This window comes from Streptomyces sp. NPDC050703 (assembly GCF_040654435.1).
Taxonomy (GTDB): Bacteria; Actinomycetota; Actinomycetes; order Streptomycetales; family Streptomycetaceae; genus Streptomyces.
Window position 1 is genome coordinate 1 of the sequence record NZ_JBFAHX010000034.1, and the last position, 55,756, is coordinate 55,756.

53 protein-coding genes and 2 pseudogenes (1 of these 55 cut by a window edge) are annotated in these 55,756 nt (G+C 70.4%); 22 read left to right on the forward strand and 33 right to left on the reverse strand.

What is annotated here, in order from left to right; all coding sequences use genetic code 11:
* The 4 genes and pseudogenes from AB0I16_RS26670 to AB0I16_RS26685 form a co-directional block, all read right to left on the reverse strand.
* A pseudogene (locus AB0I16_RS26670) lies at positions 1–98 on the reverse strand (biotin/lipoyl-containing protein); the annotation flags it as partial.
* Positions 99–115: 17 nt separating this feature from the next.
* The gene (gene aceE / locus AB0I16_RS26675; RefSeq protein ID WP_363252114.1) at positions 116–2,797 is read right to left on the reverse strand and encodes a pyruvate dehydrogenase (acetyl-transferring), homodimeric type; all 2,682 of its coding nucleotides are present in this window, start codon (positions 2,795–2,797) and stop codon (positions 116–118) included.
* A 334-nt stretch (positions 2,798–3,131) separates the two neighbouring features.
* Entirely contained in the window at positions 3,132–3,830 is a 699-nt protein-coding gene (locus AB0I16_RS26680; protein ID WP_363252115.1) for a DsbA family protein, read from the reverse strand.
* A complete protein-coding gene (locus tag AB0I16_RS26685) occupies positions 3,827–4,498 on the reverse strand; it encodes a GntR family transcriptional regulator (RefSeq protein WP_363252116.1) in 672 nt (223 codons plus the stop codon). Before AB0I16_RS26685 ends, AB0I16_RS26680 begins: the two co-directional genes overlap by 4 nt.
* A gap of 290 nt (positions 4,499–4,788) precedes the next feature.
* Between AB0I16_RS26685 and AB0I16_RS26690 the strand changes: the two genes are divergently transcribed.
* Genes AB0I16_RS26690 through AB0I16_RS26710 form a run of 5 tightly spaced genes read left to right on the forward strand, consistent with a single transcriptional unit; the run spans position 4,789 to position 8,418 of the window.
* Positions 4,789–5,943, forward strand: coding sequence for an aminotransferase class I/II-fold pyridoxal phosphate-dependent enzyme (locus tag AB0I16_RS26690; RefSeq protein ID WP_363252117.1), 1,155 nt, complete (start codon positions 4,789–4,791; stop codon positions 5,941–5,943).
* The gene (locus AB0I16_RS26695) at positions 5,933–6,445 is read left to right on the forward strand and encodes a DUF6190 family protein (RefSeq protein ID WP_363252118.1); all 513 of its coding nucleotides are present in this window, start codon (positions 5,933–5,935) and stop codon (positions 6,443–6,445) included. Before AB0I16_RS26690 ends, AB0I16_RS26695 begins: the two co-directional genes overlap by 11 nt.
* Positions 6,432–7,268: a dihydrodipicolinate synthase family protein gene (locus AB0I16_RS26700; RefSeq protein WP_363252119.1), complete on the forward strand. Its 837-nt coding sequence runs from the start codon at positions 6,432–6,434 to the stop codon at positions 7,266–7,268. Before AB0I16_RS26695 ends, AB0I16_RS26700 begins: the two co-directional genes overlap by 14 nt.
* 58 nt (positions 7,269–7,326) lie before the next feature.
* Positions 7,327–8,166 carry an iron-containing redox enzyme family protein gene (locus AB0I16_RS26705; RefSeq protein ID WP_363252120.1) on the forward strand — a complete coding sequence of 280 codons (840 nt, stop codon included), beginning with the start codon at positions 7,327–7,329 and terminating at the stop codon, positions 8,164–8,166.
* A complete protein-coding gene (locus AB0I16_RS26710; protein ID WP_363252121.1) occupies positions 8,167–8,418 on the forward strand; it encodes a Rieske 2Fe-2S domain-containing protein in 252 nt (83 codons plus the stop codon).
* A 65-nt stretch (positions 8,419–8,483) separates the two neighbouring features.
* Here the strand turns inward: AB0I16_RS26710 and AB0I16_RS26715 are convergent, their stop codons facing one another.
* From AB0I16_RS26715 to AB0I16_RS26730, 4 genes are all read right to left on the reverse strand, one after another.
* Positions 8,484–9,437, reverse strand: a complete 954-nt coding sequence (locus AB0I16_RS26715) for a YihY/virulence factor BrkB family protein (protein ID WP_363252122.1) — start codon at positions 9,435–9,437, stop codon at positions 8,484–8,486.
* A 188-nt stretch (positions 9,438–9,625) separates the two neighbouring features.
* The gene (locus tag AB0I16_RS26720; protein WP_363252123.1) at positions 9,626–10,399 is read right to left on the reverse strand and encodes a calcium-binding protein; all 774 of its coding nucleotides are present in this window, start codon (positions 10,397–10,399) and stop codon (positions 9,626–9,628) included.
* Between the two features lie 164 nt (positions 10,400–10,563).
* Positions 10,564–11,106 (reverse strand): DoxX family protein, encoded by a 543-nt coding sequence (locus tag AB0I16_RS26725; RefSeq protein ID WP_363252124.1) that lies wholly within the window; start codon positions 11,104–11,106, stop codon positions 10,564–10,566.
* Between the two features lie 171 nt (positions 11,107–11,277).
* Positions 11,278–11,793 (reverse strand): lytic polysaccharide monooxygenase auxiliary activity family 9 protein, encoded by a 516-nt coding sequence (locus AB0I16_RS26730; protein WP_363252125.1) that lies wholly within the window; start codon positions 11,791–11,793, stop codon positions 11,278–11,280.
* A 331-nt stretch (positions 11,794–12,124) separates the two neighbouring features.
* Between AB0I16_RS26730 and AB0I16_RS26735 the strand changes: the two genes are divergently transcribed.
* A complete protein-coding gene (locus AB0I16_RS26735) occupies positions 12,125–12,346 on the forward strand; it encodes a hypothetical protein (protein WP_363252126.1) in 222 nt (73 codons plus the stop codon).
* 96 nt (positions 12,347–12,442) lie between these two features.
* Here AB0I16_RS26735 and AB0I16_RS26740 read toward each other — a convergent pair whose 3' ends face one another.
* From AB0I16_RS26740 to AB0I16_RS26770, 7 genes are all read right to left on the reverse strand, one after another.
* Positions 12,443–13,462 (reverse strand): hypothetical protein, encoded by a 1,020-nt coding sequence (locus AB0I16_RS26740; protein ID WP_363252127.1) that lies wholly within the window; start codon positions 13,460–13,462, stop codon positions 12,443–12,445.
* Positions 13,459–14,748, reverse strand: a complete 1,290-nt coding sequence (locus tag AB0I16_RS26745) for an MFS transporter (RefSeq protein WP_363252128.1) — start codon at positions 14,746–14,748, stop codon at positions 13,459–13,461. The genes AB0I16_RS26740 and AB0I16_RS26745 overlap by 4 nt, the downstream gene beginning before the upstream one ends.
* 20 nt (positions 14,749–14,768) lie before the next feature.
* A complete protein-coding gene (locus AB0I16_RS26750; RefSeq protein WP_363252129.1) occupies positions 14,769–15,743 on the reverse strand; it encodes a metallophosphoesterase in 975 nt (324 codons plus the stop codon).
* Between the two features lie 96 nt (positions 15,744–15,839).
* Positions 15,840–17,171 (reverse strand): HAMP domain-containing sensor histidine kinase, encoded by a 1,332-nt coding sequence (locus AB0I16_RS26755; RefSeq protein ID WP_363252130.1) that lies wholly within the window; start codon positions 17,169–17,171, stop codon positions 15,840–15,842.
* 63 nt (positions 17,172–17,234) lie between these two features.
* On the reverse strand, positions 17,235–17,921 hold the full coding sequence (gene cseB / locus AB0I16_RS26760) for a two-component system response regulator CseB (protein ID WP_363252131.1): 687 nt from the start codon (positions 17,919–17,921) through the stop codon (positions 17,235–17,237).
* Between the two features lie 37 nt (positions 17,922–17,958).
* Positions 17,959–19,050: an endonuclease/exonuclease/phosphatase family protein gene (locus AB0I16_RS26765; protein ID WP_363252132.1), complete on the reverse strand. Its 1,092-nt coding sequence runs from the start codon at positions 19,048–19,050 to the stop codon at positions 17,959–17,961.
* Positions 19,047–20,003 (reverse strand): serine hydrolase, encoded by a 957-nt coding sequence (locus tag AB0I16_RS26770; protein WP_363252133.1) that lies wholly within the window; start codon positions 20,001–20,003, stop codon positions 19,047–19,049. The genes AB0I16_RS26765 and AB0I16_RS26770 overlap by 4 nt, the downstream gene beginning before the upstream one ends.
* Positions 20,004–20,383: 380 nt before the next feature.
* Here AB0I16_RS26770 and AB0I16_RS26775 point away from each other — a divergent pair, with 380 nt between their 5' ends.
* Positions 20,384–20,839 carry a DUF4383 domain-containing protein gene (locus AB0I16_RS26775; protein WP_363252134.1) on the forward strand — a complete coding sequence of 152 codons (456 nt, stop codon included), beginning with the start codon at positions 20,384–20,386 and terminating at the stop codon, positions 20,837–20,839.
* A gap of 289 nt (positions 20,840–21,128) precedes the next feature.
* Here AB0I16_RS26775 and AB0I16_RS26780 read toward each other — a convergent pair whose 3' ends face one another.
* On the reverse strand, positions 21,129–21,569 hold the full coding sequence (locus AB0I16_RS26780) for a peptidoglycan-binding domain-containing protein (RefSeq protein ID WP_363252135.1): 441 nt from the start codon (positions 21,567–21,569) through the stop codon (positions 21,129–21,131).
* A 510-nt stretch (positions 21,570–22,079) separates the two neighbouring features.
* Between AB0I16_RS26780 and AB0I16_RS26785 the strand changes: the two are divergent.
* From AB0I16_RS26785 to AB0I16_RS26800, 4 genes and pseudogenes are all read left to right on the forward strand, one after another.
* A pseudogene (locus AB0I16_RS26785) lies at positions 22,080–22,853 on the forward strand (glycosyl hydrolase family 5); the annotation flags it as partial.
* 65 nt (positions 22,854–22,918) lie between these two features.
* Positions 22,919–24,391 carry a glycoside hydrolase family 6 protein gene (locus tag AB0I16_RS26790; protein WP_363252136.1) on the forward strand — a complete coding sequence of 491 codons (1,473 nt, stop codon included), beginning with the start codon at positions 22,919–22,921 and terminating at the stop codon, positions 24,389–24,391.
* Positions 24,388–25,506, forward strand: coding sequence for a lytic polysaccharide monooxygenase (locus AB0I16_RS26795; RefSeq protein ID WP_363252138.1), 1,119 nt, complete (start codon positions 24,388–24,390; stop codon positions 25,504–25,506). Before AB0I16_RS26790 ends, AB0I16_RS26795 begins: the two co-directional genes overlap by 4 nt.
* Before the next feature lie 33 nt (positions 25,507–25,539).
* A complete protein-coding gene (locus AB0I16_RS26800; RefSeq protein ID WP_363252139.1) occupies positions 25,540–26,220 on the forward strand; it encodes a lytic polysaccharide monooxygenase in 681 nt (226 codons plus the stop codon).
* 76 nt (positions 26,221–26,296) lie between these two features.
* Here the strand turns inward: AB0I16_RS26800 and AB0I16_RS26805 are convergent, their stop codons facing one another.
* Positions 26,297–27,259 (reverse strand): YafY family protein, encoded by a 963-nt coding sequence (locus AB0I16_RS26805; protein ID WP_363252140.1) that lies wholly within the window; start codon positions 27,257–27,259, stop codon positions 26,297–26,299.
* Positions 27,260–27,322: 63 nt separating this feature from the next.
* On the opposite strand from AB0I16_RS26805, the gene AB0I16_RS26810 reads away from it, so the two are divergent.
* The 3 genes from AB0I16_RS26810 to AB0I16_RS26820 all read left to right on the forward strand — a co-directional run bounded on the left by AB0I16_RS26810 (position 27,323) and on the right by AB0I16_RS26820 (position 29,068).
* The gene (locus AB0I16_RS26810) at positions 27,323–27,709 is read left to right on the forward strand and encodes a VOC family protein (protein WP_363252141.1); all 387 of its coding nucleotides are present in this window, start codon (positions 27,323–27,325) and stop codon (positions 27,707–27,709) included.
* 145 nt (positions 27,710–27,854) lie between these two features.
* Positions 27,855–28,121 carry a hypothetical protein gene (locus AB0I16_RS26815; protein WP_363252142.1) on the forward strand — a complete coding sequence of 89 codons (267 nt, stop codon included), beginning with the start codon at positions 27,855–27,857 and terminating at the stop codon, positions 28,119–28,121.
* A gap of 140 nt (positions 28,122–28,261) precedes the next feature.
* Positions 28,262–29,068, forward strand: coding sequence for an SDR family NAD(P)-dependent oxidoreductase (locus tag AB0I16_RS26820; RefSeq protein ID WP_363252143.1), 807 nt, complete (start codon positions 28,262–28,264; stop codon positions 29,066–29,068).
* A gap of 35 nt (positions 29,069–29,103) precedes the next feature.
* Here the strand turns inward: AB0I16_RS26820 and AB0I16_RS26825 are convergent, their stop codons facing one another.
* Positions 29,104–29,685, reverse strand: coding sequence for a hypothetical protein (locus AB0I16_RS26825; protein WP_363252144.1), 582 nt, complete (start codon positions 29,683–29,685; stop codon positions 29,104–29,106).
* A complete protein-coding gene (locus tag AB0I16_RS26830) occupies positions 29,675–30,841 on the reverse strand; it encodes an MFS transporter (RefSeq protein ID WP_363252145.1) in 1,167 nt (388 codons plus the stop codon). The genes AB0I16_RS26825 and AB0I16_RS26830 overlap by 11 nt, the downstream gene beginning before the upstream one ends.
* Positions 30,842–30,970: 129 nt before the next feature.
* On the opposite strand from AB0I16_RS26830, the gene AB0I16_RS26835 reads away from it, so the two are divergent.
* Positions 30,971–31,801, forward strand: coding sequence for a LysR family transcriptional regulator (locus AB0I16_RS26835; protein WP_363252146.1), 831 nt, complete (start codon positions 30,971–30,973; stop codon positions 31,799–31,801).
* Positions 31,802–31,816: 15 nt separating this feature from the next.
* Here the strand turns inward: AB0I16_RS26835 and AB0I16_RS26840 are convergent, their stop codons facing one another.
* From AB0I16_RS26840 to pcaD, 4 genes are all read right to left on the reverse strand, one after another.
* The gene (locus AB0I16_RS26840; RefSeq protein ID WP_363252147.1) at positions 31,817–32,353 is read right to left on the reverse strand and encodes a hypothetical protein; all 537 of its coding nucleotides are present in this window, start codon (positions 32,351–32,353) and stop codon (positions 31,817–31,819) included.
* Between the two features lie 21 nt (positions 32,354–32,374).
* Entirely contained in the window at positions 32,375–33,517 is a 1,143-nt protein-coding gene (locus AB0I16_RS26845; RefSeq protein WP_363252148.1) for a ferritin-like protein, read from the reverse strand.
* Positions 33,518–33,599: 82 nt separating this feature from the next.
* Positions 33,600–35,513 carry a GMC family oxidoreductase gene (locus tag AB0I16_RS26850; protein WP_363252149.1) on the reverse strand — a complete coding sequence of 638 codons (1,914 nt, stop codon included), beginning with the start codon at positions 35,511–35,513 and terminating at the stop codon, positions 33,600–33,602.
* Between the two features lie 309 nt (positions 35,514–35,822).
* Complete coding sequence (gene pcaD, locus AB0I16_RS26855) at positions 35,823–36,629, reverse strand: 3-oxoadipate enol-lactonase (protein WP_363252150.1); 807 nt, start codon at positions 36,627–36,629, stop codon at positions 35,823–35,825.
* A gap of 99 nt (positions 36,630–36,728) precedes the next feature.
* Here pcaD and AB0I16_RS26860 point away from each other — a divergent pair, with 99 nt between their 5' ends.
* The gene (locus tag AB0I16_RS26860) at positions 36,729–37,664 is read left to right on the forward strand and encodes a LysR family transcriptional regulator (RefSeq protein WP_363252151.1); all 936 of its coding nucleotides are present in this window, start codon (positions 36,729–36,731) and stop codon (positions 37,662–37,664) included.
* A gap of 47 nt (positions 37,665–37,711) precedes the next feature.
* On the opposite strand, the gene AB0I16_RS26865 is transcribed toward AB0I16_RS26860, so the two are convergent.
* Positions 37,712–38,560 carry a helix-turn-helix transcriptional regulator gene (locus AB0I16_RS26865; protein ID WP_363252152.1) on the reverse strand — a complete coding sequence of 283 codons (849 nt, stop codon included), beginning with the start codon at positions 38,558–38,560 and terminating at the stop codon, positions 37,712–37,714.
* Positions 38,561–38,714: 154 nt separating this feature from the next.
* Between AB0I16_RS26865 and AB0I16_RS26870 the strand changes: the two genes are divergently transcribed.
* On the forward strand, positions 38,715–39,494 hold the full coding sequence (locus AB0I16_RS26870; RefSeq protein ID WP_363252153.1) for an NAD(P)H-dependent oxidoreductase: 780 nt from the start codon (positions 38,715–38,717) through the stop codon (positions 39,492–39,494).
* 123 nt (positions 39,495–39,617) lie between these two features.
* The gene (locus tag AB0I16_RS26875) at positions 39,618–40,559 is read left to right on the forward strand and encodes a hypothetical protein (protein WP_363252154.1); all 942 of its coding nucleotides are present in this window, start codon (positions 39,618–39,620) and stop codon (positions 40,557–40,559) included.
* 58 nt (positions 40,560–40,617) lie between these two features.
* Here the strand turns inward: AB0I16_RS26875 and AB0I16_RS26880 are convergent, their stop codons facing one another.
* The 4 genes from AB0I16_RS26880 to AB0I16_RS26895 are packed head-to-tail and all read right to left on the reverse strand — an operon-like array spanning position 40,618 to position 44,719.
* The gene (locus tag AB0I16_RS26880; RefSeq protein WP_363252155.1) at positions 40,618–42,177 is read right to left on the reverse strand and encodes a HAMP domain-containing sensor histidine kinase; all 1,560 of its coding nucleotides are present in this window, start codon (positions 42,175–42,177) and stop codon (positions 40,618–40,620) included.
* The gene (locus tag AB0I16_RS26885) at positions 42,174–42,875 is read right to left on the reverse strand and encodes a response regulator transcription factor (protein WP_363252156.1); all 702 of its coding nucleotides are present in this window, start codon (positions 42,873–42,875) and stop codon (positions 42,174–42,176) included. The genes AB0I16_RS26880 and AB0I16_RS26885 overlap by 4 nt, the downstream gene beginning before the upstream one ends.
* Positions 42,876–42,926: 51 nt before the next feature.
* Positions 42,927–43,808, reverse strand: coding sequence for an ABC transporter permease (locus tag AB0I16_RS26890; protein ID WP_363252157.1), 882 nt, complete (start codon positions 43,806–43,808; stop codon positions 42,927–42,929).
* Positions 43,808–44,719 carry an ATP-binding cassette domain-containing protein gene (locus AB0I16_RS26895; protein WP_363252158.1) on the reverse strand — a complete coding sequence of 304 codons (912 nt, stop codon included), beginning with the start codon at positions 44,717–44,719 and terminating at the stop codon, positions 43,808–43,810. The genes AB0I16_RS26890 and AB0I16_RS26895 overlap by 1 nt, the downstream gene beginning before the upstream one ends.
* Positions 44,720–44,891: 172 nt before the next feature.
* On the opposite strand from AB0I16_RS26895, the gene AB0I16_RS26900 reads away from it, so the two are divergent.
* A complete protein-coding gene (locus tag AB0I16_RS26900) occupies positions 44,892–45,077 on the forward strand; it encodes a hypothetical protein (RefSeq protein WP_363252159.1) in 186 nt (61 codons plus the stop codon).
* A gap of 79 nt (positions 45,078–45,156) precedes the next feature.
* On the opposite strand, the gene AB0I16_RS26905 is transcribed toward AB0I16_RS26900, so the two are convergent.
* Positions 45,157–45,921 carry a hypothetical protein gene (locus AB0I16_RS26905; protein WP_363252160.1) on the reverse strand — a complete coding sequence of 255 codons (765 nt, stop codon included), beginning with the start codon at positions 45,919–45,921 and terminating at the stop codon, positions 45,157–45,159.
* Between the two features lie 619 nt (positions 45,922–46,540).
* Here AB0I16_RS26905 and AB0I16_RS26910 point away from each other — a divergent pair.
* The gene (locus AB0I16_RS26910) at positions 46,541–47,233 is read left to right on the forward strand and encodes a hypothetical protein (RefSeq protein WP_363252161.1); all 693 of its coding nucleotides are present in this window, start codon (positions 46,541–46,543) and stop codon (positions 47,231–47,233) included.
* Positions 47,234–47,548: 315 nt separating this feature from the next.
* Here the strand turns inward: AB0I16_RS26910 and AB0I16_RS26915 are convergent, their stop codons facing one another.
* Positions 47,549–48,478, reverse strand: a complete 930-nt coding sequence (locus AB0I16_RS26915) for a bacteriocin fulvocin C-related protein (RefSeq protein WP_363252162.1) — start codon at positions 48,476–48,478, stop codon at positions 47,549–47,551.
* Between the two features lie 144 nt (positions 48,479–48,622).
* Positions 48,623–48,883, reverse strand: coding sequence for a hypothetical protein (locus AB0I16_RS26920; protein ID WP_363252163.1), 261 nt, complete (start codon positions 48,881–48,883; stop codon positions 48,623–48,625).
* 641 nt (positions 48,884–49,524) lie between these two features.
* Between AB0I16_RS26920 and AB0I16_RS26925 the strand changes: the two genes are divergently transcribed.
* The gene (locus AB0I16_RS26925) at positions 49,525–50,511 is read left to right on the forward strand and encodes a pentapeptide repeat-containing protein (protein ID WP_363252194.1); all 987 of its coding nucleotides are present in this window, start codon (positions 49,525–49,527) and stop codon (positions 50,509–50,511) included.
* Between the two features lie 285 nt (positions 50,512–50,796).
* Positions 50,797–53,964 carry a hypothetical protein gene (locus tag AB0I16_RS26930; protein ID WP_363252164.1) on the forward strand — a complete coding sequence of 1,056 codons (3,168 nt, stop codon included), beginning with the start codon at positions 50,797–50,799 and terminating at the stop codon, positions 53,962–53,964.
* A gap of 251 nt (positions 53,965–54,215) precedes the next feature.
* On the opposite strand, the gene AB0I16_RS26935 is transcribed toward AB0I16_RS26930, so the two are convergent.
* Both AB0I16_RS26935 and AB0I16_RS26940 read right to left on the reverse strand, forming a co-directional pair.
* Positions 54,216–54,734: a hypothetical protein gene (locus tag AB0I16_RS26935; protein WP_363252165.1), complete on the reverse strand. Its 519-nt coding sequence runs from the start codon at positions 54,732–54,734 to the stop codon at positions 54,216–54,218.
* Positions 54,731–55,756 carry the 3' portion of a HAMP domain-containing sensor histidine kinase gene (locus AB0I16_RS26940; protein WP_363252166.1) on the reverse strand. The gene runs 354 nt beyond the window's last position, so the window shows 1,026 of its 1,380 coding nt (coding positions 355–1,380); the start codon falls outside the window, past its right edge; the stop codon is at positions 54,731–54,733. Before AB0I16_RS26940 ends, AB0I16_RS26935 begins: the two co-directional genes overlap by 4 nt.

Consider the following 55,756-nt stretch of genomic DNA (forward strand, 5'->3'; position numbering starts at 1 on the left):
AGGAGGGGCTCGTCGGCCGCGACCTCCTCGCCGACCTCCTTCAGCCAGCGGGTGACGGTGCCCTCGGTGACGGACTCACCGAGCGCCGGCAGGGTGATGACTGCGTCGGCCATGCTCACGCCTCCACCCCGTAGCGTGCGGCGGCCTGCCGCACCGTCTCCTGCTTGACCTCGCCGCGCCGGGCGAGCGTGGCGAGCACGGCGACCACGAGGGACGGGGCGTCCACGCCGAAGTGACGGCGCACGTTGTCCCGGCTGTCGGAGAGCCCGTAACCGTCGGTTCCGATGGACAGCCATTCCTGTTCCACCCAGGGACTGATCTGATCGGGCACCGCGCGCATCCAGTCGCTCACGGCGATCACCGGCCCCGGAGCACCGGCGAGCGCACGCGTGATGTACGGGACCCGGTCCCCCCTGCCCTCGCCCGTGGTGGCCGCGCGCAGGTTCTCCGCCTCCACGTCGAGAGCCTCGCGCCGCAGCTCGGTCCAGGACGGGGCGGACCACACATCGGCCGCCACGCCCCAGTCCTCGCGCAGGAGGCGTTGGGCCTCAAGGACCCAGTGGATCGCGGTACCGGAGGCGAGGAGCTGTAGGCGCGGCGCGTCGGAGGCCGCGTCCGCGGCCTCCTGGTAGCGGTAGAGGCCGCGCAGGATGCCCTCCTCGACACCTTCGCCGGACGGCATGGGCGGCTGGAGCTTCGTCTCGTTGTAGACGGTGAGGTAGTAGAAGACGTCCTCGGCGTCGGGGCCGTACATGCGGCGCAGCCCTTCGCGGACGATGACGGCGACCTCGTACGCGAAGGCGGGGTCATAGCTGACCGCGGCCGGATTGGTGGAGGCGATCAGATGCGAGTGGCCGTCGGCGTGCTGGAGTCCCTCGCCCGTCATGGTGGTGCGGCCCGCGGTCGCTCCGATGACGAAGCCCCTGCCCAACTGGTCGCCCAGGGCCCAGAACTGATCGGCCGTCCGCTGCCAGCCGAACATCGAGTAGAAGATGTAGAAGGGGATCATCGGCTCGGCGTGGGTCGCGTACGAGGTCGCCGCCGCCGTCAGGGAGGCCAGCGATCCGGCCTCCGTGATCCCCTCGTTGAGGATCTGCCCGTCCTTGGACTCCTTGTAGTAGAGCAGCTGGTCGCGGTCGACGGGGTCGTAGGTCTGTCCCACGGGGGAGTAGATGCCGGCCGAGGGGAACAGCGACTCCATGCCGAAGGTGCGGGCCTCGTCGGGGACGATCGGCACCCACCGGCTGCCGGTCTCCTTGTCCCGCATCAGGTCCTTGACCAGGCGGACGAACGCCATCGTCGTGGCGATCTCCTGACTGCCCGAGCCCTTCTTCAGCGCGTCGAAGGGCTTCGCGGAGGGCAGCGGCAGCGGCTTGGGGACGATCCTGCGGGCCGGTGCCGGGCCGCCGAGCGCGGCGCGGCGCTCCTGGAGGTACCTGACCTCGGGGGAGTCGGCTCCGGGGTGCCAGTAGGGCACGAGCGTGTCGTCCAGGGCCTTGTCGGGGATGGGGAGTTCGAGCAGGTCCCGCATGGCGCGGAACTCCTTGCCCGAGAGCTTCTTCATCTGGTGGTTGGCGTTGCGCGACTCGAAGCCGGGGCCGAGGGTCCAGCCCTTGACCGTCTGGACCAGGACGACCGTCGGGGCGCCCTGGTGTTCCAGGGCGGCCCGGTAGGCGGCGTAGACCTTGCGCGGCTCGTGGCCGGCCCGCGAGGTGCCGACGATCTCTTCGAGGCGGGCGTCGCTCAGCCGGCCGGAGAGCGCGGCGAGAGCGGGGTCGGCGCCGAGGAACCGCTCGCGGATGTAGGCGCCGTCGCGTGCCGCGAAGGTCTGGAACTGGCCGTCGGGAACGCTCCCGAGCCGGCGGACCAGCGCGCCGTCGGTGTCCTCGGCGAGCAGGTCGTCCCAGTCCGCCCCCCACAGGGACTTGACCACGTTCCAGCCGGCCGCGCGGAACTGCCGCTCCAGCTCCTGCACGATCTTGAAGTTGCCGCGTACGGGGCCGTCGAGGCGCTGGAGATTGCAGTTGACGACGAAGGTGAGGTTGTCCAGACCCTCACGTGCGGCCAGTGCGAGGGCCGCCGTCGACTCCGGCTCGTCCATCTCGCCGTCACCGAGGAACGCCCACACGTGCGAGTGCGAGGTGTCCTTGATGCCGCGGTTGGTGAGGTAGCGGTTGAAGCGCGCCTGGTAGATGGCGGAGAGGGGGCCGAGGCCCATCGACACCGTCGGGAACTCCCACAGCCACGGGAGGCGGCGGGGGTGGGGATAGGAGGGGAGACCGTCGCCTCCCGCCTCCTGGCGGAAGCGGTCCAACTGGCCCTCGCTGAGGCGGCCGTCGAGGAAGGCGCGGGCGTAGACACCGGGGGAGGCGTGGCCCTGGACGTACAGCTGGTCACCGGAGCCGTCCGCCTGCTTGCCGCGGAAGAAGTGCTGGAAGCCCACCTCGTAGAGCCAGGCGGCGGAGGCGAAGGTGGCCATGTGCCCGCCGAGGCCGCCGCGCTGGTTGCCGCGCGTCACCATCGCGGCGGCGTTCCAGCGGTTCCACGCGGTGATCTTCCGCTCCATCTCCTCGTCGCCGGGGTACGCCGGTTCGGCGGCGGTGGGGATGGTGTTGACGTAGGGCGTCTCCAGGAACGGCGGAAGGTCGATTCCGGTGCTCCGCGCGTGTTCGTTGACGCGCTGCAGCAGTTGGACGGCCCGCTGCGGGCCGCCGAAGGCGACGGCCGCGTCGAGGGACTGGCACCACTCCGCGACCTCGGACGGGTCCTTGTCGGGCAGTTGGTCGAGCTGGGACACGGGTGATCCCCTTTCGCGTTCCTGGGTAAGGAGTCGGGGCCGCCGGGTTCGGTGCGGCGGCCCGGTGAGCGGGGCCGGACGTACGGGTGGTCCGGCGGGTGGATGGGGGTGGCGACGCGCACCCCGCTGACGCAGCTTCCACGCCCATGAGATTTCGGAAAGCGGAAGCATGTTTCCGGGATGCAAAACGTAGGAGCCGCCGATAGATGCAGTCAACACTTACTGGCGAGTAATGCGCGATGATCGATCATTTCTCAGGATGCGAGACCCCGACGGTTCCATGGCGACCCCCGGGGGGGGCGGCTGAAGGGTCGGCCGGGCGAGCGGTCGAGGATCAACCGGCTGCCCTGCGGAGCAACTCCGCATAGACCGTGGGATCGTTCCCGGTCACCTCCGGGAACCCGGTCCCGTACTTGCCGTGCCAACGAGCCGTCACGCCGGGGTTGGCGCAGTCGGAGCCGTCGGGCAGATACAGGTGCGGACTGCACTGGACCCGGTGCTCCCGGGCGCACGCGAAGTCCCGCGTGACCGCGTGGCGCGCCCGCCCGTCGTCCAGGCCCTCGGCGATCGGGGCCGCGTCGACCCCCGACGTCTCCTCGGCCACGTCCAGGACCACGGAGCGCGCGCCGATGGAACGGCTCTGGGCCCAGAACGCCCGGCGCAGCGCCAGGTCGAGCCGTTCGGAGGCATCCAGGCCCTGCTCCTTGGCGAGTTGCACGGCTTCCAGCGCCGGCAGCGAGGAGGAGGGGAACTTCCAGTCCGGTGCCCGCCACAACTGCCAGCCGGCGTCGGGCTCGATGTGCGCCACCCCGCCGACCTCGGAGTCCGTGCCGGGACGGGGGCTCGGCCCGTTGTTGAACAGCTCCAGCGGGAAGGCCCGGTGGTCGAAGCGGACACGCTCCTGCAGCCCGAGTCGGGCCCGCGTCGTGTGCAGCCGGTGCAGCGCCACATGGGCGAACGAGCACCAGATGTCGGAGAACACGGTGACGGTGCCCGGCGCGACCTGGTCGCGCGGGTGCGGGGTGGTGGTCATGGCATTCCTATCGGCTTGTGTGCGTACTCAAGGACATGCAGTTCGAGCATGCGTCCCACGTACGGGTCCTGGCGTCGGAAGGCGTCCACGATGGCGACGTGGTCCTCGGCGTTCTCGTGCAGTTCCGTGCGCAGCCACTGCAGGGAGAGGCGGGTCCACAGCTCGATGGCCAGGGACTCCCAGTTGCGCAGCAGCACCTCGTTGCCCGCGGACCGGACGATCTCCCGGTGGAACTCGACCGCGCAGTGGATCTGCAGGTCGGTGTCACCGTCGCGCGCCGCCTGGTGCAGCAGGTCAAGATGCGGCTCCAGCTCCGACACGTCTCCTCCCAGCCGGCCCACCGCCAACTGGCCGGCGAGGCGCTCCAGGGCGGCGCGCACCGGGTAGACCGCGGCGAGATAGTCCGGGGTCAGCTCCCGCACCCGGGCGCCCTTGTTGGGAATGACGTCCACGAGCTGCATGGCCTGGAGGTCGCGCAGCGCTTCCCGTACGGGACCGTGGCTGACGTCGAGCTCCTGGGCGATGTGCCGCTCGATGATGCGGTCGCCCGGGCGCCAGCGGCCGTTGAGCAGGCCGTCGAGGAGGGTACGCCGTACCTGTTCGCTCAGGGGGACACGCTTCAACGAGACGGCGGACACAGGGGCGGCGGGAACACTCTCACCTGGCATGGGGGACTCCGGTCGGAACTGGCGTGGGTCTGCGGTGGGTTGAGCGATGATCGATCATCGTCTAACGTACGCCATGGTGGTTACGCCGCACCAGGTTCACGACCCTTCGAGGCACTCCCTGTTGCGGCCCAGCCGGGTGCGGGCCCGGCTGCTCCCCGCGGATGACGCGCGTTTCCGAGCAGATCTCGACCACCCTTCCCGATACCGACGCCTTCGAACGGCCCCGGCCGCCGTGCCGTGCGGGCACGCTCCGGAACCGTCCGCGTCGCCCTCTTCCCTCAAGGAACCCTGTGACCGAGCAGCCTCTCGACCTCACCCAGCACGAGATCCAGGCACTGAAGACCCGGTTCAACCTCGCCGACGCCCACACGCACCAGCAGCAGTCCCCGGGACAGCGCGACATCGTCCAGGCCCTGCCCGCCCTCTGGTACGAAGCCGAGGAAAGCCGCCAGGCGGACCTGGAGGAACGCTTCAAGGAGGTCTTCTTCCGGCTGCACGGCCAGCACAGCGTGCGTGCGGAGAGCACGATGCTCTCCTACGCGGCCTCCATCTCCACCCTGGTCGCGGGCATGTACCTGCGGCGCAACGACATCAGCGTCAGCCTCGTCGAGCCCTGCTTCGACAATCTGCCCGACGTCCTGCGCAACGTCGGCGTCCAGCCGGTGCCGATCCCGGAGGACGTCCTGCACGACGCCGACCGCATCTACGACCGCCTCGCCGAGGCCGTCACCACCGACGCGCTCTTCCTCGTGGACCCCAACAACCCCACCGGCTTCTCACTGCTGAGCCACGGCCGCAAGGGCTTCGAGGAGGTCGTCCGCTACTGCGTGGACCACGACAAGCTCTTCGTCGTCGACCTCTGCTTCGCGGCCTTCGCCCTCGCCGACCCGCGTTTCGGCCGCTTCGACCTCTACGAACTCCTCGACACCTCCGGCGTGCGCTACATGGCGCTGGAGGACACCGGCAAGACGTGGCCCCTGCAGGACGCCAAGTGCGCCCTGCTCACCTGCAGCACGGACCTGCACGAGGACGTCTACAACATCCACACCAGCGTCCTGCTCGACGTCTCGCCGTTCATCCTGAACTTCCTCGCCCGCTACGTCGAGGACTCCATCGAGGACGGCATGACCTCGGTGCGCGACGTCATCACCCGGAACCGGGAGACCGCCCTGAAGACCCTGGAGGGCAGCCTTCTCGAACACCTGGAGCCCACGGTCAACGTCAGCGTGGCGTGGTTCCGCATCACGGACGACACGATCAGGGCGACCGAACTCCAGGCCCACCTGACCGCGTACGAGGTCTACGTGCTGCCCGGCACCTACTTCTACTGGAACGAGCCGGAGCGCGGCGAGCGCTACGTCCGCATCGCGCTCGCCCGTGACCCGCAGGAGTTCGCGCAGTCCCTCACCCGCCTGCGCGAGGCGGTGGACAGCTATGGCGCGTGACGTCTACGTCGACGCGGCGCTGTTCATGGGGATGCACAGCACCGATCCGGCGGTGCGCGCCTCCTGCGCCGCCTTCTTCGCCGAACACCTGCACCGGCCGGTCGTGATGACCTACGAGGAGGTCGGCCGCTGCGACGACCTGGTGTGGAGCTACCCGCGCCAGGAGCAGGACGTCTACTACCCCTTCATGGACGTGCTGCACTCCCTCATGCCGATCCGGCGGCGCGCCTACACCCCCGCCGACTGGCAGGCGCTGGCCCACCTGCCGGCCCGCGCCGATGGCCTGGAGCTGCGTGAACGGATGCTGCTGGCGTCCGTACTGGCCGCCGAGGGCGAGCTGGTCACCGTCAATCCCCGCCTCACCGCCCTCGCCGCCGAGGGGATGCCGGTGCGCACCCCCGGCCGGGCGAGCGGCGCGGTGCGCTTCGAGGACGGCGACGACGTACTCGACGCCCTGTACCGCACGTCCCTGACCCTGGAGGTCGACCATGCCGCCGTCTGAAAACCCCGGGGACCGGTTCGACGCCGTGGAGCGGCTGAAGCGGCTGAGCGGCGTCGTGGTCCCACTCGTCACGCCCGTCGACGAGCAGCGCAAGGTGTGCGGGCCGAGCGTGGCCCGGCTGATGGCGGGCCTGCGCGGCAGGGTCGCGGGGTACATGCCGGCGCTCAGTACCGGTGAGGGCTGGAAGCTCTCCCTCAAGCAGTGGATCGACATCGTGCACCTCACCGTCGAACACGCCGACGGCGCCCCGGTGCTCGCCGGGGTCGAGATCGGACGGCCCGCCGGCATCCTGGCGCGGGCCGCGCTCGCCGAGGCCCTCGGCGCCGACGCGATCGTGGTGCCGCCGCCCTTCCCGGCCGCCGACACCCCGCGCCCCACCCTGGTCGAGCACTTCCGCGAGATCATCGCCAAGAGCCCGCTGCCCGTCTTCGTCTACCACGAGAACGCGGTCTCCAAGATGGACCTCGACGTGGCCGCGCTGCGCGAGGTGTGCGCGCTGCCGGGTGTCATCGGCGTCAAGGAGTCCAGCGGCCACGCGCAGTTCACCGAGGAGCTGCTCGCGGGCGGGGTGCCGGTGCCGGTGTTCCAGGGCTGGGAGCACCAGATCGCCGACGTGCCGGGCGTCCAGGGCTTCGTCGGCCCGTTGGCCAACCTCGAACCCGACGTCTGCGCGGAGGCGGTGACGTCCTTCTCCCGCGTCTGCCAGGAACGGATCGACGAGCTGTCCGAGCGGTACGACCTGCTGGCCGACGACTGGTACCTGCACGTCAAGACCGAACTGGTCCGGCGCGGCGTCATCGGCACCGCACTGGCCGTCGGCTGAGAGCGCGGAACCGCTCATTCCGCCCACCCGCCACCTCCCCTTGCGAAGGAGCGCCCCAGTGACAGTGAACGTCACCGCCGAACGCACCGCAGGCAGCCGTCTGTTCGTGCTCAACCGCACCATCCCCAGCCCCGACGAGCTGCGTGAACTCCACGCACTCGAAGAGCGGCTGATCGTCTCCCGCGTCCGCGAGATCGAGGCCGCCGCACCGGACCTGCCGGACCGCGCGGCGCTCGGCCGGCAGATGAAGGAACTGCTCAAGGCCGAAGAAGCCGACCCGCCGGAGTACGAGCGCGTCATGGCCGAGGACCTCGGCCATGAACAGTTCAAGGAGGTCGTCGCGCAGTTCGCGGTGGACGGCCTCACCGAGTCCGAGTCCTTCCTGCCGATCGTCTGGCGGCTCCCCAAGAAGGCCAAGATGGCCGTCTTCCGGGTGCTCATCGACGAGTTCGGCTGCGGGAACCTCGACCAGGCGCACTTCAACATCTACCGCGACCTGATGACCGAACTGGGCATGTCCCTGGAGGTCGGCGACTATCTCGACCGTACGAACGAGGAGACGTACGCCTACGTCAACACGTTCTTCTGGGCGGCCGCCCGGGCACCACGCCCCGAGTACTTCCTCGGCGCGCTGTGCTACCTGGAGTCCAGCATCCTCTACGCCTTCAAGTGCTTCGCCGCGGCGGCGCAAAGGCTCGGCCTCCGGGGCGCCCGCTACTACACCGAGCACCTGCACATCGACCACTTCCACGCCAGGGAACTCCAGGTGGCGATCCGTGAGTTCGAGGCCGAGGCCGATCTGATGCCGGTCAAGGTCTGGGCCGGGTTCAAGATGGCCGGCGAAGTCATCGGCGGCGCCACCGAGGCGGCGGTCGCCTCCGCGCTCAAGGCGGCCTGAGTGGACGACGCCACCATCGAACAGGTGGGTGAGGACAAGCTCCGGGTACGGGTCGGCGGCCGGGAGTTCGAGGTGGAAGCGGCATGTCCGCACCGCAAGGGCTTCCTCGCCCACGGCTATGTGAACACCGCGCGGCTGCGGATCACCTGCCCCCTGCACCACTCCAGCTTCTCCCTGGAGACGGGCGAGGCGGTCACCGGACCCACGGACCGCCGTCTGTGCACGCGGGAGGTGACCCCGCCCACCGGCTGACGTCCACGGCCGCCGCGGGGCCGCGTGCCCGGACGACCCCGGGCACGCGGGCGGCCGAGCCGGTCTCACACCCCCGGGTCGGCCTTGACGGGGCCGGGCCGCAGGGCGCGGGCCGCTTCCAGCTGCGCCGCGAAGGCCAGCCCCAGGAACAGCGCGAGCGAGGTGAGGTAGGCCCACAGCAACAAGGACATGAAGGCGCTCAGCGGACCGTAGACCGTGTCGAAGGAGCCGCTGACCGAGAGGTAGAGGCTGAAGAGGCCGGTCAGACCCGTCCACAGCAGGAGGTACACGGCCGCGCCGAACGCCAGCCAGGTATAGCCGGGCTGACGCCGCCGTGGCGAGCGCCGGAAGACGACGCTCGCCGAGACGAGTGCCAGGACGAAGCCCAACGGCCAGCGCAGCACGTCGAACACGGTGCTCACCTGCTGCCCGACACCGAAGACCGTCACCGCCGCGGCGGCCAGATCGGCGCCTGCCACCATCACCACGAAGCCGAGGCCCAGGGGCAGGCCCGCGACGACGGCCATGGCCAGGCCGCGCAGGTACTTCCGGTGGAAGGGCCGGTCCCGCTCGTTCCCGTAGATCCGGTTGGCTCCGCGCTCGATCTGGCACATCGCCGTCGTGACGTTGGCCAGGGAGAACACGAGCCCGAACCAGAGAGCGACCTGCGTGCCACCGTCCGCGGTGCGGCGGCTACGGGCCAGCGCCTCGTCGACGACGTCGGCGCTCGGCCCTCGTGCCATCCGGTGGATGACCACCTCGGCGAACCTGCCGATGTCCTGGGTGTGCAGCACGCTCGACAGGCCGACGAACACGATCGCCAGAGGCACGACCGCGAGGACCGTCTGCAGCGCCAAGGCCCGGGAGTGGCTGAAGCCGTCGGCGTAGCGGAACCGGACGAACGCGTCGCGCAGCAGCCGCCAGCCGCCGTAGTGGCGCAGCGCCACGAAGGCCTCGTCGCCCGAGAGCTCCTCGCCCTCCATGTCCCGCGTCTCGGGAACCGCCGTCGCCGTGCCCATGCCTCGCCCCGATTCGTCGCGTCGCGCACCTGGTCGTACACCGGCCGAAACCACGGGTGTACGTGTGCCCGGTGCCCCGGCACCGCCGACGCAATCGCAGTCCGCCTGCACGTGTCGCAGGACGCTGCCCGGACGCCGCCCCCTGCCGTCGGCGTGCACGTCCGACACGCTGATGCGGAGAGCGGCGGCTACCGGAGGACGATGTCGCGGCCCGGACCGCCGTCGAGGGTGTCCTTTCCGGGTCCGCCGTCGACCAGGTCGTCACCGCCCTCACCCTTCAGGGTGTCGTCACCGGTGCCGCCGAGGAGGACGTCACGGCCGTCACCACCCATGACGTGGTCGTCGCCCGGACCGGCGGACACGAGGTCCGCGCCGCCGTACGCCTCGATCATGTCCTCGCCACGGCCGCCCCACAGCCGCTGGTCGCCGTCGTCACCCATCAGGTGGTCCCTTCCGTCACCACCGTCCAGGACCGAGAGCCCCATGACCATGTCGTCGCCCGCGTCGCCCCGGACCGTGCGCGCGGTGTGGGCGTGCAGTTCGTCGTCACCGGAGCCGCCCCGCACCGTGTTGACTCCGGGGTCGCTGGTGACGATCGTGTCGTCGCGGTCGCCGAGGAAGACATCGATCCGGTCGGTGGCGGTGCGGCCGACGGGCAGCTCGCAGACGACGAAGGTGTCGTCCCCGGGTTCGAGGTACGCGCAGTGGTCGCCGGGGGTGAGCGGGACCGCGTCCCGGAAGCCGATCCGCCGGACGTCCGAGCCGGTCTCCATGGGGATCACATGGAGGTCGTTGGCCTGGCCTGCCGCGGCGGTGAAGACGATGGACTGGGTCGCCCAGTCGGCGCCGACGCGGGCCTTCGCGCCGGTGGCGGCCGGGGCGGCGGACACCGGGACGACGGCGAGGCCGGTGGCGAGCAGGGTCACGGCGGCCGCGCGGGTGGCGGCTGCGTGTCGATTCATGGGACCTCATCTCGATAGGGCGACCGGTGGGCCGGCCGGAGGCGGGGGAGCCGCCGCGTGCTACGGGTCTCTCGTGCGGCCGTGACGGCCGTGTCGGTGTGACCGCTCCGTCCTCATGCCTGCCGGACGGCGGAAGTCGGGGCGGCACCGCGGTGTTCGGCGCGTTACGGTGCCGTGGCGTCCTCAGGGCGGCGGTCCGGGCCCCATTCGTCGGCGGCCACGACGAGGCAGGCCGCGACCAGGATGACGTTCTTGATGACGTACTGGCCCGCCAGGGTGGGGACCGGCATGCCTCCCTGCCACATCTCCCCGGGGAGCAGCACGAGCGCGGAGAAGACGCCCGCCATGTGGGCGAAGAACCCCACCAGGGCCAGGCGGAGCAGCACCCCCGTGACAAGGCCGAGGCCGATGGCCGTCTCACCCGCCGCCAGCATGGGCAGGGTCATGTCCGGCGGCAGCAGACCGAGGGTGAGCTTCGTCGTGGCCCGGACGGCGACCCCCTCGGCGGGGCTGGCCGCGGGGAAGAACTTCAGGACGCCGAAGCACAGGAACACCATGCCCACGCAGACCCTGAGGAGCGCCGGGCCGCGCCGCTGGACGCGGCGGGTCAGGGAGCGGGCGGCCCGGCCGGCCTGCCCTTCATGCTCCGCTCCTGTGCGGGCCGGCCCCCGAGGGGGGTGAACGCTTCGCTCGCCGACTCTCTCCATCGCCGTACCCACCCTTTCGCACACGGCCGTCCGCAGGCTCCCGGCCGCCGGACGGCTCGGAGGAGGTACTCGGTGTCCGGAGCGGAGGGCGTGCCCTCCGCTCCGGACACCGGGACACCGGCCGGCCGCGTGGGCCGGCGCGTCCCGGCAGGGCCGGGTGGTGGTGTTCCGTCAGCTCACGTTCACGTCGACGCAGGCGTAGAAGGCGTTGCTGGTGTCGGCGATGTTCCACACGGCCAGCACCTTCTGCTTGCCGGTCAGGCTGCCGAAGTTGACCTGGTGGGTGACGGTCTCACCCGGCCGGGCACCTCCGTCGTTGAACTCCGCGATCTTGCGGCCGCCCACGTAGTACTGCCAGGTGGAGGTGGCGTGCCGGGCCGTCAGGCGCCAGTTGAAGCTGGTGGTCCGGCTGACCGGGGTCACCTTCCAGCCCTTGCTGTCGTTGTCCAGCTCGGCGAAGGCGGCGTTGCCTCCGCTGCAGCTCTTCAGGCCCTTCGGGCCCTCGACGCTCTGCGGCTCGTACTTGATGGAACCGCAGGAGACCACCCCTGCGGCACACTGCGCCTGTCGGCTGGGCGGCGAGGAAATGTAGCCGTGTGCGCTCGCGCTGCCGGCCGGGAGGCTCACGGCCAGCAGCGGGGCGATGCCCGCGCCGACGACCGCGGCCAGCATCTTCTTGCTCTTCATGACAACTCCTCTGTGGGGGTTCGTGTCCGCCCGTCCGAAGCGAGACGAACATGAGCATGTCAAGCGAACGCGCCATGACTGTGGGGTCGGCCATGACGACGAGGTGAACTGTACCCCTCTTGGTCTAGACCAAACTAGTACCCGATTCCGGCCGTTGGGCGCCTCGGCCCGTACGGGCAGTGGCGGGATCGTCCGCTCCGGCGTTTTTTTCGGCGAATTGGTCTCGACCATTGCTCTTCGGTCCGGCTGTAGGGAAAGCTGCACAGCGAAGACCCGATCTCCCCTCACCGGAATGCTCGCCACCGGAAAACAGGAAGGCAGCAACACACCCATGCGCAAAGCGATGTCGACCCTGGGCCTGACCGGAGTGCTGGCCGCGGCCGCCCTGCTGCTCGCCCCGTCCGCCCAGGCCGCCGGGTACGTCTACGTCGGCATGTACCCGAGCGCCGCCGCCTGCGACGCGGCCGGCAGGGCCTACGTGGCAGGCGGTCAGGCGATCAGCTACTTCTGTGACGCCACGCCCACCACCGCCCGCCTGTCCCTCTGGACCTGACAGGGCCTCACCACCGGGCGCCGACGCGCGGCCCGCTCGCGTCGGCGGCGGGACCATCCGGTGAGGCGCTCCAAGGCTGGACGGCTCGTGGGCGGTTCACCGCACCGCTGCCGGCGAGCTTCCGCCGCGTACGCGCAGGGCGGGGCTGCCCGAGCCGTCCGCCCGGGTCGTCCAGATGTCCTGTTTGCGGCCGTCCGCGCCCGGCAGGGCGTACCCGAGGGTGTCGTCGTCCAGCCAGGCCGCCTGGTCGTCGACGCTGCGCCGCTCGGCGAGCGGGTGTTCGCGCATCGTGCGCAGGTCGAGGACGTACAGCCGCCACGGGTCCCGCGTCCCCTTCCGCACCCGCTTCTTGAAGGCGATGCGCGTGTTGTCGGGGGAGAGCGACGGGCACTCGACGTTCGCACGCAGGGCGGTCGCCGACCACTTCGCCATGTCGCCGCGTACCAGGTACGTCTTGCCCTTCGTGGACACCGTCGCGTAGAAGCGGTTGTCGTCCTTCGCGAAGGTCACGCCCCAGTAGTTGACGTCGGGGGAGTGGTAGCGGCGGCCGTCGAGGGTCAGGGGGATCTCCTCCATGTTCTTGATGAGGTAACCCGTCCGGGTGTCCAGGATGGAGGTGCGGGTGGAGAACGACGAGCCCGCGTACGAGTCGCCCGTGGCGAACATCGTCCAGGACAGCATCCGCCCCGACGCCGAGACGCGCGCCCGGTTGGGGATGCCGGTCAGGGCGATCCGGCGCTTCTCGCGGAGCCGGTCGTCCAGGACGACCGCGTACGACTTGGGTGGGATGCCCGACCTGCGCTGCAGGCAGAGCCCCGTGCCCGCGGCGGCGTAGAAGCGCTCACACGTGGGGCCGCCGGTGGTGCGCGCCCCGCCGCCCCCGCCGGAGGCCGGGACGCGTGCGATCCGGCCCGCCGACTCCGTCGTGCTGCGGAAGTAGAGCTTGTCCCGGTCGAGCCCGAACTTCGAGGTCGCGTCGGCCGACTCGGCGCGCTCCGCCGCCTGCAGCGTGTAGGTGACGGCGACGCCCGCGAGGACCGCAGTCGCCGCGGCCACCGCGACGACGCGGGAGCGGAGGGAGGCGAGGGGGGACGGCGCTGAGGACTGTTGCTTCACGAGGGGCCTCCGGAAGATGTGTCCGATTGCGGGAGCAGCGCCGCCGCCCCGGCGACCGCCACCGTCAGCGCGACGACGGCGCAGGTCAGCGCGGTCTCGACGCCCCACAGGGTCCACACCGCACCGAACCCGGCCGCGGCGACGAGCCGCGCGAGCGCCTGTCCGGTCTGCAGGACGGCCATGCCGCTCGCCCGCCGCTCCCGCGCCACCACGGGGGCGACCAGCGCCATCAGCACGCCGTCGGTGGCCGCGTAGAAGACACCGAGCAGCAGCAGTACGCCGATGAGGAGCGGCCAGCCGTCGGTGGGTGCGAGCAGGAGGACGTAACCGCCGAGCAGCGCGATGTGTCCGGTGAGGAACGGCAGGCGGCGCCCGACGCGGTCGGCGAGCCGCCCGGCCGGGACGGCGAGCAGCAGGTAGACCGCGGCGGCGCCCAGTGGCAGCAGCGGGAACCACGAGATGGCGAAGTCCAGCCGCCGCTGGAGCAGGAGGTAGAGGAACGCGTCGCCGATGGTGGCGGCGCCGAGCAGCGCCGCGGCGAGGAGGACGCGCCGGAAGGCGGGGACGCGGAGCAGGCCGAGGACGCGAGGACGTGGGGCGGCGGGCGCGCGTCGTTCGGCGGTGGGGCGCGATGGCCCCGATGCCGCCGCGGACGAGTGCCCGGGCACGAACGCGACCAGCATCAGCACCCCGAGCAGCCCGAAGCAGAAGCTGACGACGAACACGGCGTCGTACGCGTCCGCCGTCGCCCACAGCAGCGCGAACGCGGCGAGCGGCCCGAGCAGCGCGCCCGTCGTGTCCATCGCCCGGTGCACACCGAAGGCGCGGCCCAGTGTGTCGGGCGGGCTGCTCAGCGAGATGAGGGCGTCGCGCGGCGCGGTGCGCACGCCCTTGCCGACGCGGTCGGCGGCGAGCGCCGCGCCGATCCCGGCGGTGGCGCCGCCCGCGAGGAGCAGCCCGAGGCGGGAGAGCGCGGAGAGGGCGTAGCCGCCGCCCGCGACGAGTTTGTGCCGGCCGCCGCGGTCGGCGGCGTACCCGCCGGCCAGCCGCACCAGGGCCGTGACTCCGTTGTAGAGCCCGTCGAGGAAGCCGAACTGGAGGGGGGAGAGACCGAGTTGGAGGACGAAGTAGAGCGGCAGGACGGCGGTGACCATCTCGGAGGAGATGTCCGTGACCAGGCTGACCGCGCCGAGCGCGAGGACGGGTCCCGCGACGCGGCCGCGCCGGGCCTCGGACTGTTCCTGCTCCGAGGCCTTGGCGACCGCGTCGGTGGTGGCCAGATACATGGCGTTCGTGTTCGTCCGGCTCAGCGGCAGCTGTAGGACGGGCTGGTGTCCTTCGTGGAGCCGTCCGTGCCGACGAGGTTCCAGGAGAAGCCGGTGTCGGTGAAGTTCAGCTTCACGACACCGAAGGTGTCGGTGAGCCGCTTCTGGCTGTTGGGCTGGACTTCCTCGATGTCGTACGGGTTGGCGCCGCCCATGCCGCCGACCACCTCGACGATGCCGTTGGCGTCGGCCCTGCCGTCCGCGTTCTGCGGGGCGAACCGCTCGTAGTGGTGGTCGTGTCCGTTGAGGACCAGCTCGGCCTTGTTGGCCTGGAGAAGCTTCCAGACCGGGCGGCCGACCGGGTTGTTGCCGTGCTCGCCGGAGGAGAAGAGCGGGTGGTGCCAGTACGCGGCCACGCACTTCTTCGAGTTGGCGGCGAGGTCGTCCTTGAGCCAGTCGATCTGCTCGTCGTCGTCGAACTTGTTGGAGTCGAGGGCGATGAAGTGCCAGTTGCCCTGGTCGTAGCTGTAGTAGCTCTCACCGTCGGGGTAGGCGACGGACCCGAAGTAGGACTTGTAGCCCTTGAACGCGCCCGCCGGGTCGTAGCTCTCGTGGTTGCCGGGAATGGGCCTGGTCTTGCTCTTGAAGGCGCCCCAGGTCTTGTCGTAGTACTTCTGGAAGTCCTTCAGGCGCGCGTCGTCGTACTGGTTGTCGCCCATGGTCAGCACGAACGACGGGTTGATCTGCTTGACCAGGGCGGCGGTCTTGGGGTGCTTGCAGCTGCTGCTGCTCGCCGTGCACTGCTCGGCGATGTCACCCGCGGCGACCGCGGTGAACCCGGCGCGGGACGCGGCGGGGGCCGTGGCCGGGGAGGCGTCGGCCTCCCCGGCGGGGGACCACAGCAGGACGCCGCCGACGAGGGCGAGCGAGGCGCCGGCGGCGACGGGGACGCCGACGCGGGCCTTGCGGCTGCGGGAGTTCTTGCCGGAATTCGTGGCGCGAGGGATGAGCGGCATGTCCGTCTCCTCTGGAGGCGTGGGGGGTGCCGAACCGTCAATCCGGAATCCTGGCGACGCCGCATGTCCGCGTCAATAACTTGGGATGAATCATTGTTAGGAAAGTTTCCTGTCAGCGTTCATGCGGGGCGTGTGAGACGTGTCGGACGCGTGGGACGCATGGGACGCAGGCAGTTCGAGAACGGCCCGTGCGCCGCGGGGGTCGCTGTTCATGAGCGTCAGGCGGGCGCCGAGGACCTCGGCCTGGGCCTGGGCGATGGTCAGCCCGAGACCGTGGCCGCGGCCCCGCTCCGGTGTCGCGGTGCGGAAGCGCTGCGGTCCATGGGCGAGCAGGTCCGGCGGGAAACCGGGGCCGTGATCGCGTACGGCGAGGGTGGTGCCGCGGACCTCGACCTCGACGGGGGGCTCGCCGTGCCGCTGTGCGTTGAGGAGCAGATTGGTCAGGATGCGGTCCAGGCGGCGGGGGTCGGTCCGCACCACGGGTCGGCCGGCCACCGTGAGCCGTACGTCGCCGCCGGTGCGGGCCACGCAGTCCCGCACGAGGTCGGCCAGCGGCAGCGGCTGGATGTCCGCGCGCTCCGTGCCGGCGTCGAGGCGGGAGACCTCCAACAGGTCGTCCACCAGGCCGTGCAGGACACGGACACGGTCCCGTACGAGATCGGTGGCCTCGCTCTCGGGCAGCAGGGAGGCGGCCGTGACGAGACCCGCGACGGGGGTGCGCAGTTCGTGGGCGACGTCGGCGGTGAAACGCTGCTCGCTGTGCAGGCGTTCCTGGAGGACGTCGGCCATGTGGTCCACGGCGGAGGAGATCTGGCCGATCTCGTCGCGGCGGCGGGTACGGGTGCGCGCGTCGAGGTCCCCCTCGCGGATGCGGTGGGCGGTGCCGGCGACCCGGCGCAGCCGCCGGAGCACCAGCTCGGCCGCGAGGGCGGAGAGCGGGACGACGACGGCGAGCGTGGCCAGTGCCGCGTAGCGCATGTGCCGGTCAAGGGCCCGGCGGTTCAACAGGTCGATGATCATGTCGTGGCGGACGGCGACCACGGTGCCGTCGATCCTGGTGCCCGCCCACATGGCGGCCTGATCGGCGATGCCCCTGACCTCGTACCAGGTCACCGGCCCCTCGGTGGAGCCGAGCCGTCGGCGGATCTCGGCGGGCACCTCGTCGCCCACCATGAGGCTCGACCCGCTGTCGTCACCCTCCGGCCCCGCCCCGCGCTCCGCCCACGCGGCCTCCTCCTCGTCGAGCTGATGGAGGGCATCGGCGCGGGCGAGCGCGAGGGAGCGGTTCTCGGTGGTGCGGTGGACCAGGACACCGATGCCCAGGGCCATCAGGAAGGTCGCGACGGTGACACCGGCGGCGACCTGCCAGCGCAGGGAGCGCGGATCGGTCAGGCGCCGCAGACGAGTGGGGAAATGAGGCACGGTCATGGGTGGCGGTGTCCGTCTCGGGCCGGCGGGTGAGGTGAACGTGAACGCGGGGGCGAGAGCGGTTCAGCGCCGGAAGCGGTAGCCGAAGCCCCGCACGGTGTCGATGTGCTCGGCCCCGATCTTCCTGCGCAGCCGCTGCACGGCCAGATCCACGACCCGGGTGTCACCCTCCCAGCCGTAGTCCCACACGGTGCGCAGCAGGCTCTGGCGCTGCAACACGACGCCGGGCGCCGCGACGAACTCCAGCAGCAGGCGCAGCTCCGTGGGGGTGAGCGCGACGGGTTCGCCGCCCTTGCGGACCTCCAGCCCGCGAAGGTCGACACTCAGGTCGCGGAAGACGAGCCTGCCCTGCTCGTCGGGGGCCTTGCTGGCCGCGGTGGCCGGGTAGCTGGCGCGGCGCAGCAGCGTACGGATGCGGGCCAGCAGCTCGACGGTGTCGACGGGTTTGACGACGTAGTCGTCGGCCCCCGCCTCAAGACCCGCGACCACGTCGGTCGCCTCCCCGCGGGCGGAGAGGATCAGAAGGGGGACCTGGCTGCTCTCGCGGACCCTGCGGCACAGTCCGATGCCGTCGAGGTGCGGCAGCATCACATCCACCATCAGCAGGTCGTGCGTGCCGGCCCGGAACATCTCCAGACCGGTCAGCCCGTCGCCCGCGGCCGAGGCCCGGTACCCGTACCGCTCCAGGACCAGGGTGAGGGACCGGCGGATCGTCGCGTCGTCCTCGACGAGGAGGATGTGCACGCTCAAGGTTCTCCTGTTCGCTCTTCCGCGCCCACGGCACTCCTCACAGGCGCAAGGAGGCCGCGGCGGGCAGGTGGTCGCTCATGGTACGAGGCAGTGTCCACGACGAGACCGGGGTGACACCCCTGACCAGTATCTGATCGATGCGCACCAGCGGGAACTCCGCCGGCCAGGTCAGGCCGAGGCCCGCGCCCGCCTCCTCCTGCGCCGAGTGCAGCTGCTCCGTCAGCGGACGCAGCGCGGTGTCCTGGGCGGAGCCGTTCAGATCACCGGCCACCACCACCCGGGAGGCCCGCTCGGAGCGCACGGCCGCGGCGAGCCGGTCGATGGCCTCGTTGCGGCGCGCGGTGGCGAACCCGCCGGGAGCGACGCGCACGGAGGCGAGGTGGGCGACATAGACGGCCACCGGGCCCTTGGAGGTGTCGACCGTGGCGCGCAGGGCACGCGGCCACGGCATGACCGGCAGGGTCCGGCCGCCGTGCAGGGGCAGGGTGCTCCACAGTCCGACGCCGCCGCGCACCACGTGGTGGGGGTGGGTCTTCGCCAGGGCCCGCTGGTAGCGGGGGATCGCCTCGGGGGACATCTCCTGAAGGGCGATCAGCTCGGCGCCGGAGGAGACCAGCTGTCGGGCGGTCCGCTGGGGGGACCGGTTGGATTCGCTGACGTTGTGGCTGAGCACGCTGAGGTCGCCGCCGGTTCCGCGCTTGTCGGTCATCGACGCGCCGAACAGCGAGGCCCACGCCACGGCGGGGACGAGCACCGCCGCCGCGGCGAGCCGGGAGCGCCGCACGGCGGCCATCAGCAGCAGGAGGGGCACGGCCAGCCCGAGCCACGGCAGGAAGGTCTGCAGGAGGCTGCCCGCGTTCCGGGGGCCGGTGGGCAACTGCGGAACGACGAGGAGCGAGCAGCCGGTGAGGACCGCGGCTCCCGCGATCAGCACACCGCGGCGCCGTGCCGGGGAGCGGGTCGGCGCCGGGGCGGACGCGGTGTCTTGAGCGGATGTGATGTCTTCCGCGGGCGCGGTGTCGTGAGCGGCCACGGTGTCTGCGGTGGAGGTGGCGCCGTGAGCGGCCACGGTGTCTTCGGTGCGGGTGGCGTCGTGGGTGACCGTGTGGGTGACATGAGGCAGCGTCATGACCGGACCCGCCCCCCACCGGCCAGAGCTGCGGGCAGCCGCTCCCGCAAGGCGCTGAGCAGGGCCTCGCTGCGGGAGAACGCCGCGTCGAGCCCCTGGGCGGGCGACGTGCCGGCGCGCTGGCCGAGGACGACGCCGATGGCGAGGGGCGAGGTCTTGTCGGGGCCGACGTGAGCGGCCCACATCAGATTGCCGCCCGCCGGCGTGCTCGACCCGGTCTTGAGCCCCACCACACCGGGCCGCTCCAGCAGTCGGTTGGTGTTGCGCACCGTGCCCGGTACGCCGGGCACCCGGGTGTGCCGGGTGGCGACCACCGCCCGCAGCACCGGGTGGCGCATCGCATGCCTGGCCAGCCTCATCTGGTCGTCGGCGGTGCTGATCGTGGTGGCTTCGAAACCGCTGGCCCCGGTGTAGGTGGTGTGCGTCATGCCGAGCGTCTTCGCCACGCGGTTCATCTTGCGTACGAACGCCTCCTGGCTTCCGGCGTCCCAGCGAGCCAGCAGGCGCGCCACGTTGTTCGCCGACGGCAGCAGCATCAGTTCCAGCATCCGCCGCAGGGGCAGCCGCCGGCCCTCCCGCACCGGCGCGGTGGATTCGTCCGACGAGCCGGCCTCGATCTCCGCCCGCCGGTCCACCGTGACGCCCGGCCCGGCCTCCCCGGCCCTGATCGGGTGGCTCCGCAGGAGGACGGTGGCGGTCATCACCTTGGTCAGGCTGGCGATCGGGACGGGCCGCTGCCCGCCCGTGCTGCCCACGTGGCCCGCGCCCTCCACGACGAGACTGCTCTGCCCCTCGGACGGCCAGGGCAGTCGCTGACCGGGTCGCTGCGACCCCGGCCCCAGGTCCGCGAGTGCGGTGGCGCCGGCCGGGCGGTCGTCGCCCGACGGTGCTTCGAGGCACCCCCTGGTGGTGAGCAGCAGTGGCAGCAGCAGTGCGGCAGCGGCAACCGTCACCCTGTGGACGCGTCGCGCACGGGGTTGTTCTCCACCGCGGCGGCAGGGGTCGGGTCCGGTTGTGGACGGGTCTCGCACCAGCACGACAACGCCTCTCCCATCGGGGCACGTGCGGGGTTCGCCGTGCGCTGGGAAGAAGAGTCGGCCGCCGGGACGTCAGCGCTGTTGTGATCACCCGGCCAGGAGCGCTCAGAAATGTATCGTCCGTGTATCGGAGTGCCGGCGCGGCTGCTGCCCGGCCAGCGCCGCCCACCTCTCGGCACACGCACTCGCCGTCACCGCACAAACGTCTGAATGTCGGAGGTAGCAAGAAGGAGGTGCGGGTACCCGGCGGCTCGACGGCGTGTACAGGACACGCCCCGAGAAAGAAGGCCACCACCATGAGCACACGTACGAGTGCCACCCGCAGGGCCCGTACCCCGGTGCAGCAGGCGGCGCTGGCGGTCGCGCTGGTATTCCTGCTGGTGGGTGTACTGGGCTTCGTCCCCGGCGCCACCACCGACTACGACACCATGAAGTTCGCCTCCCACGACTCGGGCGCCGAACTGCTCGGGATCTTCCAGATCTCGGTCCTGCACAACCTGGTCCACCTGGCCTTCGGCGTCGTGGGCCTGGCCATGGCCCGCAGCGCCGCCACCGCTCGGACGTTCCTGCTGGCGGGCGGCGCCGTCTACCTGGTGCTGTGGCTGTACGGGCTGCTCGTCGGACACCACAGCAGCGCCAACTTCGTCCCGCTGAACGCCGCCGACGACTGGCTCCACTTCGCCCTGGGCATCGGCATGATCGCCCTGGGCACCCTCCTCACCCGCCGCGCCACCGCCGGCTCGGGCAGGTAACGGCGATGACCTCGGCGAAGCCGCTGTGGACGACCGCCGCCGGACTCGCCGCCGGAGCCACCGTCGCCGCATGACGGCTGAAGGCACGCCCGCAGGAACCGGCCTCCGAGAACCGCCGGCCGGCGCCGCCCACCATCCCGCGCCGGCCGGCACACCGCCGCGTCGTCCCGCCGGAGTCACGGGGTGGCTTCTCGCAGGTGTCTCACTCAGCAGATGCGGCCGGGCAGCCCCTCCGGGCTGACCGGCCGCATCTGCGGTGTCCGGACGTGTCCGTGTGTCCGGACGCGACTCAGGCGTTGAACTTCCAGAAGGCTTCCTTGGTCTTGGGACCGAATTTGCCGTCCACCGCGAGCCGGTAGTCGCCCCAGTAGTTCAGGTGCTTCTGCAGCCCCTTGATGGTCTTGGGCCCGACGATCCCGTCGACGTCGGAGCCCCGGAGCCCGAACTCCCTCTGCGCGGCCTTCCAACTGGCCGTGCCCAGCTTCCCGTCGATCGTCCCGGGGTTCTGACCCAGGTCCTTCAGCCAGCGCTGCCAGTTCTTGGCCCGCGCCGTGCTCAGCCCGAGGTTGTCGTACTGGGCCGAGACGTCCTGGGTGAACGCGGCGGACATGACGTCCGACGTGGGCGCCGCGGGCGCCGCGGCACTGACGCTCGCTCCCGCGAGTCCCCCGGCGGCGAGCCCGACGACGGCGGTCGCGCTGACGAGTGCTCGTGTGAAAGCAGGTCGCATGGTTCTCTCTCTTCTGTCGAGTGTGCCGGCATCGTGCGGCCGGAGCGCTGTCGGGCCGCCGACGGGTTCGCCCCGGTGTGATGAGGAACTTAGGGCGCTCCTTGCTCAGTAGCGTCAACCCGGCGATGGAGTGTGGTGCCAACCCTCGCGGTACATCCGAAAGCCGCTGCATCCCTCGCGGTACCGCACCAGTTGCACGTCAGCGCCCCACGGCCCGGCCGCACGTCGTATCCGCACTGACGCGGGTCCTGCCGGGTCCCGGGCAGGCCGCCACGAGCACCGCCCCTGCGAGACGCTCGGCCGGGGAGGACCCGGCCGCCGAGCGTCGACGGCTCGCCCCCGACCTGCCCTTCGTGAAATTCCCTCGCCGAATTGCCGCGCCAGCCCTTGTCAGGAACATGTAAAGCTCTTAGAGTCCCCGACCGAACCACCAGTGGGAGCGCTCCCATCATGGGGGAGACGGGGCGCACCCACAAGGTCGCCCCCCGCACCCCAACGAGAGGCCCCCGCATGCGACCCTCAACGCAGCACGCCCGCGCCCCGCGCGGCCTGTTGGGAACGCTCCTCACCGCTCTCGCCGTCGTGGCCGCGCTCGTCATGGCGACGCCACCGGCGCAGGCCGACACCACGATCTGCGATCAGTTCGGCTCGACCACGGTCCAGGGGCGCTACGTCGCCCAGAACAACCGCTGGGGCACCAGCGAAACGCAGTGCGTCTCCGTCTCGGACACGGGCTTCAGGATCACCCGGGCCGACGGTTCCGTACCGACCAGCGGCGCCCCCAAGTCGTACCCGTCGATCTTCAACGGCTGCCACTACACCAACTGCTCGCCCGGGACCAGCCTCCCGGCACGGCTCAGCTCCATCTCCAGCGCGCCCACCAGCATCTCCTACGGCTATGTCGGCGACGCGGTCTACAACGCCTCGTACGACATCTGGCTCGATCCGACGCCCCGGAAGGACGGTGTGAACCGGACCGAGATCATGGTGTGGTTCCACCGGGCGGGCGCGGTTCAGCCCGTGGGTTCCCCGGTGGGCACGGCCACGGTGGCCGGGCGCACCTGGCAGGTCTGGTCGGGCAACAACGGCGGCAACGACGTGCTGAGCTTCGTCGCCCCCTCGACGATCACGAGCTGGAACTTCGACGTCATGGACTTCGTCCGCCAGGCGGTCGACCGGGGCATGGCCCGGAAAGACTGGTACCTGACGAGCGTTCAGGCCGGTTTCGAGCCCTGGCGGAACGGCACCGGACTGTCGGTGAACTCCTTCTCGTCGAACGTCCACCTCGGCGCCGCCCGCCCTGGCGCGCGCTCCGGCTCCGACGCCCTCCGAGGCCCTGAGGAGACACGATGACCGACCAGAAGAGACAAGCCGCCTCGCCCAAGGGGCGTGCGCGCCGGGGCCGTCCGGTGGCCCTGGTCACCGCACTGGCCGTCCTGACGCTCGGCGCGGCGGGCCGAGTCGCGGCAGAGCCCGCGGTCGCCGCGGCAGCACACGTCGACAACCCGTTCGCCGGTGCGACCTTCTACGTCAACCCCGACTACGCGGCCCACGTCAAGGGTTCCATCGCCAGGACCTCCGACACCGCGCTCAAGGCGAAGATGGAGAAGGTCAAGAGGTACCCCACCGCCGTCTGGCTGGACCGGATCGCGGCGATCCACGGGGGTGACGCCAACGCCGGCCGCAAGAGCCTGACCGACCACCTCGACCTGGCGCTGGCCCAGAAGAAGCCCGGGAAGCCGATCACGGCCACGTTCGTCGTGTACGACCTGCCGGGGCGGGACTGCGCGTCCCTCGCCTCCAACGGCGAACTGCCGCTGACCGAAGCGGGCCTCGACCGCTACAAGAACGACTACATCGACGTCATCGCGAGTGTCTTCAAGAAACCCGAGTACCGGAAGATCCGCATCACCACGGTCGTCGAACCGGACGGCCTGCCGAACCTGGTCACCAACACCGCCGACCCGGAGTGCGCCCGGGCCAAGAGCAGCGGCATCTACACGAAGGCCGTCCAGTACGCGCTCGACAAGCTGCACGCCGTCCCCAACGTGTACACGTACCTGGACGCCGCCCACTCCGGCTGGCTCGGCTGGGACACCAACCGCGCGCAGGCCGTGCAGTTGTACACCGAGGTGGCCAAGGGCACGGCGGCCGGGCTGAGCAGTGTCGACGGTCTGGTCACCAACGTCTCCAACTACACGCCGACCGAGGAGCCGTTCCTGACCGATCCCGACAGGACGGTCGGCGGCGGCATGGTCAAGTCCAGCGGGTTCTACGAGTGGAACCCCGGCTTCGACGAGGCGGACTTCACCAGGGACCTGCACCGGGGCCTGGTCGCGGCGGGCTGGCCCGCCTCCACCGGCATGGTCGTCGACACCTCGCGCAATGGCTGGGGCGGCCCCGCCCGGCCGACCGCCGAGAGCACGAGCACCGAACTCGAAACCTACGTCACCGAGTCCAAGGCGGACCGGCGCGCGCACCGCGGCCTGTGGTGCAACGTCGACGGCGCGGGGCTCGGGCAGCCGCCGCGGAGTGCGCCCTCCGGGTTCCCGGACTCGCACCTGGACGCCTTCCTGTGGGTGAAACCGCCGGGTGAGTCCGACGGGACCGGCGAGGACATCCCGAACGACGAGGGCAAGCGCAAGGACCCGATGTGCGACCCCGACCACACCGCGCCCGGCGCGGGCGGCAACAAGACCGGTGCCCTGCCCGGCGCGCCCCTGGCCGGTCACTGGTTCCACGACCAGTTCTCGATGCTGGTGAGGAACGCCCACCCGGCCGTGCCCGCCGGCCCGAAGGCCACGGCGAAGGAGACCTCATGACCCCGAGCACCCTGCGGCCTCGCAGCACCCGAAGCAGGAAGCGGCCGCTGTCCCTGCTGGTGGCGGTGCTCGCCACCCTGCTCAGCGGCCTCGGCCTGACCCTGATCGGCCAGACCAGCGCCCAGGCGCACGGGGTGACGATGACCCCCGGATCACGGACCTACCTCTGCTACCTGGACGCCAGAACCAGCACCGGCGCGCTCGACCCGACGAACCCGGCGTGCAAGGCGGCGCTCGCGGAGAGCGGTGCGAACGCGCTGTACAACTGGTTCGCCGTGCTCGACTCCCAGGCCGGCGGACGCGGTCCTGGCTACGTCCCGGACGGCAAGCTGTGCAGTGCCGGTGACCGTTCCCCGTACAACTTCACCGGCTACAACGCCGCCCGCGCCGACTGGCCCCGTACGCACCTCACCTCCGGGTCGACCATCAAGATCAAGCACAGCAACTGGGCGGCGCACCCCGGTGACTTCCGGGTGTACGTCTCCAAGCCCGGCTACTCACCCGCGCGGCCGCTGGGCTGGGACGACCTGGAACTCGTCCAGACCGTCACCGACCCGCCGCAGTCAGGCTCGGTGGGCAGCGAGTCCGGTCACTACTACTGGGACCTCAAGCTGCCATCGGGCCGCTCGGGTGACGCGATGATGTTCATCCAGTGGGTGCGGTCGGACAGCCAGGAGAACTTCTTCTCCTGCTCCGACATCGTCTTCGACGGCGGCAACGGCGAGGTGACGGGAGTCCGGGACCCGGGAAACACCCCCACCCCGACACCCACCCCCACACCCACGCCGACCCCGGACGACCCGCACACCGGGTGCATGGCCCTCTACAAGGTGACCAACCAGTGGGACGGCGGCTTCCAGGGCTCCGTGGAGGTGATGAACCACAACACCACCGCACGTGACGGATGGGCCGTCCGCTGGCAGCCGGGCTCGGGCACGAAGATCAACCAGGTCTGGAACGGCACCCTCAGCACCGGCTCCGACGGGGCGGTCACGGTCAAGAACGCGGGCCACAACCGCACCATCCCACCGGACGGCACCGTGACGTTCGGCTTCACCGCCACCTCGACCGGGAGCAACCTGCCGGTCGGCTCGATCACCTGCGTCAAGCCCTGAGAAACCATCCGAAGAAGCTGAAAGAAGGAGATCATGGACTGTCATTCACGAGCCGGCCGCGGCGGCAGCGGACAGCGCCGGCTGACGCTCGTCCTGAGCACCTTCGTCGCCGTGCTGCTCGGCCTGGTCCCCTGGAGCGGCACCGCCGTGGCCCACGGGTCGGTCGTCGATCCGGCGTCGCGCAACTACGGCTGCTGGCAGCGCTGGGGCAGCGACTTCCAGAATCCGGCCATGGCCACCCAGGACCCCATGTGCTGGCAGGCGTGGCGGGCCGACCCCAACGCCATGTGGAACTGGAACGGTCTGTACCGCAACGGTTCGGGCGGGAACTTCCCGGCCGCCGTCCCCGACGGCCAGTTGTGCAGCGGAGGCCGCACCGAGGGCGGCCGGTACAACGCGCTGGACACGGCGGGCCCGTGGAAGACCACGGACATCGGCGCCGACTTCGACGTCAAGCTGTACGACCAGGCCAGCCACGGCGCGGACTACTTCCTGGTCTACGTCACCCGGCAGGGCTTCGACCCCACCACCCGGCCACTGCGCTGGAGCGACCTGGAGCTGGTGGCCCGTACCGGTAAGTACGCGCCCAGCCAGAACTACACGATCCCCGTCCGCACGTCCGGCTACAGCGGTCGTCATGTCGTCTACACGGTCTGGCAGGCCTCGCACATGGATCAGACCTACTTCCTGTGCAGCGACGTGAACTTCCGCTGACCGCACCGGCACCCTGACACACCGCGCACCGCTCCATGGCCGGGCCGCCGCCCTCTCCCGGCGGCCCGGCCCCGCACTACCGCTGACTGTCCTTGTTGTCCTCGAACAGTTCTCGCGTACGGCGCAGAAGTGCCTCCCTCACGGGGTCCGGCGACAGGACCCGTAGCCTGGTGCCCAGGCCGAGGAGGTACGTGACGAGTTGATCGGCGTCGTTGCCGCCGATCTCGACGACGGTGGTACCGGGGCCGTCGGGGCGGTGGGTGCCGATCGTGGGTGGGACCAGCCGTAGTGCCTGCTCCATGGGGTGGGCCAGCTGGACCCTGACATAGACCGGGTACACGACGCCCGCGATGGATCGGGAGACGAGCAGCGCCGGGTCGGGCGGGTCGACGAGTTCGACCGTGTGTCCGGTCGGCGCTACCTGGAGCACCCGATCGGCCCGGAACGTACGCCACTGGTCCCGCGCGATGTCCCGGGCGACGAAGTACCAGCGGCGGCCTGTGTACACCAGGCGATAGGGGGCGACGTCCCGGACGGTGTCATTCCCCGCGTGGTCCCGGTACGACATACGGGTGCGCTCGCCACGACGGCACACGGCGGCCAGTTCCAGCAGCATGCCGGGGGAGACGTGACGACCCTCGGGCCTGGGAGTGTGCACGAAGGTCGCGTCCATCTCCCCCAGCCGGTCCGCGATCCGGGGCGGCAGGACCTGACGCAGTTTCAACAGTGCCGACAGCGCGGCCTGGTCGCTGCCGAGGACGCCGCTGAGCGCGGCCTCCCGCAGCGCGACGGCCACGGCGAACGCTTCCTCGTCGTCGAGGACGAGCGGCGGCACCCGGGTACCGCCGCCGAGGCGGTAGCCGCCCCAGGGCCCGGGGTCGGATTCGATGCCGTAGCCGAGTTCCCGCAGGCGGGCGATGTCGCGCCGGACCGTGCGGTCAGTGACCGCCATGCGCTCGGCCAGTTCGTGGCAGGTCCACACCGGTCGGGTGGACAGCAGCGAGACGAGTCGTAGGAGGCGGGTGGAGGTGCTGATCACCTCCCGAAGTGTTCCCCATGACCAGGACCGGAACTGTCCGGGTCCCGTCATAGCGTCCTCCCCATGAGTACCGAAATCGCATCCGTGCCCGTGATCCGCTTGCTGTCCATCGACTTCGACTGCCCGGACCCCATGGAGCTGGCCCGCTTCTACGCCGACGCGCTCGGTCTGCCCGTCGTCTTCTCCAGCGACGACTTCGTCCTGCTCGGCCGGGAGGGTTCACCCGGACTGGGTTTCATCCGGGTGGCCGACTACCGGCGTCCGACCTGGCCGAACCCGTCGCAGGGCAAGCAGGCCCACATGGAGCTGGGGGTCGACGACCTGGACGCCGCCCACGCGCGGATGCTGGCACTGGGCGCCGTGGAACCCTCTGTCCAACCGCACCCCGAGCAGCGGAGGGTCCTGCTGGACCCCGCGGGCCATCCCTTCTGCATCTCCACGCAGGATTGAGTGCGCCGTCGCGGCGGGCGTACCGGTCCCACGGCGTCGTCAGGGCCATTCGGGCGTCTGAGACCGGGAGTTGGGGGCATTCGGGCGGTAGGAGGCCGGCCACGTGAGACCGGATCCTGGTGAGACCGATCCGAAGGAGCGAGAGATGACCACGCAGTACGGCAACCAGCCGGTCGGGCAGCCCCACGTCCCGGCCAAGAGCGGTGCCAGCGAGAACGTTCTCAGCATCATCGCGATCGTGCTGGGCGCGATCGGCTTGCTCTTCCTGCCGATCGTGTTCGGCCTCGGCGGACTGATCCTGGCCCTCGTCGCCAAGTTCGCCCGGCACGAACGGCTCTCCACCATCGCCCTGATCGTCGGTGCTGTCGGACTGATCGGCGGCATGGTCCTCGGCGCCCTCGTCGCCGGCTAGCAGGGTCCGGACCGGACCCTTCCCCGAGACGAAACGAGAAGATCCGTCTTGATCGGCTCGGCGGGATGCCCTATGTTCGATACGAACCGAGACGGTTCGTATCGTTCTGTAGAGGGTGATGTGCTGTGACGGATACAAGAGTGTGGCTCATCACCGGCGCGTCCCGAGGTCTGGGGAGAGCGTTCACCGAGGCCGCGCTGGCAAGCGGTGACCGCGTGGTGGCTGCCGCCCGCAACGTCGGGCCCCTGGAGGAACTGGCCGACAGGTACCCGGACCACTTGTTCCCGCTCCCGTTGGACGTCGCCGAACGACAGGGCGTGTTCGACGGGGTGAAGCGGGCGGCAGCCGCGTTCGGAAGGCTGGACGTCGTCGTCAACAACGCCGGCGGGATGCTCTACGGCATGGTGGAGGAAGCCACGGAGGAGCAGATCCGGGCCCATATGGATGTGAACTTCTTCGGCGCGGTGTGGGTGGCTCAGGCGGTCGTTCCCCACCTGCGAGCGCAGGGCGGCGGACGAATCCTCCAGGTCACCTCCATGGGCAGTGGCGGCGGCATGGCAACCGTCGGCTACTACGGTGCGGGCAAGGCCGCGCTGGACTCGGTGAGCGAGGCGCTTGCCATGGAGGTCGAGGGGTTCGGCATCAAGGTCACCATCGTGCAGATGGGTGGCTACAACACGGAGCTGTTCACCGCCGGCACCACGAACACCGAACCCTTGGCGCAGTACCAGCCCCTGCGCGCCGAGATGGAGGCGATGTGGGGTGATGCCGTCGCCCCGGAACCGGACACCGCCGCCCCGGTCATCATGGAGCTGGCGGCGCTGCCGAACCCGCCTCGACGTCTGATCGTCGGCAGCCAGTCCTTCGACCACGTCTTGGAGATGGACCGGGCCCAAGCGGATCTGTACCGCTCCTGGGAGCACCTCAGCCGTATCGCACCAGGCTGATCGGAGCCGCGTCTCGGTTCGCGGGACAGGGGCGGTCAGTTCGGCTCGGGTGGTTCGGTGAGGTTCGCGAGCAGTCGGTCGGCCGCCCCGCGTACACGACGCGTTCGCCCCTGCTCGGCCAGCAGGCGCAATGCCCGAGGTGGCAGTGGGCTGTGCTCGGCCGTGGCCTTGCGCTGCCACCAGTCGGATGCGTCAAGGAGATCAGCCGCTGCCCAGGGCTCGTCGAGGACGACGTCTCTGAGCAGGCTCCACTCACGCATGCGACGCGTGAGGAACGCGGACCGGGCCACGGCCCGGCCGAAGGCATCGGCCCAGGACGGGTAGAGCGGGTCCCTCAGCAGGGCTGCCGCCCGGCGGTCCAGGTGGCGGCATACGGCGCTGTCCGCCATCGCCGCGTCCGGATCACCGAGAATGTGAGCCACCAGGTCGTTCTCCTCGGCCTCGGTGACGCTGTCCAGCAGACGCAGGTACCGGGTGAAGCGCAGATGCTCGGCGGGCTCTGGCCCGGCGCCGTGGGCCGTCACCGGGCGGACCCGCGCGGGGGAGGGGCGTACGGAGAAGAGTCGTTCATCACCGGAAGAGCATATGAGCGCCCTGCCGTACTGGTCACGGCGCATGGTCCGTCACCGCGGTCGTGTCAGCCCGCGCGGAGAGCCGACGTGGCCGACGGCGGCGGGACAGCAGGCAGCCGGCCAGCGCGGCGCAGAGACCGGCCAGACCGGCCGCCGCGAAGCCGCTCGGCGGCGCGGAGCCATCGATCACTGCTCCGACGAGGGGCGCTCCCAGGGCGAAGCCCGCACTCTGCGCCGAGGACTGGAGGCCGGTGACCTCTCCCCGCCGGTCGCCCGGCGCCAGTCGGCTCACCTCATGGGACACGGCGGTCAGAGTCGGAGCAGTGAGCACCCCCGCACCGGTCACGGCGACGCACAGCCACAGCCAGCCCTCGGCGAACCCCGCGGCCGTCGTCGCGAGTCCGAGCAGGCCGAGCATCAGCCACGTGGGCGACTCCCGGGGCAGGAGACCGTACAGGAGCCCGCCGACGGCGGAGGTCAGACCGAACACGGCTATGACCACAGCCCCTCGGGACACCTGCCCCACTTCTTCGAGCGTGGCGACGATGGCGAGGTCGACACCGCTGAGCAGCACCGTGGTACCCAAGGCCATGGTCAGCACGGCAATCACCTCGCGGTGCAGCCGCTCGCGACGCGGAGTGCCTCGGCCCGCGTCGGCAGGGGCTTCGTCGGTGTCGCGCAGCGGTGGGTCCAGCAGGGCGATCCCCGCCCCACCGGCGACGACGACGGCACCCGTCCCCCACACGGCCACGTTCGGGTGCACCGTCGCAGCACACAGCATCACGACCGCGGGCCCGATCATGTACGACAGTTCGCCCTGCACCGACTCCAGCGCGAAGGCCGCGCGGCGCTGGGCGGGTGTGGTCATGGCAGTGATCGCCTGCCTGGTCACCGCCTGGGCGGGCACCATCGTCACGCCCGCCGCGAGAGCGGCTCCCACCAGCACGGGATAGGGCAGCCACGGGACGCTCGCCCAGAAGAGGGCTTGCGCGACAACCGTCACGTGCAGCACCGCGCGCGGACCGCGACGATCCATCCGGCGGCCGAGCAAGGGCCCACCCAGTGCCAGTCCGGTGGTCAGAGCAGCGGCGACACCACCGGCGGCCACATAACTCAGGTTCGCCCCCAGCACGACGTACATCGTCAGCGCCATCACCGCAGCCGTGACGGCGGTACGGGCCAGGAAGGAGACGGCCAGCAACGGCGCCATCCCCGGGCGCGCGAGAACTTGTCGGTATCCAGTCACCTCAGCGACGCTAGATCCATCAAAGACCCCTAGGTAGACGGACGTTCGCTGGGGCGGCCATAATAAACGGTTATGCCCAGGGACTTGGAGATCCACCTGCTGCGATCCTTTGTCACCGTGGTGCGGGCGGGCAGCATCAGCCGAGCCGCGAGCACGATGGGTCTCACCCAGCCCGCGCTGAGCCAGCAGGTGCGCAAGCTCGAACGAGCCGTCGGCCGACCGCTCCTGCACCGGTCCGCGTCCGGCATCTCGCCGACCAGGGCAGGCGAGGAGCTGCTGCCCTACGCCGAACGCATCCTCTTGCTGGCCTCACAGGCGCTTGCTGAGACCGGACGCGTGCTGACCGGCCGCTGCGGGATCGGGCTGCTCGAAGACCTGGCCGCGGCCCGGCTCCCGCAAGCACTCGCCGAACTCGCACAGATGCACCCCGGTGCGGCACTGGAGGTGCTCAGCCTGCCCGACGACGCCATTCGGGAGGCCTACGACGCAGGCCACGTGCAACTCGTGCTCAACGAGGTCGCCGCGCTTCCCGATCCGCCGAAGTGGAGACTGAGCCGCCCGCTGCACTGGGCCATCGGCCGCGGCGTGGACGTGACGGCCGACCCACTGCCGGTCGTGCTGTTCTCCGGCAAGTGCTCCTGGCGGACGTCGGCGCTCACAGCGCTCGACCGCGCCGACCGGCCCTGGCGAGTCACGTTCGAGAGCAACAGCCTGACCGGTGTGCTCGCCGCGCTACGTGCCGGCCTCGGTGTCGCCGCACTGCTGCCGATGAACATCGACGCTGCCATGACCTGCCACGACGCGGGCGCGCTTCCCCCGTTGCCCGAGGTGGAGTTGGGCCTCGCACGGCACCCGCGCTCCGCGGACGATCAGCTGATCGACGCCGTGGAGTCCGTGCTGCGGCACATGGTGTGAGCCGGCGCGCGATCCCTATGCGGGCGGATTGGCCCACGATCCGTAGCCCGGCGCCTTCGCACCGGACGGGTGGGCGCCGATCGCCCGCCACAGCAGTCCCTCGGTGTAGGCGTCGGGGGAGACGACGAACGGGAGTGTGCGTCCGTCCCCGCCGTGCGCGTGGCCTTCCCCGGCCTGGCGCTGTCCGGACGCGGCCCGCACGGACCGGCCTTCCTCGGGCCGGCTGTCATCCGGGACGGCGGGCTTCGCCCCGCTCCGTCCGGGCGCCGTCCAGGCAGCCACGTCCACGCGCCCCGCCAGTTCCGGGCCGTACCAGACGCCGACGTACCAGAGCTTGATGATGCTCTTCACGACTGGATCGGCGGACACGGCGGAGGGATCGGAAGAGATCGCTTCCCGGATCGCGTCCGGCCCTTCTTGATCCACGGCCGTTTCGTAGTACGCCTCCGCCTGACCGGTTCCCCATAGGTCGAACTCGCTGAACCCGGTCACGGTGGCAGAGAACTTCACGAATTCGCGCAGTTTCTCTTCTGTGGTCGTTCCTTGCGTCACGATGCCGCCTCCTTCGACGGTCTAGAGCTCGAATGTCGGGCCGGCGTTCGCCCCTGGATGCCCTGTGAGCGGGTTGCGGATGAGCCGGTTCATGCTGTCGCGGATGCGGAACATCTCCCAGACCGCCTTGAGCAGCAAGGCGGGCTGCCCGTTGTAGGCGAGATTGATACTGGTCAGGAAAGTGGCGTAGGACTGGTTGAACTCCTTGGCCGCCGCCAGGATCTCCGGGTCCCGGGCGAGGTCCGCCAGCTTGACGTCCGGCTTCACCGGATGGACGGCACTCCAGTCGACGTTCAGATCCGGGCCGGATGGCTCGCCCGGCTCATCGCCCTTCTGGTAATACCGCCCCTTCTCCAGTTGCTGGAACCTGTAGTAATGGGCGATCTCGTCCTGGCTGTCGAAGATGCCGCCGTGCAGTCCTTCGCCCTGCTCCGCGACGAGGGTGAGCGCCGCGACCGCGGTGTCGCGCCCAGTCACCTTGATGACATCGCCGCCACCCGAGTAGAAGTACTCGGGGGTCACCTGGCGTGCGGGATCGCCGGTGAAGATCGTCGTCCCCGCCTCGCGGGCCTGGTCCTCCAGATGGTTGATTCCGCGGATGATCTCCTCGTAGAACTCACCGATGCTCAGGAAGCGCTGGGTGGGTTCTCCGGGTACGAGGCCGAGGACGGTGCCGGACTCCTCCAGTTCCGCCAGTCTCTCCGGCGGCGGTGCCGCGCCGTCGGGCGTCAGACCGACGGCCGCCCAGTCCATCGGTACGAACCTGTCTTCCTCGCGGGCTGCCTGCGCGGGCTTCTCGATCTTGAGGAACGTGTCGAGAGCCTCGCGTGAGAACGGCCGGAGGTGCACCTTGAAGTAGTCGGGACCGCACGGCAGGTGCGTCGGGTAGTTCGGCACGAAGTTGGGCTTGGTGAGGTCCGGCGTCCCGCCCACGGCGTTCATGACGTTCGCGACCAGGGTGAGGTGCAGCATCTCCTCGACGGCCACGACCCTGATGACGTGCCAGGCATCCGAGTTCTTCCCCGGTTGCAGCGAGTAGAGGGCGGTCAGGTAGGGCGGGAGCGTCGCATGCTCCAACTGGAGTCCCTTGAAGAGGTAGTCGTGCAGCTCTTCGAGGGTCTGGATCTTGGAGTCCTGGGACGGCTCCGATGCTGAAACGGACATGTTCCCCCAATCGGTGGCGGTGGCGGTGGCGGTGGCGGTGGCGGTGGCGGTGGCGCGTTCGCCCCGCCGATCTGACGGCCGTCTAACCGCGGACGGTGACCGGCGCCTTCGCGGCACGCAGGTACCTGACGATGTGGGTCGAACTGCGGAAGGCGAGCGCCGCCATCGTCAGGCTGATGTTGGAGGTCCCGATCGAGGGCAGACTGCCGGGCCCGACGAGGTAGAGGTTGTCGTGGTCCCACGACTGCTGGGTGTGGTCGACCACCGAGTTCGCCGGGCCGGTCCCCATGATGTGGGTGCCCGCCAGGTGGTTGCCGCCCACGATGTTGTACCACTGGCCGTCGTGCTCGACGGCGCTGTAGCGGTCCTTGTCGTACGTGGTCCGGTCCTCTGCGCCCAGCCTCCCGAAGATGTCGGTGGCGAGCTTGCGGGCGAACGCCGCGCCCCGCATGGTGTAGGGCGGGATCTTGAGCGACACGACCGGCTTCAGGTTGTCGATGGCATCCCTGTACCGCTCGTCCACAGTGACCGTGTTGTTCCTGTCGGGCAGCAGGTCGATCATGAAGGCCAGCAGAAGCTGCCGGGAGATCTGGTTCCCGAGCGTGCTGCGCAGTTCCGCCCCGCGCAGGCCCCGCTCGTCGACGAGTTCGACCAGGTCCGTGTAGGGCGAGCCGGTCGCCCACCCCCAGCCGTCGTTGTGGATGTCCACGCCGAATCCGGCCTGGGTCCCGCGGAATCGCCCGCCGCGCAGGTCGGTGATTCCGCTCGTGCAGGACGTGCCACGCATCGTGCCGGCCGGCTCGGGCAGCAGTCCCCAGGACAGCAGGTACGCATGGTCCATCAGGTTGCGGCCGATCAGCTTGCTGCGGCTCATACGCTGCATGTCGGAGGCCAGCATGAGCCGGGCGTTCTCGATGGCGTGCGCGCAGAGGATGTAGACGGTGCCTTTCACCGTGTACGTCTCGTAACTGCTGGAGCCGGGTGACCGGTAGGTCTTGACGGTGATCCCGGTCACCCGTCGATCCTGCTCGTTGATCTCGACCTTGGACGCGACGGCCTGCGTCAGAATCTTGACGTTGCCCTTGCGGAGCGCCTTGGCCAGCGTCTTTCCCGCGTGGTATTTGGCCTGCACGGGGCAGATCGGGACGCAGTTGGTGTTGCCCTGACAGCGCTCGCCCTCTTCCACCTGACTCGTGCTCACCGCGCCGACCGGGACGAAGCCCTTGCCGCCGTCGTACGCAGCGTTGGGCACGCCGTTACGGGCCTGCGGAAAGCTCCGTACCTGGAGGGTGTAATCGTCGTCCGCCAGGTTGACCCGCATGCCGTCCACGCCGCGGGCGACCGTCTGGTCGAGGTAGGACGGCGGCATGCGGTGCATCGGGAAGACGTACCCCTTCGGGAAGTGCATTCCCAGGTATGCCTGGTCCTCGACTTCGGCGGCCACGCCCAGCTCGGCCTCGGCCTGCCGGTAATAGGGTTCCAGGTCGTCATAGCTGAGCGGCCAGTTCAACCCCTGCCCGTACTTGGTCCGCAGGTCGAAGTCCTCGGGCAGCATGCGCAGCGCCTTCCCCTCCCAATGCATGGAGGTGCCGCCGAGGACCCGCGTGAAGGTGGTGTCCGTGCAGTACGTGTCCTCTTGTACGAGGTAGAAGTCGTCCCGGGGCGTGTCCGGACGCACCGGCATCGTGTCGGTGCTCCTGGGCATCCGGGCATTCGGGTTGAACGGGTACGGTGACTGGTTGTCCTTGACGACCGCGCCGTAGAACCGCGACAGGTAGGACTCGTACTCGGCGAGGTCCAGGTCCTTGCCGGGGCCGGCTTCGAGGATCAGCACCTTGTGGCCCGCCCGGCTCAGCTGCTCGGCGACGATGGAACCCGCCATGCCGCCGCCGACGACAACGGCATCCCACTCGGCTCTCGCGGCCTCCGCGGCGCTGGTCTGCGTCGCGGCGCCGGCCGGGAAGATCGCCGGGTCTGCATCGTCGTAGGACGTCATTGATTCCCCTTGTCGCGTCTGGGTGACCATCGAAGGTCCGCTCCAGCGGAAGCCGCTCCGCCGCCGACTGCGGCGGCCGGACGCCGCACCATCGGCCGGTCGCCGCTCGTCGATTCCCTTGAGAATTGCGGGAAGAACCTCGACACGAGGCTTGCATATGTCGCTGTCATCCAGCTCCACCGCCGTGGAGATCCTGCCGGTAAACCCACCCTTCGGGCGTCATCCAGGCATCGATCCCCACCTCGCGTTGACGCGCGCGCATCCATGCTCGACCTCAACCGGAGTTGAGGGGCGAGTGTCGAGCGGCGGTCAGGACTGTTCGGTGAGGAAGGACACCACAGCGTCCAGGAATTCCGCCTGCCCTTCGACATTCGCCATGTGCACCGTGGGCAGGACGGTGAACCGCGCGCCGGGGACGGTCGCGGCGAGTTCCCTCCCGTGCGCGGCGGACGTGACGGTGTCGTGCTCGCCCGCGATGACCAGTGTCGGGTTGTGGATGAGCGTGGCAGTGCGGCGCAGGTCGTAGTCGCGCACCGCGGCCCAGCTCCCGGCCACGCCCTCGCGCCGCGTGGCGAGCAGGGTGCGGCGGAAGCCCTCGACGACCTCCTCGTCGCCTCGCAGCATGCGGGCCGGGAACCAGTTGTGCAGGAAGTCCTCCGCGGTGGCCCGCATGTCGGGGGCTTCCAGCAACTCGGCGATCGGGCGATCCCACCGGTTCGCCGGGCCGAGGTGCGCGGCGGTGTTGGAGAGCACCAGGCGGTCGACGCGCTCCGGAACGTGGATTCCCAGCCACTGCGCGACGATTCCGCCCAGCGACAGGCCCAGCACGTGCACCCGCCGCAGACCCAGGGCATCCAGCAACTCGACCACGTCACGTCCCAGCCGGTCGAGGGAGTACGGGCCGCTCGGGACGTCCGAGGCGCCGTGGCCGCGCGCGTCGTAGCGCAGCAGCCGGAAGTGTTCGGTCAGAGCCGGCACCTGGCCGTCCCACATGTGGAGGTCGGTACCGATGGAGTTCGAGAGCAGCAGTACCGGCTTGGTCTCGTCACCGTCGAAGCGGTAGGCGATGCGGACGCCATCGCCGGTGGTGATGGCGGTACGGGTCAGGGAAGTCATGTCAGCTCCAGTGCTCCAACGGCTATGCACGGAGCCTAGGAACACCGCCCGTAGAGTTCTATTACAAAGATCGGACGCACCCTGTAGGTTCTCTGGACAATGTCGAACTTCACGCTCCATGAGTTGCAGTGCTTCAACGCCGTTGTGCTCGCCGGCGGCTTCCAGGCCGCCGCCGAGCGGCTGCACCGCTCGCACCCTTCCGTGTTCGCGGCGGTGGCCAAGCTGGAGCGCCAGTTGGACCTGCGCCTGCTGGACCGCTCGGGCTATCGGGTTCAGCTCACCGAGGCGGGGCACGCCTTCCACCGCAAGGTGCGCTTCCTGCTGCACGAGGCCGAGGAACTGCGGACGTACGCGGCACAGTTGGCGATGGGTGAAGAGGCCGAACTGCGTGTGGTGCTCGGGGACCTGTGCCCACTTCCACCGGTGTTGGAAATGCTCAGCCGCTTCTTCGCGCGGTGCCCGCAGACACGACTGCATCTGCAGTTCGAGACGGTCACCGGCCCCTGGGAGCGGCTGCTGGAGGACGAAGCCGACCTCATCGTGCACCGCGTCCCCAAGAGCGACGTCCGGATGGAGTGGATCGATCTCGGCAGCGTCGCGCTGGTGCCGGTCGTGGCGCCCGGCTTCCTGCCCTTCCCTCCGGACACCGACATCACACCGCAACGGATGCGGGCCTTCACCCAGTGCATGATCCGGGATTCGGCGCGACAGCCCTCCGAACAGGGCCATTTCCTGGTCGAAGGCGCACCCCGAAGCTCCGTTCCCGACCATCTCATGAAGAAGGAGCTGGTCTTGCACGGCATGGCGTGGGGGCACGTGCCGCGGTTCCTGATCGAGAGCGAGTTGCGTGACGGAAGCCTGATGTCCATCGCCGGACGGCACTTTCCCGGTGTGATCGAGGAGCTGTCGGCAGCACGTCGCCGCGACCGGCCGCACGGGCCCGTCGCCGAGAAGCTGTGGGACTTCCTGGCCCGCCATGCTCCGCTCCTGCAGCCGACGCTGGGCCGTGTACCCACCGCGGAAGAGCGGACTTGACGTCCACTGAAGGTACGTCTGCGACGGTGGGCGTAGGCGTCGGCGGGTTACTCGCGGACCTGATCGTTCACTCCGCGATGCGCGTCACCGCTGTCCGCGCCCAGGCCCGACAGCAGGCGCAGGCCGTCCTCGGCGGTGCTGCCGGGGGCCGCGGACAGCACCAGCAGCTCCATGCCTGACTCATCCGGTAGTGCGAAGTTCTCCTGGTGCAGCTCCAGCAGTCCGACCAGCGGGTGCTGGAACGCCTTGCGTCCATGGGTGCGGGCGCGCACGTCCGCGCGCGCCCAGAGGCGACGGAAGCGCTCGCTGCCCATCGCCAGCTCGCCGATCAGCGAGGCCAGGTTGGGGTCCTCGGGGTACTTGCCGGCGGCCAGACGCAGGTGCCCGACCGCGTCGAGGGTGCAGTTCTCCCAGTCCGCGTACAGCCCGCGCTCGGCCTCGTCGAGGAAGATGTGCCGGGCAGTGTTCAGGCCCGGTATGGGCCGGCCGTAGAGGAGCCCGGCGAGGCGGTTCCCGGCGAGCACGTTCAGACGGTGGTCCATGATCAGCGCGGGTGCGTCGGTGACCAGGTCGAGGACGCGCAACAACTCCGGCCGGACCCGCCCGCCCGGCGCCTTCGCGCGGCGGCGGCGCTGCCGCGAGAGCCGGGAGAGGTGCCCGCGTTCGGTCCCGTCGAGACCGAGGACACGGGCGAGCGCGTCAAGGACCTGCTCGGAGGGCTGGGTCGCGCGGCCCTGCTCCAGGCGTACGTAGTAGTCGACGCTGACTCCGGACAGGTGCGCGACCTCTTCGCGACGCAACCCCTCGACCCGGCGACGACTGTCGGTGGGGATGCCGACGGCCGCCGGGTCGACCCGGGAGCGCCGGGTCCGCAGGAAGCTCGCAAGATCGTCCATGCCTCCCAGTATGGCCTCGCCGTGGCCCGCGGAGGTGGTACTGCCGATACCAGGAAGTCCAGTCCGACGGAAGAGGCGCCCCTGAACCCAGGGTGCCGCGACGCCCAGAATCGAAGGCATCCGATCAGAAGGCATCCGACGCGAAGGAGTTCTCGTGAAGACACTGATCGTCCATGCCCACCCCGAGCCGAAGTCGCTCAACAGCTCGCTGAAGGACCTCGCGGTGTCCACATTGGAGAATGCCGGGCACGCGGTGCAGGTCAGTGACCTGTACGCCATGAACTGGAAGGCGGTCGTGGACGCCGCCGACTACGGCCCCCATGCCTCGCATCCGCTGCGGGTCGCGCGGGACTCGGGCCGGGCCTACGACGCCGGGGCGCTCAGCCCGGACGTCCGCACCGAGCAGGAGAAGCTGCTGTGGGCCGACACGATCATCTTCCAGTTCCCGCTGTGGTGGTACACGATGCCCGCGATCCTCAAAGGCTGGGTGGACCGGGTGTTCACGTTCCACTTCGCGTACGGAGTCGGCGAGCACAGCGAAACCAAGTACGGGGAGCGCTTCGGCGAAGGGACCCTCGCGGGCCGCAGGGCCCTGCTGGCGGTGACCGTCGGCGGCGCGGAGTCGCATTACGCCGCCCGCGGGATCAACGGCCCCATCGACGATCTGCTCTTCCCGATCCAGCACGGCATCCTCTACTACCCGGGCATCGAAGTGCTGCCGCCGTTCGTGCTGTACGGCGCCGACCGGATGACCGACGATGACTACCCGGACATCGCCAAGGCATGGGAGCAGCGCCTGCTCACCCTGGAGTCGACCGATCCGATCGCCTTCCGGCGGCAGAACTTCGGGGACTACGAGATCCCCTCGCTGCACCTGAAGGAGGGGCTGGAGCCCGCCGGCCGCACGGGTTTCGGGCTGCACGTGCGGGGCTGACCGCGCGAGCACGGGCCGTGGACGCTTCGAGAGCCCCCCTCTGGCCAAGAACCCGAGCGCGGCTTTGACTTGTTCATCCATGGCAACGTTCGACCATGGCAACGGCGGTGAAGGGACACGGACGTGCGCGCACGGGGCATCAACTACGACACGGGGTTCCTCCCAGGGGAGGAACTCTCCCGCAAGGAGTTCACCCCAGAGACGGTCCGGCACGACATGGCGGTGATCCATGGGGATCTCCACTGTGACGCCGTTCGTGTCTCGGGGCGAGATCCTGAACGGCTGAGCATCGCTGCGCAGCACGCTGCGGACGCCGGCCTTGAGGTCTGGTTCGCCCCGTTTCCCGTGGACCTGCCCCGCGACCGGCTGCTCCCGTTCTTCGCCGACTGCGCCGCTCGGGCCGAAGCCGTACGGGCGGCCGGCGCCGATGTGGTGTTCGTCGCCGGCTGCGAGATCAGTGCGTTCTGCGGTGGGTTCATCCCTGGCGACACCTACGGCGACCGTATGCGGGCCATGGCCGCCGCCGACATGGAGTGGTGGTCCTCCCTCGGACCGGTGCAAGAGCGCCTCAACGACTTCCTCGGCCGGATCGCCGCGACCGTCCGTACCCACTTCGGCGGGCAGGTCACCTACGCGTCGGCTCCCTGGGAGTTCGTCGACTGGGGAGCGTTCGACCTGGTCGGCATCGACGCCTACCGGGCCGCCTACAACGCCGACAGCTTCCGTGACGAGCTGCGTGGACACCTCGCCCACGGCAAGCCCGTCGCGGTGACCGAATTCGGAACCTGCGCGTACCAGGGCGCGGGAGAACGTGGCGGAATGGCCTGGCAGGTGCCGCACAACGCCATCCCGGACGAAGACGAGCAGGCCCGCTACCTCACGGAACTGCTGGACGTCTTCGAAGAGGAAGGCGTGGACACGGCGCTCTGGTTCACCTTCGCCGGTTACAGCAGGCCCGGAGCACAAGACCTGGGCTCCTACGGCGTCGTCAGGATGCTCGACGAGGAGCGCTGGGAACCGAAGAAGGCCTTCCACACGATGGCAGCCAGATACCGACGCGGCTGACGCACCGGGGCCGCCCCTGCCCTTGACAGCACCCGCCAGGAGACGAGCCCCGAAAGCCCTAGTCGCCGAGGGGATCGGTGTGTACGGGAAGCAGGATGCGGAACGTGGCGCCCTCACCGGGGGCGGTGTCGACTTCTATCCGGCCGTGATGGGCGGCGACCAGGGAGTGGGCGATGGACAGGCCCAGGCCGGCGCCGCCGGTCCGCGTCCGGCCTCGGGCGGTGTCGGCGCGGTAGAAGCGATCGAAGATGCGGGCGGCCTGTTCGGCTGTCATCCCGGGCCCCTGGTCGCTCAGTTCGAGGATCGCCGAGGTGTGATGGGTGCCCACACCGATCCGGACGGGACTGCCGGCCGGTGTGTGAGCGATGGCGTTGCCGATCAGGTTGGACATGACCTGGCGCAGCCTCGCCTCGTCTCCCAGCACGGGGGCGGCTGCCGGCGGGCCGCCGCCCGGCCCGGTCAGGGTGATCGCCCGGTCGGCGGCGAGGGCTCTCAGGTCGTGCAGGGCGTCAGCCGCCAGGGTGCGCAGGTCCATCGGGGTCGGCTTCAGCGGCAGCCGGGTGCTCGCGGTGGTGTCCTCGTCCAGGCGCGCCAGCAGCAGGAGGTCCTCGACGATGTGCGTCAGGCGGGCCGATTCGCGCTCGATGCGGTGCATCGCGGTGTCGACGTCCGCCCGCTCGGGCATGCCTCCCATGCGGTACAGCTCCGTGAAGCCTTTGATCCCGAACAGGGGTGTACGCAGTTCATGGCTGGCGTCCGCGATGAAGGTGCGCATCCGGTCGTTGGTGGCCGCCCGCGCCGCGTCACCGGCTTCGATCCGGTCCAGCATCCCGTTGAGGGCGGTGGCCAGGCGCCCCAGTTCCGTACGGGCGGAGGCCAGGTCGGGGACCCGCCGGGACAGGTCACCGCCGGCGATGGCGGCCGCGGTCGTCTCGATGCGCCGCAGGGGGCGCAGCCCGGCGCGCACGGCGAACCAGCCGATGACGCCCAGCAGGACGAGGACCAGGGAATCGATCACCAGCATCCGCAGTCCCAGGCCCCGGACCGTGCCGTTCACACCTTCCAGTGAGCCGGCCACCACGATGCTTCCCGCGGAAGACGTGCCTCCGCCCCCGTCCCCATCTCCGTCCCCACCTCCCCCCTGGCCCCTGTCCCTGTCCTGTCGCGGCAAGGAGCGCACCGGTTGGGCGATCACCCGCCAGTCGCTGCCGCCGCCCGACGCCTGAAAGGGGGCACCGCCGCGGGCCGCGACCGCCGCTGTGTCCAGACGCGGCAGCTCGGGTGTGCCGCCCACCGCGGGACGCGGGCCCTGCGCGACACTGCCGTCGGCGTGCAGACGGACCACGTAGACGTCGCCGGTCAGCTGACGATCCATCGCATCGCGCACCTGAGGTGCGGTGACGTCGAGGTCCTTGCCGAGACCGGGCAACTGCGCTGCCGCTGCGGCGGCCGTGCCCAGCCGCTCGTCCAGCTGGTCCACCAACTGCCGCTGGAGGAGGGTGATCAGCAGGGCGTTGCTGGCGAGCAGGGCGGCCACGACCAGCAGCAGGCAGATGATCACCAGGCGGGTCCGCAGCGACAGACGCGCGGCACCGCGGCGTATCGACGCGATGGTCATGCCCTGGGCCTGCGCAGGACGTAACCGGTGCCGCGCACGGTGTGGATCAGCTTGGTCCCACCGGTGTCGATCTTCCGGCGAAGGTAGCTCACGTAGGAGGCCACGATGGAGTCATCGCCGCCGAAGTCGTAATGCCAGACCCGGTCCAGCAGTTGTTCCCGGGACAGGACCTGCCCGGCGTTCTCCATCAGCACGCGCAGCAGGTTGAACTCGGTCGGGGACAGGGGAACCGGCACGCCGTGCCGGGTGACCTGATGGCTGTCGACGTCCAGTTCCAGATCGCCCACCGTGACGCGGTTCTCAGCGTGATGGCCGCTGGTGCGGCGCAGCACGGCCTGGATGCGCAGGACCAGCTCCTCCAGGTTGAACGGCTTGGTGACGTAGTCGTCCCCGCCCGCCCGCAGCCCGCTGATCCGGTCCTCGGCGGCGTCCCGTGCGGTGAGGAAGAGGATCGGCGGATGTCCTGTGCGCGCGTCCGGGCGCGCGCGCAGGCGGCGGGCGACCTCGAAGCCGTCGATGTCCGGCAGCATCACGTCCAGCACGATGAGGTCCGCCTGATGCCTGCGTACCGCTTCCAGCGCCTGCGTGCCGCTCTCGGCCGAGTCCACGTGGAAGCCGGCCAGCCGCAGGCTCGCTGACAGCAGCTCGCGCAGGGTGGGCTCGTCCTCCACGAGGAGGAGGCGTTGTTTCGTTGTCATGGCATCTGTCCCCGACCGGTGGTCCACTGCCCGCCCAGTGTCCCTGCCGTATCAGGCATCGCGCTCGCGGAACACGACGAACGCCACCGCGAGGAGCGCGGCCACGCACCCCGCCATGACGCCGAGCCCGGCCCAGGGGGCCAGGGCTTCGGGGTCCCGGACAGCGGTGATGATCTGCCCACCGGCGATGGGCGGCCAGAACTTCGCGACCCGGTCGCCGAGCGCGCCGGGCAGCGCGGGCGCGAACGCCTGGACGATGAGCAGCACGCCGAACAGCGTCGTCACCGTAGCGGTCGTAGAGCGGATCACCGCGCCCAGAGCCAATCCGAAGAGGGCGGCCAACGCCAGATACAGGCCACCGCCGAAGACGCCGCGCAGTGCCGCACCATCCGACAGCGCCAGGGTCGGAGCGCCCGCCCCGGACAGCGAAGCCTGCCCGACGAGAAACCCGCCGAGCGACACCACGATCCCGACCGGCAGGGCCACTCCCACCAGCACCAGGGCCTTCGATCCCAGGACCCGAGCCCGGTGCGGCACGGAGGTGAGGGTGGGCACGATCGTGCGCGCCCCGTATTCGGAGGTCATCACCAGGCCGCCCAGCAGGCCGAACGCGATCTGCGCCACCAGGTAGCCCATCAGACTGGTCGCCAGCGGATCGAACGCGGCCTGGTCGGCGGGCGAAAGGTCCGCGTACTCGCCGCCTGCCGACGAACCGTTCAGCGCGGCCAGGCCCACAGTGAAGGCCAGCGCGCCCAGGAGCACCAGCAGCGTCGACCGCATCGTCCGGATCTTGACCCACTCGGCGTGCAGGCTGTGCCAGAAGGTCGCCCGGCCCGAGTTCGCACGGCTCGGCGCGGGCTCCCCGCTGTCCGTACGAGAGGGCGGCCGCACCGGAACCGGCGCCGGCTCGGGATGCGTGGAAGGGCGGCTCATCAGTGCGTCTCCTTCTCGGCCTGGTACTCCACCGCGTCGCGGGTCAGGTCCATGAACGCCTTCTCCAGCGACACCTGACGCGGCGACAGCTCGTGCAGCTCCACTCCGCCCGCCGCGGCCAGCGCTCCTATCCTGGCGGCTTCCAGGCCGGTGACCACGAGCGTGTCGCTGTCCTCGGTCCGCACGCCGGCGGCGCCGGCCAGCAGCGGCCGGAGCGTCCCGGCCCGCGGGGTGCGCACCAGGACCTCGCGCTCGGAGTGCGCTTCGATGAAGTCCCTCATCGTGGTGTCCGCGATCAGCTTGCCGCGCCCGACGACGATGAGATGGTCCGCGGTCAGCTCCATCTCACTCATCAGATGGCTGGACATCAGCACGACACGTCCCTCGGCGGCCATCCTGCGCATGAGCGAGCGGATCCACACGATGCCCTCCGGGTCGAGGCCATTGAGGGGCTCGTCGAAGACCAGGACCGGCGGATCGCCCAGCAGCGCGGCGGCGATCCCCAGGCGCTGGCGCATGCCGAGGGAGAAGGTCCCGGCCCTGCGCCGCGCGACTTTCTCCAGTCCCACCTCGGCCAGTACCTGGCCCACGCGGTCGCGCGAGATCCCGTTGCCGGCCGCGAGGGCGAGCAGGTGATGGAAGGCAGTGCGGCTGGGCAGCACCGCGCCGGGGTCCAACAGTGCCCCGACCGCCTTGAGCGGCGCGGGCTGGGCGCTGTACGGCCGGCCCTGCACGGTCGCGGTGCCCGAGTCGGCGGCGTCCAGGCCCAGAATCATCCGGAGGGTCGTCGACTTGCCCGCGCCATTGGGCCCCAGGAAACCGGTGACCTCTCCCGCGCGGACGCCGAAGGTCAGCTCGTCCACGGCGAGGACCTCACCGTAGCGCTTGGTCAGTCCACATACGTCGATCATCGAGTCTCCACAGGCCAACAGTGGCAAAGGCGCCCGCGATGACCACGAGCACCGCATCAGCGTCACCCGCGGACATGGGAGCACATAGGAGAACATGAACGCCGCCTGGCACCTCTGCTCCCGTGACCTGCACCGATCGGACCGTCGACTGTCTTCGGGGCAAGGTCCTCACATGAAACTCACACGAAGCCGGGCCGCGACGCAGGCCAGTCCCGGAGAAACCCTGCGGCTGCCCCACGAGGCGGACTCCGACCTCCGCACGGGATTGCGTCAGGACCTGCTGCTCCTACTGGGCTTCCCGCACATTCCCGGCCTCGACCTGGCAGTCGTCGGGAGTCATGGGCGTGAGTGCACGTAACGTGCGACCTCTTGCCCGCAGAACCGTCTCAGAACTCGCTTCGAGGGTTCCGAGACGGTTCCGGAAGGTAGGGCCGGTTTCACCGCACGACGACGTTGTCCGCGGTCGAAGTCGAAGGGCCGGTGGTGGTGTTGCCGTAGTACGCCCAGCGCCACGCGCCCGTCTTGGACGCCTTCACGGTCGTCCTGAGGGCACCCGATCCATTGGCGTGCACCTTCTTCACCGTGGTGTAGGAGGTGGCTCCGCTGGGCTTGAACTGGAGACTCACCAGGCGGCCTCCGTAGGAGGCGTACTTCTTCGTCTCCCAGTTGGCCCGCGTCACCTTGCCGGTCACGGTGATGGTCTTGCCCTCGGCCACCGGCTCGGGCGAGGCGTTCACACTCAGGCGGGAGTTGCGCTTGACGTAGGCGGTCAGGCCCTTGTCGTCGACGTCACCGCCGTCGCCCTCGAAGGACACCTCGGCCGCGACCTTCCAGGCCCCGGCCTCGCTGTTGCGCATGTCCCACTCGCTGGGGTCGAAGTACATCGTCTCGTTGAAGTCGCAGACTCCCCGGCTCACTTCGTGGCAGTCGCTCGTTTCGATGGCGTGCCACAGTCGGTCCTGCGTATTGCCGCGGTACAGGAACACCGCCGGCCACTCCCACTTGTGGTTGGTGGCCATCCGGAAGGAGGCGGGCACCGCGACCTCCTCGGACACCCCGATCACGATCGGCTTGCCGCCGTTCACCTGGACGCGAGTGAAGGAGACCCCACCCTCGGCCGCCCCGGCCGGCACTGCGGCCACGCCGGTGAACACCGCCGCCGCGCCGACGGCCACAACAGCTCTGCATGCCTTCTTGCCCACCTGATCTCCGATCTCTGGGTCTCTGTTTCTCTGTATCTCTGTACCGAAAGACGCCGGAGAGCCCTCCTCCGGCGTCTTCCAGACTGCCGGGGTCCCTGAGGGGTTGCGCACCTGCGGATCACGATCGGGCATCGGAGGGTCTTCGCCTTGAGCGTCTGATGTCGAGGTGCGTCCAGCCGTCGTATGCGGTGGGTCTCAGAGCGCCCGAGTCGCGGGCGCGCCGTCCTCGTCAGGGCGGGCGAGGCGAGCGGCGGTCTCCGTGGCCGCCGGGTTTCGAAGGGCGGTGACCGGCATGCGCCAGGCGCCGTCCCAGCCGCAGCCGTGGTCCGAGTGGGGATGCCGGCTGTTCGGCGAAGTGCATGATGCCGTCATCGCCCGCGCTGCCGTCCGGCGTGCTGGTGCTCCGGTCGCAGTCGTGTCGTGCTGGGCGTGCGCAGCCCGGCTGCCGGATGCCCGGGGCGCGGTGGGCTTGCGGTGCAATCAGCCGCAGTTGGCGAGCCGGACTGGCGGCCGTGGTGGTAGGTGGCGCGTGGCCGGTGTGTCGAGGTGGACCGGAGGACGGCGATCGCTGCGGCTGGTGTGGCCCAAGTGAGCAAAGTGCCTGGAGTAGTCTGCCCGTGTGGACGCTACGGATGAGGTGCGGAGTCTTCCCGACTGGCGGGTGCTCGTCGTCGGTGGCGCGTCGGGGATGGGGAAGACCGGTGTCGGGCGGGCATTGGCACGAAGGTACGGCGTTCCCGTCGTGGAGGTCGACGACATCGTGGAGGCCCTCCTTGCGGTGACACGGCCCGAGCACCTGCCGGAGGTCCACTTCTGGCGCACTCACCCGGAGGCTGCCCGCCGGGCGCCCGAGTCGGTGGTCGAGCGGCAGATCGCGATCGCCGAGGCGCTGGCGCCGGCGATCGAGGCGGTGGTGGCCAACCATGTGGACACCGACACCCCGGTGATCCTTGAAGGGGACTACGTCCTGCCTGGACTGCCTGGACTGCCTGGACTGCCTGGACTGCCCGGACTGCCCGGACCGGCGACGGCCAAAGGTCCGGTCCGTGCCGTCTTCCTCCACGAGGACGACGAGGGGCAGGTGACGGCCAACTACCTGCGCCGGGAGCCGGAGGCCGGACCGCAGCGCCATCGCGCACGCGTCAGCGTGCTGTACGGACGGTGGCTCGCCGCACAGGCGCGGGCGGCCGGTGTGCCGGTCGTCGCTCCCCGCCCGTGGGAGGACCTGGTCAGCCGTGTCGCCGAGATGGTGGAGGACGCCCCTACTGAACCCCTGGCGTCAACCCGAACCACCACCACCTCCGCCCCTTGACCCCCTGCTGTCAACTATCGCCCAGGCTCCGCGGGGCTGAGAAGCAGGCACTCGTGCTGCGCTGCGAGACAGGAGAGCGGCCCGCAAGGCGCTCGCCGGCGCAGTCTTGCGCGAAGCGGAGGGCCGACTGCCGCGCGAAAAGATACAAGTGCACGTGCAGGTACCGGTAATGACCCAGTACCACTGAGTTCGATCACGGAGCCCTCAGACGCATCGTGCGACGTCGTGGCCGCGGGGGTAGCTCGCGAGGCAGCCCATGAGCGAGCGATGGCGTACCACGTCATGAGGGCCCCGGCACGAGCCGGGACCCTCAGCTCAGTTGCAGAGACCGCTGCACGGCGCCAGCCACAGGGGGCCGCAGCCGTAGTCCGTCCAGGTGCACCCGCTGTAGCACACCGAGGAGCAGCTGCCGGTCCCCGTCCCGCATCGGGAGTTGCAGTCCTGGGCCTGGACGCCTTGGCCGCGCCGAGGTGCCGTGCCGTGCGGGTCGGCGGGGCCGAGCGTCCTGAGCACCGCCCGGGCACCGCTCTCGCCGAATGCCGACACGACCGCCGTCTCCAGCTCGTCGGCGGCGGCTCCCTTCCCGTGTCGTGCAATGATCTGCGGTGCCAGCCGGGTCGCGTCGTCCAGGACGGCGAACTGCTTGGCCGACAGACCCGGGTGCGTCTTCCGGTAGTGCGCGAAGTGCGCCACCCACAGATCGCTTCGGGCCGAGGTGGACAGTGCTCCGTAGACGGCGCGCCGGTAGTCCGCGGGGTAGGAGACGAACTCGGCGTAGCTGGTGGGCAGTCGGTCGAGATGGGTCTGTACCCAGCGTGACGCCTTGCTCCCCTTGGCGCGGGACACCGCCTGCGCGGGTGACGTTGCCAGACCGCCGGTGACCAGGAACGTCCCCAGAGCCAGCCCCGGCACGGCCTTGAGGATTCCGCGACGACCCGGTGACCGCAGCGCGTCGAGGCCGCGGAGCGCGCGCACCACCCGCAGCGAGTCGGCCGGTCCCAGGAGCCTCGCCAGGCGCAAGGACAGCGCGGTGCCGGTCCAGGCCCGCACCTGGTCACCGTCGACCGCCAGCAGGGTCGGCGCCCACTCGGCCCCTTCCCCCAGGGCTCGCGCGCGCAGCGAACGGACCCTGGGGTCCGTGAGGCCGGCGGTGGTGAACGTTCCGTCAACGGAGTTCCTCACCCGGTCGACGACTTCTTCGCAGAATCGGCAGTCGGCGTCGAATGCCAGAATCCACTCGCTCATGAACTTCTCCCCACGTTTGCGTGACGAACCGTTCCGTGGCGCCCGTCCGGTACACGCTCGCACGTCTTTCGCCGCGTGCGTGGCTTTTCGACACTCGCGCTCCCGAGATGTTGCCGCCGCAGCCTTCTGCGCAGGCTGCACCCCTCAGGCCGCGGGAGTCCAGTCGGTGGGGTGGCTGATGTGCCGGCGGTACTCGCGTCGCTGGTGGTGTTTTTGGTGGGCGCGGGCCAGGGCCCATGCGGTGGCGGTGAGGGGGAGTGCGGCCCACAGCAGGTACAGGGCCGGGCGGTAGGTCTCCGCGGGGTGTGCGGTGAAGGCTGCGGTGAGGGTCATGGCGAGGGCGAGGTGGTGGCACAGCAGACGCCCGGTGTGGCGGGCGAGGGCGTCGGCTCTGGGGGTGGTCACCGTTGGGACTCCTGGCAGTGGGCGCCGGCCGCTCGTGGGCCGGGCAGGGGTGGCTCGGGCAGGAGTGGGGGGAGGGTGGTGCGTGGGGGTGTGAACACGGTTGCCCCTGATGGGCAGGGTGATGCCTGTCTGTTCGTGCCATTCCGAGGGTGGGGACAACTCCCCTCAAAGCAGCACACCATTACGGGAGAAAGAAAGACAATGGGCACCTTTTCGATGGTTCAGACCTGACGTGAAAGGCTCGTGGAGAACCGCAGTCGGCTTCCGTGCGCACCGCACCGCACCGTTCGATTCCGGCCGCTCGCAATCCGGACGCGGATACCGGCCGGGGGAGGGGCTGATTCCGGGCAGCGTGATGCGAATGTGGCGGAGGCCGAGCCGTCCGAAGGGGTCGCCCGGTGGCGGGCGGCGCAGCAGAAGCGCGCCAGGGCGGCGAGACCACCACCAAGCATCGGGACAGGTCGGTGTCCGCAGCACGGGTGGGAATGAAGGAGGGGAAGGAAGGAGGGATGGACCTCTCACGCCGCAGGGAACGCCGGCGCATACGACGTCTCGTCCGCCGGAGCGAAACAGAACTGGACCGCCGGAGAACGGGCGTGCGACGCAGGGCCGGACTGCGCAGGGGCGGACTCGTCTTGACCGTGACCGTCGTGGCCGTCCTCGGTGTACTGCTCCCCTGGCTGGTATGGCGTGGTCCGTACGTGCTCGACGCCAAGTACCTGGACCGGTCGAAGCTGTCGGACGGATCCGCGGCCTTGGTGACGGGGCTGCGGACCGCGCTGGTCGGTCTGCTCGCGGCACTGGGCGCCGGCGTCGCGCTGCTGTACACCGCGCGGACGTACCGCCTGACCCGCCGTGGCCAGATCACTGACCGCTTCACCAAGGCCCTGGAAAGGCTCAGTTCGTCGGACATCTACGTACGCGTCGGCGGGATTCTGGCTCTGGAACAGATCTTCCACGACGCGCCCGACCAGGTGGCTGCTGACGCCGCCCGGGTCCTGGGCCACTTCATCCGCGAGCGGGCTCCGCGCGCCCGCGTTGAGCCGGCGGGTCCGGATGAGGAGCCGCTGCCCGACCAGCCTGACGCCGATGTCCAGGCGGCGCTCACGGCCCTGACCCGGCCGGAGTTGCGTAAGTACACGAACATGTACGGAGACCTGGACCTGCATGAGATGCACTTGGCGGGCGCTGACCTACGACGGGCCGACCTGACCGAAGGCGCCCTGGACGGCATCAACCTTGCCGGTGCCAACCTGAGCGGAGCCACCTTGACGGCCGCTCACCTCAGTCGTGCGACGCTCTGCGGAGCGACACTGGATCGCGGTGAACTGATGTGGGCACTACTGGACGAGGCGGATCTGACCGGTGCTCGGTTGGTCGGGGCAAGGTTGATCGAAGCCTCCCTGTGGCACGCGAAACTCGACGGTGCCGTGTTGCGGGACGCCGTACTGCTGCGCGCGAACCTCGAAGACGCCTCACTGGCGAAGGCGAACCTGCAACGGACACTGCTGCACCGCGCGGACCTGACCGGGGCAACCCTGACAGGTGCCCACGTGTACGAGGCGATCGGCCTGACGCCGCAGCAGATGGCGAGCGTCGGCACGGACGAGACGGTGTTCTGGTGGTAGCGGACAAATGCCGGCCACGATGCGTCCCAGCGGGTGTAGAAGGTGCCGAAGCACACTACAGCGGCCGGTGTTGGAGCCGGTCACCCAGACAGCAGGAGATGGCGAGAGCGCGGCCTTCGAGCGAGGTCGTGCGGAGACCGCGTACCCGTCGGCACCGGGACCGGGCAGGTTGCCGAAGCCGATGCGGCTGAAGGTGCCGATGACGGTTCAGGGGTGGGGATCAAGGGGGCCCATCCAGGAGACTGGTCGGTGAAGTCGGCACCGGCGCCAAGGGGGGGCAGACGGGTGGGGCTGAGTTATCAGGACGCTGTCCGGCTGCTCGGGGGGCGCGAGGACGCCACCGTCGCCGCGCTCGACCGGCTGACCGGAGGGCTGCTGCTCGCATCGACGGCCACCGGGGCCGGGTTCGCCGCCGGCCTGTTCGACGTCAGGGGCGAGCTGTCCCGGGTCGGCGCCGGCCTCGTGCACGGCCTCGGCACACGGGCGCGCGGTCTTTCCCGCTTCGAGCGCGGCGAACGGCTGGCGGCCGCCCATGCCGTGGTGGTGCTCTCCGCGTACTTCGAGGTGCTGGCCGAGGCCGAACTCATGGACACCCTCGGCGGCCTGCGGTTGAGCCGCGCCGAACAGGCGACGCTGGCCACGGGAGAGCGGCCCGACTCCCGGCGCCTGCATGCCCTGGCCGACACCCTGCTGCGGTCGGACGTGCCGATACCCTCGCCCCACCGGTCGTACGAGGAGACCCTCACGACGCTCGGTGGCTTCTACCGGCGGCTGTCGGGCGAGGTCACCCGCTTCGTGGCCGGGCTCGCCCTGTGGGAGGGGCTGGACGACACCCGCAGGCACCGCTTGGAACAGGTGCTGTCCGACGGTCTGCCGGGCCGGGCCTGCACCCGGTACGAGGAGCTGTTCCGGCAGCTCGCCCTGGATTTCCCGGAAGTCGCCTTCTGGGCGAACCTGGTCGACCATCAGGCTACGCGGACCCAGCTCCGGTCGCTGCGGGCCGGCCTCGACGAGCTGGGCCGGGCGCTCTCCGAGCTCGCCGCGCACCGGACCCCCGACCCCTGGCTCGCCGGGCTGGCCCGCGCCCACGCCGCGGTCCTCGACCGGCCCATCCTCACCTCGCGGGACGTCCTGGACGGGCTGAGCCTCCCCGCGCTCGCCGCGGCGTACGTGAGCCCGGACTTCCGGGTGGCCGAAGTCGGCCCCGCCGACCGGTTCGCCGAGGAGGCGTGGTGGGCCGAACAGCGGGTCCGTGAGGATCTCGACCACTTCCTGCTCGGCCACCTCACCTCGCCGCGGGCCACCCGTGCCCCGCTGGTCGTCCTTGGCCAGCCGGGGTCGGGCAAGTCCGTCTTCACCCACGTCCTCGCGGCACGACTGCCGCCCGCGGACTTCCTCGTCGTACGCGTGGAACTGCGCGACGCGGCAGCCGAGGCGGATCTGCAGACGCAGATCGAGCAGGCCGTGCGGTCGGCCACCGGAGAGGCCGTGACCTGGCCCGAGCTGGTGCGGCGCGCGGCGGGGGCGCTGCCGGTCGTCCTGCTCGACGGTTTCGACGAACTGCTCCAGGCGACGGGCGCCGGCCAGAGCGACTACCTGCAGAAGGCCGGCGACTTCCAGCGGCGCGAGGCGGCCCAGGGGAGACCCGCCGTGGTCGTCGTCACCAGCCGCACCGCGGTCGCCGACCGGGCCCGGCCCGCGGAGGACATGCTCGCCCTGCGCCTGGAACCGTTCAGTGACGCCCAGGTCACCTGGTGGCTGCGGATGTGGAACGCCACCAACGCCGGCGGCTTCACCGCCCGCGGTCTGCGCCCGCTGGAGCCCGAAGTGGCCCTGCGGTACCGAGCTCTGGCGTCCCAACCGCTGCTGCTGCTGATGCTCGCGCTCTACGACGCCGACGGCAACGCGCTGCAACTGCGCGACACGTCGCTGAGGGAGGGAGAGCTCTACGAACAACTCCTCACCAGCTTCGCCGCCCGAGAGGTCCGCAAGGCCGCCGCGGGCCTGGCCGAGGAAGAGCTCGACGCCGCGGTGGAACGGCAGCTCGCCCAGCTGTCGCTCGTCGCCTTCGCCATGTTCAACCGCGGGCGGCAGTGGATCGGCGTGCCCGAACTCGACGCGGACCTCTCCGCGCTCACCCCGGACCCCCACCGGGCCCGCGCCGCACCCGGTCTGCGCGCCGCACTGAGTTCGGCGGACATCCTGCTCGGCCGGTTCTACTTCGTCCACGAGTCGCGTGCGAACCGCGACGGCATGCGCCTGCGCACCTATGAATTCCTGCACGCCACCTTCGGGGAATACCTGGTCGCCCGGCTCGTCACGCAGGAACTGGACGAGCTGGCTGCCGCGTGGAGCTCCCCGGCGCGCCGCACCCGGCCCGCACTGATCGACGACGCGTTCCTGCACGCCCTGCTCTCCTTCATGCCCCTGACCACCCGCAGCACCACGGTCTCCTTCGCCTGCGAACGGCTGCGCGCTCTGCCGGAGCCGCGCCGCCACGGCGTGCGCGAGGTGCTGCTCGACCTGTTCCGGCACGCCGGGCAGGCACGGCACGACACCCGGTACGGCGACTACGTGCCGAGCAGGCTCCCGGTGACCTCCGGTCCCGCCAGATATTCCGTGAACCTGCTGGTGCTCGCCGTCGCGACGGCGGGAGAACTCACCGGCCGCGAACTGTTCCCGCAGGAGCACGACGTCATACCGGCGTGGCGGGCCGCCGCACTGCTGTGGCGTTCCCAATGCCATGAAGAGGCGTGGGAAGGGCTGGTCGCCACGCTGGCGCTCGAACGCCTCTGGGACGGTGGCCGACGGGAGATCAGACTGTCGCTGCGGTCCGACTCGGAGCCTGCTCCCAGGCCGCTGGACGCGCACTGGACCTACGACCTCGACGCGGACAACCATTTCCGGCAGGGCGCGCGGCAGGAGGGCGGCTGGTTCTCCTGGATCTCGCACCAGAACGCGTGGCTGCGGGTGCAGTCCCACTTCTTGTGCGATGTGCTCGACGACGTCTTCGCCCATGGCCTCGAACCGCTGGCGGGGCCGTGGGACACGGCCGTCACCACCTTCTTCGACGACGGGGACAAGCCGCCCGTCTCGGCGGTCCACGCGATGATCACCCTGTGGCTCCGCGTCGACCAGGAGTGCACCGAACGCGAGCTGACCGCGGCCTTCGACACCTGCCTGCAGACGGCCCTCAACAGCTTCGCCCCCAACGACCACGAGACCCGGCGACGCTTCCGCCTGATGTTCCTGCGGCGCCTCGCGGCGGACTGGCCGCGCCTGGAACCGGAGTGGGTGCAGCGGGCGATGAGGGCCATCCACGACGGCGGCAACGACGTGACGGTCGACGACGGCTCGCTGTTCCGCGAGGTTGCCGACGCGGTCCTCCCCGATGCCCTGAAGCGGGCACACTGGCCGGACGAGGGGACGGGCCGGGAGCGAGACCGGCCGTGAGGACGGCGACTCGCGGTGACAACGACGCCCATTGCGCCCACCGCATGTGCAGCACGACAACGCCGGGGCCAGGACGTGGCGCAAGCGCCTGCGTCCAGTCACTCGTCACTGTCCCGACCACCATGTCGAACGCACGCCAAGGGCGGTACCGATGGCCACCCGGCAGGCACTCGGGGGAACACCCGCGGACACGGCTCGCGCTCCGAAGACCACGGAGACAGCCGCCACGGCCACGGCACACCGCCACGACGCTACTCCAGGAAGTCCGAGCAGACGTAGGGGCCGAGGCGGCCGCCGGCCTCGCCCCGTACCGTCACCCGCACGTCGTCCGGACGCGTGCGCCCGTCCTCGTCGAGCACGGAACGCGCCCGCGCCAGGCTGCACACCAGCTGCCCGGCCAGGTTGCGGTCCGCGACGGACGCGGGGTCGAGGACGGTGTCCGGCACGCGCACCGCCAGCTCGTCCCCCGCACCCGTGACGTCGTAGGGACCGTTTGTGATGAGGGTGGTGAGGCCGGTCCGCCGTTCGCCCTCCGTCGGTCCCGTCATCAACAGCTTGATGACGGAAGCCGGTTCGGTGATCTTCGGCGTCGGCCGGGAGACACCCTCAAGCCGCCCCGTCTCGGAGACGAAGTAGATCCGCAGGCCCTTGGTGAGGCCACTCGCCGCCTCCCCGCCGTCCACCACGCCGGTGGACCGCACCCCGCAGCCCGCGGCCAGGAGCGAGAGGCCGAGCGCGGCGCAACACAACGGTGCCCGTGTCCTGCTCACGCCTCAACCTCCGCTTCCCGCCGCCATGGAAGCCGCAACGTGAACACCGCGCCTCCGTCCGCCCTGTTCGCCACCTCGATCGTGCCTCCGTGCAGTCGGGCGTTCTCCAGGGCGATGGCCGTGCCGAGGCCGCTGCCTTCCGAGCGGGTGCGGGCGGTGTCCGCCTTGTAGAAGCGGTCGAAGACGTGGGGGAGTACGTCGGGGGCGAGCCCCGGCCCCCGGTCCGCGACCTCCACGGTCAGCAGGCCGCCCGCGGCCACGACCGTGACCGTCACCGGCTCCGCGCCGTGCCGCAGCGCATTGCCCACCAGGTTGGCGACGGCCACGTCGACCCGCCGGGCGTCGAGCACCGCCCGCACACCGTCGGGCAGCCGTGTCCGCACTCGGCCGCTCCAGCCGCGCAGGGCGAGTGTGCCGCGCACCGTGTCGGCGACATCGACCTCGGAGGGACTGAGGCGCGCGGCACCGGAGTCGAAGCGGGACATCTCCATGAGGTCGTCGACCAGGCGGGCGAGCCGTGCCGTCTCCGTGCCGACCGTGCGGGCCGCCCGCGCCGCGTCGGGCGGCAGCCGCCCGGCGTCCTCATCGAGCACGGTGGCGACCATCGTCATGGCGGCCAGCGGCGTACGCAGCTCGTGCGAGACGTCGGCGACGAACCGCCGCGCCCGCTCCTCCTGTTCCCGCAGTTCCGCGACGGACGTCTGCAGCGCTTCGGCGGTCCGGTTGAAGTCCCGCGCGAACTCGGCGAGTTCATCCCTGCCCTTGGGCACCGCCACCCGCGACCCCAGGTCACCGGCTGCGTGCCGGCGTGTGGCGCGGCCCAGTTCGCGCACCGGCCGCAGCACGGTCCGTGCGGCGAGGAGCGCGAGGGCGACGGCGAGCAGCACCACCGGTACGAGACCGTCCCGCACGGCGGCCAGGATCGCCGCGGTGTCCTCCTGCTCGGCCCGCAGCGAGGTGACCGCGTACACGTCGAGCCCGGACGGCGGCCCGTCGGCGAAGGTCACGGGTGTGCCGACCAC

What these genes read in the sequence shown, in the direction of transcription:
- AB0I16_RS26865 (WP_363252152.1), bottom strand. Translation starts at nt 38,560, where the DNA reads ATGGACGATCTTGCGAGCTTCCTGCGGACCCGGCGCTCCCGGGTCGAC.
- AB0I16_RS26695 (WP_363252118.1), top strand. Translation starts at nt 5,933, where the DNA reads ATGGCGCGTGACGTCTACGTCGACGCGGCGCTGTTCATGGGGATGCAC.
- AB0I16_RS26700 (WP_363252119.1), top strand. Translation starts at nt 6,432, where the DNA reads ATGCCGCCGTCTGAAAACCCCGGGGACCGGTTCGACGCCGTGGAGCGG.
- AB0I16_RS26745 (WP_363252128.1), bottom strand. Translation starts at nt 14,748, where the DNA reads ATGTATCTGGCCACCACCGACGCGGTCGCCAAGGCCTCGGAGCAGGAA.
- AB0I16_RS26780 (WP_363252135.1), bottom strand. Translation starts at nt 21,569, where the DNA reads ATGCGACCTGCTTTCACACGAGCACTCGTCAGCGCGACCGCCGTCGTC.
- AB0I16_RS26900 (WP_363252159.1), top strand. Translation starts at nt 44,892, where the DNA reads ATGAAACTCACACGAAGCCGGGCCGCGACGCAGGCCAGTCCCGGAGAA.
- AB0I16_RS26750 (WP_363252129.1), bottom strand. Translation starts at nt 15,743, where the DNA reads ATGCCGCTCATCCCTCGCGCCACGAATTCCGGCAAGAACTCCCGCAGC.
- AB0I16_RS26680 (WP_363252115.1), bottom strand. Translation starts at nt 3,830, where the DNA reads ATGACCACCACCCCGCACCCGCGCGACCAGGTCGCGCCGGGCACCGTC.
- AB0I16_RS26775 (WP_363252134.1), top strand. Translation starts at nt 20,384, where the DNA reads ATGAGCACACGTACGAGTGCCACCCGCAGGGCCCGTACCCCGGTGCAG.
- AB0I16_RS26715 (WP_363252122.1), bottom strand. Translation starts at nt 9,437, where the DNA reads ATGGGCACGGCGACGGCGGTTCCCGAGACGCGGGACATGGAGGGCGAG.
- pcaD (WP_363252150.1), bottom strand. Translation starts at nt 36,629, where the DNA reads ATGACTTCCCTGACCCGTACCGCCATCACCACCGGCGATGGCGTCCGC.
- AB0I16_RS26845 (WP_363252148.1), bottom strand. Translation starts at nt 33,517, where the DNA reads ATGTCCGTTTCAGCATCGGAGCCGTCCCAGGACTCCAAGATCCAGACC.
- AB0I16_RS26895 (WP_363252158.1), bottom strand. Translation starts at nt 44,719, where the DNA reads ATGATCGACGTATGTGGACTGACCAAGCGCTACGGTGAGGTCCTCGCC.
- AB0I16_RS26755 (WP_363252130.1), bottom strand. Translation starts at nt 17,171, where the DNA reads ATGACCGTGCCTCATTTCCCCACTCGTCTGCGGCGCCTGACCGATCCG.
- AB0I16_RS26720 (WP_363252123.1), bottom strand. Translation starts at nt 10,399, where the DNA reads ATGAATCGACACGCAGCCGCCACCCGCGCGGCCGCCGTGACCCTGCTC.
- AB0I16_RS26795 (WP_363252138.1), top strand. Translation starts at nt 24,388, where the DNA reads ATGACCCCGAGCACCCTGCGGCCTCGCAGCACCCGAAGCAGGAAGCGG.
- AB0I16_RS26810 (WP_363252141.1), top strand. Translation starts at nt 27,323, where the DNA reads ATGAGTACCGAAATCGCATCCGTGCCCGTGATCCGCTTGCTGTCCATC.
- AB0I16_RS26685 (WP_363252116.1), bottom strand. Translation starts at nt 4,498, where the DNA reads ATGCCAGGTGAGAGTGTTCCCGCCGCCCCTGTGTCCGCCGTCTCGTTG.
- AB0I16_RS26885 (WP_363252156.1), bottom strand. Translation starts at nt 42,875, where the DNA reads ATGACAACGAAACAACGCCTCCTCCTCGTGGAGGACGAGCCCACCCTG.
- AB0I16_RS26725 (WP_363252124.1), bottom strand. Translation starts at nt 11,106, where the DNA reads ATGGAGAGAGTCGGCGAGCGAAGCGTTCACCCCCCTCGGGGGCCGGCC.
- AB0I16_RS26890 (WP_363252157.1), bottom strand. Translation starts at nt 43,808, where the DNA reads ATGAGCCGCCCTTCCACGCATCCCGAGCCGGCGCCGGTTCCGGTGCGG.
- AB0I16_RS26730 (WP_363252125.1), bottom strand. Translation starts at nt 11,793, where the DNA reads ATGAAGAGCAAGAAGATGCTGGCCGCGGTCGTCGGCGCGGGCATCGCC.
- AB0I16_RS26735 (WP_363252126.1), top strand. Translation starts at nt 12,125, where the DNA reads ATGCGCAAAGCGATGTCGACCCTGGGCCTGACCGGAGTGCTGGCCGCG.
- AB0I16_RS26815 (WP_363252142.1), top strand. Translation starts at nt 27,855, where the DNA reads ATGACCACGCAGTACGGCAACCAGCCGGTCGGGCAGCCCCACGTCCCG.
- AB0I16_RS26880 (WP_363252155.1), bottom strand. Translation starts at nt 42,177, where the DNA reads ATGACCATCGCGTCGATACGCCGCGGTGCCGCGCGTCTGTCGCTGCGG.
- AB0I16_RS26850 (WP_363252149.1), bottom strand. Translation starts at nt 35,513, where the DNA reads ATGACGTCCTACGACGATGCAGACCCGGCGATCTTCCCGGCCGGCGCC.
- AB0I16_RS26915 (WP_363252162.1), bottom strand. Translation starts at nt 48,478, where the DNA reads ATGAGCGAGTGGATTCTGGCATTCGACGCCGACTGCCGATTCTGCGAA.
- AB0I16_RS26825 (WP_363252144.1), bottom strand. Translation starts at nt 29,685, where the DNA reads ATGCGCCGTGACCAGTACGGCAGGGCGCTCATATGCTCTTCCGGTGAT.
- AB0I16_RS26765 (WP_363252132.1), bottom strand. Translation starts at nt 19,050, where the DNA reads ATGACGCTGCCTCATGTCACCCACACGGTCACCCACGACGCCACCCGC.
- AB0I16_RS26860 (WP_363252151.1), top strand. Translation starts at nt 36,729, where the DNA reads ATGTCGAACTTCACGCTCCATGAGTTGCAGTGCTTCAACGCCGTTGTG.
- AB0I16_RS26790 (WP_363252136.1), top strand. Translation starts at nt 22,919, where the DNA reads ATGACCGACCAGAAGAGACAAGCCGCCTCGCCCAAGGGGCGTGCGCGC.
- AB0I16_RS26800 (WP_363252139.1), top strand. Translation starts at nt 25,540, where the DNA reads ATGGACTGTCATTCACGAGCCGGCCGCGGCGGCAGCGGACAGCGCCGG.